Raw genomic sequence first — 56151 nt, 5'->3', positions numbered from 1 at the left:
ACGAAAGGGCAGGTCTTGCCCGGCGACCGGGTCGGCGTGCCGAAGTCCCGCGAGTCCTGGAGAGCGGGACCGGCAGCTGCCGACGGGATGATCACCGTCACGGCCAGGACGGTGGTGATCGTCGCGAGAGCCCGTCCCCACGACCTACTGATTGCGCGCATGACTCCCCCGAGAGATGAGCGTGACCGGGTAGGCGAATGACCGGAGGAGGTCATTCGCCTGCGAGTGATGGGATTCGGCCGCGGAAGTGCGGCGATGGCGGCACCAGGCGTCGCCGCGCCTGGCCGCGTGTCAGCGCCTGGAGATCAGCGCGCGCTCAGCGGACGTATGAGGTCGGAGCTGTGGATTCGGAACCTCGTGTTCTCGCGCGGCACGGCCATGGCCCCTCCCCCTCGTCGTCGCAGTGGAGCCTGGCGCGAGGCCGGGTCCACCTCGGCGACTTCACTGGTGAGCGACATTCTCATGTGGACTCAACCGTGCCGCCACTCGAAGATCGACCAGCTCGGTCAGAAGATGGACCAGCCGGTGAGCGTGGTGAAGTGATCGAGCGCGGCGACCCCGGCAACGGAGTTGCCCCGGGCGTCCAGACCCGGGCTCCACACGGCGATCGCACAACGTCCCGGGACGATCGCGAGGATGCCACCGCCGACGCCGCTCTTGCCCGGGATCCCGACGCGGTAGGCGAAATCGCCTGCGGCGTCGTAGGTCCCGCAGGTGAGCATGATCGCGTTGACCCGCTTGGCCTGCCTGCGGGTGAGCAGCTCCGAACCGTCCCGGCGCACGCCGTGCGCGGCGAGGAACCGCCCGGCCAGGGCCAGGTCGCGGCAGCTCATCTCGATCGAGCACTGCCGGACGTACTGGTCGAGCACCGTCCCGACCGGGTTGCGCATGTTGCCGTAGGACGCCATGAAGTGCGTCAGCGCCAGGTTGCGGTCGGCGTGCGAGGCCTCCGAAGCCGACACCTCGGCGTCGACGCGCAGGTCCGGGTTGCCGCTCTCGGTGCGCAGGAACGCCAGCAGCTCGCCGCTGGCGTCACCGACCTGCGAGATCAGCTCATCGGTGACCGTCAGCGCGCCCGCGTTGATGAACGGGTTCCGCGGGATCCCCCGTTCGTGTTCCAGCTGGATCAGGGAGTTGAAGGCGTTGCCCGAGGGCTCCCGTCCGACGCGGCGCCACAGCGCCTCATCGCTGCCGGCCAGCACGAGCGCGAGGGTGAAGACCTTCGAGATGCTCTGCACCGAGAACGGCATCTGCCAATCGCCGGTCCCGTGAACGCGCCCCTCGCGGTCCGCGATGGCGATGCCGAAATGAGCAGGATCGACCCTCGCGAGCGCCGGGATGTAGTCCGCGACCACCCCGCTCCCGCGCAGCGGTGCGACCTCATCGACGATCCGCCCGAGCAACTGGTTCAGCTCCACGAGCGACCATCATGTCATCGTTGCGGTCCACAAGAGACCGGCAGGCCGCACGAGCCGCGATCCGCGGCGAGTCGCAGCCACGTGACCCGAGCACCGACGCGCGTCCGTCAGAGGATTTCCAGCGGTGTCGCCCGGTCCGGCGCCGGGAACTGCGCGTCGAGCTCGGCGAGGTCGTCCGCCGACAGCCGGATCTCCAGGGCCGCGTGGTTCTCCTCGACGTGGTCGCGAGTGGCGGCCTTCGGGATGGCGCAGAGACCGTCACCGGACAGGACCCAGGCGATGGCGATCTGCGCGGGGGTGACCCCGTGGCGCTCCGCGACCCGCCCCAACACCGGGTCCCCGAGCAGCCGGCCCTGCTCGATCGGTGAGTACGCCATCACCGGCAACTCCCGGTCCCGGCACCACGGCAGCAGGTCGAACTCGATCCCGCGCCGCGTCAGGTTGTAGAGCACCTGGTTGACCGCGCAACCGCTGCCGCCCTCCTGTGCCCACAGCTCCCGCATGTCGTCGGTGTCGAGGTTGCTGACCCCGAAATGGCCGATCTTGCCGCTGTCGCGCAGTTCCTCGAACGCTTCGAGCGTCTCGGACAGCGGTGTCCCGCCCCGCCAGTGCAGCAGGTAGAGATCGAGATGATCGGTCCCCAACCGACCCAGGCTGCGCTCGCACGCCTCGATCGCGCCCCGCCGGTCGGCGTTGTGCGGGAACACCTTGCTGACCAGGAAGACCTCGTCCCGCCGACCGCCGATCGCCTCGCCGACGACTTCCTCGGCACCACCGCTGCCGTACATCTCAGCGGTGTCGATCAGACCGATGCCGAGGTCGAGTCCGTGCCGCAGCGCCGCGACCTCCGCCGCGCGGTCCGAACCGCGCTCGCCCATCCCCCAGGTTCCCTGCCCCAGCACGGGCAGGTCGCCACCGGAAGGCAGTCGCAGGTGTCGCATCGTTCGCACTCCGTTTCGCGTTGTCGACGAGCAGGCCGTGCCGGGCGCGACCACAGTCTAGGGAACGCGCCCGCCCACGCGGCAGCAACCGCACGGCGGTCCCGACGAGCCGTCGCGCCAACCGCCGCGGAACCCTCGTCGCAGGGTGCGATCCGGCGACTCTCCCCAGCGGGGACGTCGAATTCCGCACCCATCGCGTGAGAGATGACATAGGACTTCGCAACCGCTCGACGAGCTCTCTAGTCTGGGGACCGTGAAGGAGCCAACGGCACAGCACCGCGGATCGAGGAAGTGGCTGGCACTTCCTCTTCTCGTGCTGGGCTTCCTCCTCGTTCCCCTCGTGCTCCTGCCTGCGCACGCGCTTCCCGGGCACGCGGCGATGATGTCGCTGTCGAGTTCGGCGAGCGCGCACCACGGCGAGCCGGGCGGGCACCACGACACCCACCTCCCCGCGTTGTCGAACGACGCCATGACCAGCCACGAAGGCGGCCAGAACCACGGGGATCCGCACTGCCACGTCGGTCCTGACCACAGCGCGGTCGCTCCCACCCGATCTCTGAACACCCCGTCTGAGCTGGGGTTCCTCCTCCTGGCGCTCGCCTTCGCCGCAGCGGCGATCGCAGCGCTGCGCACCGAGCCCGCGTGGGCTCAGCGACTTCGGCACTGGTTCTCCCGACCACCGTGGAGAGCATCCGGAACCTCTTTCCTCCACTTCGCGTGCATCGCACGAACCTGAGAGCAGGACCGGGTCCTCGTCCACCACATCGCGGGTGAATTCCCGATGAACGCGTGCCCTCTCCGCGTTCTCCCCCGCGAATCGCCTTCCCGGACGGGATCTCCTCTCGCGCGACGGTGACGCATCCCCGTTGTCGCCGGGCTTCTCCGGCACGCGAGTCGTCGTACGCGCCTCGGTTCACGCTTTCCGCTCTTCTCATCGCGGTGGCGCACCGAAGTGCGCCCCGAAACCTGGAGGTTCGCAGTGATCCACGATTCGGTGATCGGTTGTGTCGGATCGACCCCGATGGTGCGACTCAGCCGTTGCTTCCCCGAACCCGAAGTGGAAGTGCTCGCCAAGCTGGAGATGCTCAATCCCGGCGGGAGCATGAAGGACCGCCCCGCGCGGTTCATCGTCGAACAGGGCTTGGCCGACGGGACGTTGCGCCCCGGCATGCGGCTGGTGGAGAGCACCTCCGGCAACCTCGGCATCGCCCTGGCCATGGCAGCCGGGCTGCACGGGTTGTCGTTCACCGCCGTGGTCGACCCCAAGACGTCTTCGACGAACCTGCGCCTGCTGGAGCTGTTCGGCGCCGACGTCGAGATGGTGACAGAGCCGGACGAGGCCGGCGGCTACCTGCACTCGCGCGTGCGCCGGGCCGAGGAACTGGTGCGTTCGATCCCGAACGCGACGCAGGTCAACCAGTACGCCAACGACCTGAACTGGCGCTCCTACCACGACACCGCCGGTGCCGAGATCCTCGACGCCGTCGACGGTCCCCTCGACTACCTGGTGGCCGCGGTGTCCACGACGGGCTCCATCCAGGGCATCGCGCGACGCCTGCGCGAGGACCACCCGAACCTCAAGGTCATCGCCGTCGACGCCGTCGGCTCGGTCATCTTCGGCGCCCCCGCCGGAGCTCGGCAGATCCCCGGCTTCGGAGCCAGCCGGGTCCCGGAGATCTGCGATCCGGCCGAGATCGACGACGTCGTGCACGTCGCCGACGCCGAGTCCGCCGCCGGGTGCCGACGGCTGCTGGCCACCGAGAAGGTCTTCGCCGGCGGGTCGTCAGGCGCGGTGATCGCCGGCGTCGAGCACCTCGTCTCCCGGTTGGAGGGCCCCGCCCGGATCGTGACGGTGCTGCCCGACCGCGGCGAGCGCTACCTCGATCTGGTCTACGACGACGAGTGGGTCGCCAATCTGCCCGACCCGTGGCAGGAGCACGAGGCGGTGACACCGTGACCCGCACCGTGCGCACACGGCATCCGGCCTCGCCGCAGCAAGCGGACGCCACCAGCGGCCACGGGCGCAACCTGGCCCTGCTGTGGGCGGGGCAGTTCGTCAACACCGCAGGGCTGATGATGCTGGTGCCGATCATGCCGTTCTACCTGGAGCAGATCGGCACCAGCGGAGTCGCCGAGACCCAGACCTGGGCAGGAGTGGCCATCGCCGCCCCGGCCCTGGCCCTGACGGTCGTCACCCCGCTGTGGGGACGGCTGGGCGACCGCATCGGCCGCAAGTGGATGGTGGTCCGCGCGCTGCTGGGCCTGGCCGTGGCCATGGTCGTCATGGCCACGGCGGGCTCCCCCGCGCTGCTCGTGGTCGGCCGCCTGCTGCAGGGCACGCTCGGCGGCGTCGTCGAAGCCGCCGCCGCGTTCGCCGGCTCCACCGGCTCGGACGACAAGCGCGGCTCAACGCTGGGCAAGTCCTTCAGCGCCACCGCGGCCGGTGCGCTCGCCGGGCCGATCGCCGGTGGCCTGCTGGTCGGCTCGGGCGGCCTGCCCCGGCTCATGCTGGTCATCGCCGGGATCGCGACCGCGATCGCGGTGGCCTGCGCGTGGGCGCTGCGCGAACCCGGCCGCATCCCGGAACATCGCACCGAGGCGAAACCGGCGGAGCGGCAACGCCCTTCAGTCCTGCGGGTGCCGGGGGCGGTGCCGCTGGCCGCGGCCGCCGTCGGGGTCTACTTCGGCGTCTACGGCCTGATCCCGGTCTACGCCGAGCACGTCGAAGGCATCGTCGCCCAGCGGGGCAGCGCGAGCCTGTGGGTGGGCGTCCTGCACTCGGTGATGTGGAGCGCGACCCTGCTCGGCTCGTTCTGGTGGGGCAAGCGCAACGACCGCACCGGACGGCCGCTGCGCACCTTCGCCCTCGCCGCCGGTGGGTGCGCGGCCGCCATCGCGCTCGTGTCCTTGCCCCTGGACCCCTACGCGATGATCCCGCTGCGCCTGGTGCAGGGCTTCTGCTTCGCCGCCCTCGCCCAATCGGTGTTCCTGCACTTCAGCAGGCACGCGCCCGCCGAGCACAAGAGCGGGTTCGTCAGCACCGCCAACAGCTGCCTGCTCATCGGCCAATCCGCGGGCCCGCTGCTGGCCGGACCGCTGATCGCGATGCTCACGACACCCAGCACGGTGCTCATCATGGCCGGGGCCTGCGGACTCGGGTGCCTGCTGGCCGTCAAGCCGTACCTGGACGAGAAGCGCACCCACGACCATCTGGCCGAGACACGTCCGATCCGGTACTCGACTCGGCCGTGATCGTGGCACACCCGGACGATCCCGGGACGTGGACCACGCTGGTCACCGCACGTCCGCGAACCACCGGCGGTCGAGGAGCGCGCTGTGGTGCCCGGTGCCGTTGCGGACGTCGTAGGCGCGCGCCACGATCGCGTCGCGCGCGTTCTGCAACAGCTCCCGCAGGACACCCGCGTACTCGAATACAGGTGCTGCGGCAGGATTTCCACGACACCGCGCAGATCGACCTGGAAAGGCTCAGTTCTAGCGCCCGCACCGGGACCCACCTGGTTCACGGCGCTCAGCGTAGACGTCCCCCGCCGCGCTCGGGCGCCGTTCACAACGATGGCGGCCACCCGGTTCTCGGGGAAACTGCGGGGCGATGACCAACACCGTGGTCACCGGGCTCCAACAGCACCGGCGCGACGTGTCGTCAGAACTTCGCTCATACCACCAGGACACGACGGTCCGTGCAGCATGGCGCATGCGTTCGATCACGGGCCTCCGGCTTCGTCGGCGGTGAACGGGGCGCGCAGCGGGCGCAGAGTCTCCTCGCTCTGATCTGCCCGCCGGGGTTGGGCGGCGGGGCTGACGCGGGGCGGGCCGGGCTCGAGGAACGCCACACGCGGCACCGGCGTCCCCGCGCGGGATAGGCCCCCGCGGCCAGCTGGGCGCGGGTCGTGACGCGGCAGGGTGCCGCGCCGATCAACGTGCGCGGTGTCGCTCTGCGGTCCGTTGCCGAGCCGGAGGGAAGTGGAGAGGTTCACAGAGAAGTCCTTCCAGGAAAGTGAATCCGACGGGCGCAGCGCTCTTCGTTGTCACGCGTGCGGCCGTGGTGGTGGGGTGGTTAATCGACGTCGGCGAGGAACACACGTCCTCCGCCGTAGGCGGCGAGCTGGTGGTGGGCGCGGGCGAGCGCGTCGTGTTCGGTGCCGGCGATTCGCGCGGTGTGCTGACCTTCGGCATCGGTGATGTGCCAGACATCATCGGACAACGTCCGCTCGACGTGGCGTGAGTGCCGCATCAGGCCGGCACCGCGGCGTCGTGCTGAGGCGCCAGGTTCAACTCGGCGCGGCGGCTGCGGGACGGGAGTGCGCGCACCGCGGCCGTGTGCAGCTCGCGATGCACGCGGGGCGCCGCGTTGATGAGGTGCAACGGGATGTGCCGATGGGCCGCGTAGGTGCGTGCGGCGACGAGGAGGTCGAGCCCGGCGGTATCCAGGGTGGTGGCCTGGGCCAGGTCCACGAGCGTCTCCGGTGGTGCGGTCAGCAGATGCGGCCAGAGCCGCTCGGCCAGCCGGGTGACTTCCGCATCGACGAGGTCACCATCCACCGCGAGCACGGTGGGCAGGGTCAGGCCTTCGTTGGCCCGCATCGGGCTCCAATACACGTGGAAGGATCCGGCGGCATGGCGCAACGCGGAGCGTCGCAGCTTCACACCGCAGGCGGCGAAAGAGGTTCCGGGAACCCGGGCCCGTGGGAAACGGACTCGACTCAACCGGAGCCGAAGGAGTGTTGCAGCGGACCGCAGCCGGTAGCGCGCCCAGTGGTGGGCGGCGTCGTCGCGGCGACCGGCGCGCTGCTGGTAGGTCGGTTCGGCGGCCTCAACCGCACCGCGAGAACGGGTGCGGGAGCTATGCCGACGAACCGCAGTCCCCGGCCCGCACACGAGGTGCGGGCCGGGAAGTGAACTCAGCGGAGTCTCAGGCCACGCGCACCACGTCGGCCTGCGGGCCCTTGGGGCCCTGGCTGACGTCGTAGGTCACCTTCTGGTCTTCTTCGAGGGTGCGGAATCCGGCCGCGTCGATGGCCGAGTAGTGCACGAACACATCCGGGCCACCCTCGTCCGGGGCGATGAAGCCGAAGCCCTTTTCCGAGTTGAACCACTTCACGGTTCCGTTGGTCATGACTGTCTCCTTCAGGAGCTGGGGTATGACGGGCACCCGCACCGCGCGGAGGCCCGGGCCGGGGGATCTCAGACGGCGGCTCACTCCAGCTACGACCAAAGAAAGAAGCTCGCCCGCATCAACATCCTGCGAGCATGCGCAAAACACGAACCCAGAAAATACAACGACCACCACTCACCCTACACGCGCACCCGGGTGCCGTCACTCCCGCGAGGGCACGCCGGTTCCGCGCGCTGCGGCTCTGCCCAGCAGAAGATCGCGTCTCGACACCGCCCGCCCCGCGACCAGTGGCATCGACGGATGACCTCGCGGACAGATCCACTTCTCGCCAGTGGCCCCTGAAACAGCGAAAGCCCTCATCGATGGATTCCATCAATAAGGGCTCGCACTCGGTAAATTGAATGGTGCGCGATACTGGGATTGAACCAGTGACCTCTACCGTGTCAAGGTAGCGCTCTCCCACTGAGCTAATCGCGCGAGGCGGAGGCGGGAATCGAACCCGCGTACAGGGCTTTGCAGGCCCTTGCCTAAGCCACTCGGCCACTCCGCCGGACTCCGCATCCACACCGAAGCCGGCTGGAACGCCAGAGAACCAGAGCGGATGACGGGACTCGAACCCGCGACCCTCACCTTGGCAAGGTGATGCGCTACCAGCTGCGCTACATCCGCCTGCTGCGACATCTCGGCCCGGTGTCCCGGGCCTGTCCGCCGCGTTGCAATGAACTCTAGACCACGCCCAAGATCGGGATCAAAGGGGGGTCCCCGCTCCGCCTGGTCGCGACCGGGCAGAGCGCTTCTGACCTGATCAGCCCATGTCGAAGGGCAGCAGGCGGGTGAGCGCGTCGTCGACGTCGACCCACAGGTTCTCGTTGCCCGGGACCACCACGTCGTAGGTGCGGTCCAGGAAGTCGGCGAGTTCCTGCGCCGAAGCCTCGAACACGGCGTGACCGGACGGCGAGCTCAGCTCGATGGCGACGACCTCGGGGTCGTCGACCGCCGGGCGGATCGTCACGTCGCCCTCGCCGGCGTGCGCGATCAGGCCGTCGGCCAGCAGATCGCGGGCGAAGACCCATTCGACCCATCCAGCGCGGCCGGTGCGGAACGCGGCCACCACCGCGTAGGGGTCCTGGGTGTCGTAGCGGAGTTCGACCTGGACCGGCACTGCGGGCGCTTGCGGAGCCAGCAGATCGAACACGGCCGTAGAACGGAGTGTCACGTGATCATTACGCATTGTCCTCCCCTTCCTGCTCCCTCCCGGTCCGTTTATCGACCGAGCAACACAGTTGTGACGCCTCATCGGGCAGATTTACTCGCGACTCCCGCATAGATCACCCGGTCGGGCCATGCCCGAATTCGCTGGGCGACCAAGCGAGTGCACTCCGTGGTCGAAATCCCGGGTTCGGAGCGGTCGCCGGTTCCGGCCGATCCCCTTCCGATCGGACGGGCCCGTCGCCCACGCCGGAGACTCGATCCGTCGCGAACTCTCCCGATCAGAGCGGCCGGTCCAAGGGACCCGCCTCGCCCAGTGACCCACCGTCGTTACGTTCTGTAACTAGGTCGACTGTGTCCGAGCCCGGTCTGCAGATCGGTCGCTCACGCCCGGTGAATACCGCCTCCGCGTACCGGCTGACCACCGGGTTCACGCTTCGTCGGGTTCGCCTGACGTGACTCAAGAATAAGCGACGAAGGGCCTTCGCATTTTCCCGAAAATGCCTTGGATGAGACGTCCACCACGAGATGTCACCGTTTCGGGCTAATGGTCTTCACCGCGTCGGTTACAGCGCACGCACGGCACCGAACGCGCGGTCGAGAGGCGGCTCACAGTGTGACCAGGATCGAAGGCTCGCCACAGGGCCCAAAGACCCGTCTTCCGACGAACCGGACAATGATCCCAGTCACAATTCAGTCACAGCGTCAGGCGGCGAGCACCCGTCTGTCCGCTTGACAGCAAACCGCTGTTCACCGGGCCCGGGAACAATGGCGGGCTACCGACTCGTCGGCGCTGTGACCCACCGCACCGCCGGTGGCCCACTGCGACCGTATCCTGAACACGCGAGCCCGACGAACAGCCTTTAGGTGGAGAGCCCTGAACGATCACACCGAGCCGGAAGCCCGACAGACCGGTGCGGAACCGGGCGACCACGAGCACCCCAAGCACCCGCGCCTGCACGCGCTGCGTGAGCGCCTGCGCGGCTACCGCGCGTACGTCCGCCGACGCCGGACCCTGAACATCACCTACCGGGTCGTGCTCGGCGTGTTCGGCACGGCGGTCCTCATCGCAGGGCTCCTGATGATCCCCTACCCGGGACCGGGGTGGCTGGTGGTCTTCGCCGGCCTCGGCATCCTCGCCACCGAGTTCCACTGGGCGCACCGGGTGAACATGTTCGCCAAGCGGCACTACCAGCGATGGGTCCACTGGCTGGGCCGGCAGAGCTTGACCACCAAGCTCACGATCATGGCCGCCACCGGCCTGGTCGTCGTGGTGACGCTGTGGCTGCTGGGCATGTTCGGCACGATCGGCGGCTGGCTCGGCCTGCGCTGGACGTGGTTGGCCTCCCCCCTGTTCGGCCCCTAGAAACGATCGTGTATTGTTCTTCTCATCGCCGGGAACGGCGAACGAACAACAGAACAAGGGCGATTAGCTCAGGGGGAGAGCGCTTCGTTCACACCGAAGAGGTCACTGGTTCGATCCCAGTATCGCCCACAGAACGAAGACCCTGGTCAGAACTCCAACCGGAGAAATGACCAGGGTCTTTTTCATTCCCTCGATGAGGTAGAAGTCAGCAGAAAGTCAGCATCGGATCAGCGAGCGATCAGCGAACCCATTCCGCCGTCATCGTCATCATCATCTCGGATGAGCGTCCAAAAATCCGATCCCCACCATCCGTTCGCCGGGTGTAGAGATCCAGCGTGGTCGACGATCGCTCATGCCCAAGCACGCGCTGAACCTTGTTCACCGGGACTCCGTCATCGACAAGCCACGTGGCATAGAAGTGACGGAGGTCGTGGAACTTCAGCCCACCGGAGGCCAGCCGCGCCACGGCCTTGACCGCCTGCGCCTCGGTCCCGAACTTCTGTCGCTGCCGCTCCCCCGTCAGGTCCTGTGAGCGTGGAGGCCTCTTCTGGCGGTGCGGGGCCGCCCTCGAAGGTCGTCCGGACAGTGGTAGAAGCCAGTGGAAATACCTCGTTCAAGGCGTTCCCCAAGAGCGCCGCCGGTCGGCGTGCGGTGCCGCTGCCGCCCTGGGTTCTCCGAATCATCAGGAAGCACCTCGATGAGTGGCCGACGCTCGACGACCAGTCGCCCGTCTTCGCGAACATGGCGGGTAATCCACATCGCCGGACACTTTTCCGAGCGCGGGTGTGGCGGCCTGCGCTAGTCCGCGCGGGCCTGCTCGGTGGGTTCACCAAGGAGTCTGATGGCTCGATCTGGGCCAGCTGACGCCAGGTCGACGGGGTGAGGACAGAGGCCCTCCTTTGTAGGAACTAGGGCTTCTTAGTGGGCTTTACGGGCGCTTGCACAATGCCGCCTTCCTAGAAGATCCGTCGGCCTAAGAGGCTCGGTGGACTGCATCGGCCCAAAAGGTGCCGTCAAGCCTCATGAGGCACGTATACCGACCGGTGACATCAACGGCATTTCTGCAGCCTGCGCCGGAGCCTGGCTGCGACCTGATCGGCGACGATCCAGGCGATTCCCGACAGGCCGAGCCGGCGCATCACTGCAAGTCGGTCGACACTGTTCCAGTGTTCGACGATCTGACCATTCCGCACGCGGACGATGTCCATCACATCTATCGCTATCAGGCGCTCCGCACCAGGTCGACTCCTCGATGCGGGATGCTTTCCAAGGAAGGTTTTACGAGTGACGACACGGTCGCCGTCGGCGATCATGTCGTGAATCTCGACACGGAGATCGGGTAGGATCGCGTGGAGGAACGTAAAGATCTGCATAACACCGTCCCGATCACTTCGCTCCCGCGGGGCGGGAGTGTGGTTCCGAAAGTCATGAGCTAATAGCTCTTCACCAGTCTCGAAGCGCCCGCCTGCTTGAAAATCTTCGACGAAGCGCCGTACAAGCGCCTTGTTGCCTTCACTCACTCTGCCTCCCGACTTCGAAGATTCCCCTTGCGAGCCGGATCGGCGTTGCCAGATCGAGGGGATGGGCACAGTCCCTCCGCATGGTTCGGAATGCTCCCAAACGGCGCCTGCTGATGGCGTTTGCGGGTGTAGACGTTCCAGGCGGTGGCGGATGACGGAAAGTATCCGGGGTTACTCCCACGACCCATCAGATTATGGGTAGCCCTGGCTGACATTGCAATCGCGCGGAAGGACCGAGGTGGGCGCAGCATGGTGAGATCGCCGTTCGTCACTCGTTCGTCAGTAGGTCAAGAACGAGCAAAAAACGACGAGAAGCCAGGAGCAACGTCTTGCCTGGTCAGGCAAGGTTTCGTGCTGGAACCGCAGGTAGCAAATCCGCTGATAGTCATTCGGCTTCAACGTCTGAGACCTCGTGGCTCGCCTGTGCTGAGCGCACTACGGAGCTGGCCAGCCATCCGTGCCGCGTACCTATTCTCAGCTTGAAGGCTAGCCTCGTGCCCCTTGGTGTAGGGAACGACCCCAACCGAATGCCTTCCCATCTCACTGGCCGCACGTAGTCCCGTGGCTTGTCGCGCTGAGGGCGGGAAGCGCTAGAAGTCTTGGTCCGATTCGCGCCCGGTGGCGTGGTGGAGGCGACGCAGATGTACGTGCCGAATCATGCGGATGGTGGGGCGGATCGCCAGTTCGATGCTGCCCAGCAGGAACATCCAGGTGCCCAGGTTGAACATCGCGGAAACAGAGACGCCACCAGGAGGTTCGCGGTTCACACGCCGCATGTGAACCCCATCACATTTGTAGGCGCGTGCTAGGGTGCGGACCCAGACGGGGCGTAAGCGCAATCCGCACCCTGATCAGGCTTTTCCTGGCCTGGATGCCTCTGCTCCGAATCTTTAGCGTCCAGCCACATGGCTTACATCGACGACCCGATCGGACGGCGTGGCAACGTCACCGCGGACCCCGAATTGCGGTACACCACCAACGGTCACGCGGTGGCCACGCTCACGCTCGCGTGCCATCCACGCATCCTCGACACCACCAGCGGCAAGTTCCGCAACGCCGAACCGGTCTACCTGCCGTGCGTGTTCTGGCGGCACCTCGCTGAGCACGTCGCCGCCACAGTCACCAAAGGCACCCGGCTGATCGTCTATGGGTACCTGCAGGACCAGGACTGCCGCGACGGCATCCGAGTCACCTATAAACAGCTCAACGCCATCGACGCCGCAGTATCCGTCCGGTGGGCCACGGCCACCGTCACCAAAAGCAGCCGTCAAACCGCCAACAGACGATGCGCCACTTTGAGCGTGGCCGAGCGCTAGTCGCACAGCTGCTATCCGGCCTGTCCCGAGCCAGACCCAAGAGGCAGCAAAAAGTAAGCATCACGGGCGCCAGAGCCCGATACGCACCAACACAGAACAGCAGGTCCGCCGCACTAGACGACACGAGTCGTCACCAGAAAAACCCCAGGTCAGCGTCCGAACACGCCGTTCACACCGAAGAGGTCACTGGTTCGATCCCAGTATCGCCCACAGAACGAAGACCCTGGTCAGAACTCCAATCGGAGAAATGACCAGGGTCTTTTTCATTCCCCGACCGGGGTCGGCGAATCCATTGCGCCTTCTCAGATGCCGGTTCGAGGAATCCGATCTCACCGCAGGAATTGCGGGGTCTAGCTGTATGAGGGCTGGACGTTGGTTACGCCTGACGGGAGCCGTGAGGCTGGTGGCCGACCGCCTGCCGCGGTGTGTGGTCCGTGGTAGTTGTAGTGGATGTTCCAGACCATGATCGCTGTTGAGCGGGCAGCCTCGCAGGAGAAGTCGCGGGCGTAGAGCAGCTCCTCGGCCAGAATGCGCTGATAGCGCTCCACTTTCCCGTTGTGCCGCGGCGTGTACGGCTTGGTTGTCGTATGCCTCGCCTGGTTGCCGACGATTCGAGCGAAGTCGCCAGAGCGATAGCACGCACCGTTGTCTGTGACGATCCGGTGGATATGGTCGATTCCGTGGGCTGCGAACCAGATCTTCGCTCGGGCCAGGAACGCCGCAGCGGTCGCTCCCTTCTCGTCACTGAGAGGCTCGGTGTAGGAGAGCCGGGAGAAGCCGTCGATTGCCGAATGCAGGTAGGTGTCTCCGCGCTTCGCGCCAGCTGACTTCGCTCGCCCGGCGGCCTTGGCCTGATCGCTGTCGCGGCGTGGATACGCCAACCTCCTCCGTCGGGGATCCGTCCGACCTTCTTCACGTCGAGGTGGACCATGTGGCCGGGCCAGCGGGCAGTGATCTTCCCTGGCTTCCGGTTGCTGTCTCCGCCGGGATCGATAAACCGGCGCCTGCCCAGGCCGAGTCTGGCCAGGTGCCGGGTCACCGTGCGGCGATTGATCGAGAACTCGATGTCAGCGAGTTCGTTGGCGATGCGCTGGGCGGGCCACTTGTAGTCGCGTCGCCAGGTCTCGCTCCTCTCGACGACCCGGGCGGGTGTGGCGTTGGGGCTCCGGCGTGGTGCCGACGATCGATCGAGCAGTCCGGCGTCACCGTGACGTCGCCACCGGTTGACCCACTTCGACGCGCAGGCTCGTGAGATTCCCATCTCTGCTGCGACATGGGCGATCGGTCGGGTTTGACAGCGTTCGACGAGGCGACGTCGTCCCTCGATGGAGAGGGGCGCGTTGGCGTGGAGCACAGCGTTTCCTATCGGCTACACGAGCTCGGTGGGCTCAGACGGTCGTGTTGCCTGAGCCCACCGACTTAGGGACGTGGGGTCGGGCACTACCGGAGTGGGATATCGACGCCGTACTCGTCCGTGGGCCGGGGGCCGTGGATGCGCCGATCAGCTTCAGTGATGGCAACGTCGTTGATGCTCGCTTCGCGGCGCCGCATGAGGCCGTACTCGTCGAACTCCCACAGTTCGTTGCCGTAACTGCGCCACCACTGGCCTTCTGCGTCGTGGCACTCGTACTGGAAGCGGACGGCGATCCGGCTCTCGCGGAAGCCCCAGAGGCTCTTACGCAGCGCGTAGTCAAGTTCGCGCTCCCACTTCCGGGTCAAGAACGCGATGACCTCCTCGCGGCCACGGACGAACGTGTCCCGGTTCCGCCACGTCGAGTCCGGCGTGTAAGCCAGGGCCACCCGGTGCGGGTCGCGGGTGTTCCATGCATCCTCAGCCGCCTGGACCTTCTGCAGGGCCGTCTCCTGCGTGAACGGTGGGTACGGCGGGCGATCTTCCGACATTGTTGCCCCCTAACGTTGAGAACGTTCGTTCTCTATCGGTGGGAGTCTACGATAGGGAACGAACGTTCTCAATGCCAAGGAGTCCGGATGCCAGCCCCGATCACCGAGGAACAGAACCGCCTGGACCGCGAGGCCCTGCTCGATGTAGCCGAAAGGCGGTTTTACGAGCAAGGGATCCAGGCGGTCGGCATGGATGAGGTCCGTGCTGCATCCGGTCTGCCGCTGAAGCGGATCTACCGACTTTTCGCGGCGAAGGAGGACCTCGTGGTGGCGGTGCTCAAGCGTCGCGATCAGCGATGGAGAGCGAGCCTGACGGCCCACGTGGAGGAGGTCGAGGATCCCCACGAGCGCGTACTCGCGATCTTCGACTGGCTTGCCGAGTGGTTTGCAGAACCCGGCTTCCGCGGATGTGCCTGGATCAATGCCCACGGCGAACTCGGACCCGCATCCGAGGCGGTGCGAGCCGAAGTCCGGTCACACAAGCAGGCATTCCACGACCAGATCGCGGTGTGGGTCCACGCCACCGGGCTAGCGGTGGTTGAACCTGTTTTCCTACTCGCTGAAGGAGCCATCGTGGCGGCCGGCATCAGTGGCGACCCCGCCCCAGCCCGCCACGCGCACGCAGCCGTCGCGACGCTGCTCGGAACACCTTGATTACAGCCACGCCGTCAACAACCTCTTTGCCCGCAACATCTAGCGCTTGGTGGCGGCCGTTCTCACCGCGCGCAGCATCAGTCGGACCGCGGCGACGTGGCCGCCCGAAGCGAGCAGTGCAGCGCGGTAGCCGCGCCCGATCAGGCCGTGGAAGTCCGCGTACGAACGCGCGACGAGCACCGTTGATCCCTCCTGTTCCGGTGGGTCGGCGAGTTCGAAGCGGAGCAGGTAGGTCGCGAGCCGGTGCCGCCCGGAGAGATCCAGTCGCCGGTGGGGCTCTTCGGCCGTCACGGCGAAGCCGTTCGGCGGGTTCGCACCGAGGATCCACGCGATGGGCTTCCCCCGGCTGAGGATCTTCTCCGACTGGTCCAGCACGGCCTGCCACACCTGGCCCCGGGATGCATGGATCAGGACGTGGTGATCGTCGAGATGCACGGGCTCCTGCGTCATGCGCCGAGTATCGCGCGAAGCCTCCCGCGGCCGTGGGCAGTTCTGGTCTGAACTGACCGGGCGCAGCAGACTGGGGCTCCCCGTGGGTGTGGACACGGGGAACCCGCACGATATCGATCACGGACCGCTCGGACCAGAACCGTCCCTTGAGGACGATCAATGAGCAACACAACGCGAATATGTAAGGGTTTTCGCCTCCTGAACGTGAAGTCGATCATCTTTCGCGTGGTTGTTGACCCCCGAAGCCGCGGGCATACGAATGCCCAAGCGGTCGGTCACCACCTGCGCTGGAACTCTGCGCTCATGATTGCTACGGGTCTGTCAGCCGCACCGACCGAGCGACGACGCCAACCGGCGCAGCGAGATCGTCTGGAGTGGGTGGGCCGCCGGTTTCGGCGCCGCGGCCGGTGCGGGTCTGATCCTGCTCGCGCATCGAGCGCTGGCCGACGACGCCTGGATCACCCTGACCTACGTCCGCAACCTCGCCGCTGAACGCCTGGTCGCTGGCCGCGATCTTCTGGGTGGTCAGGAGTCCGGTGGTCGCGGTCGGAGCGCTGCTGACGGTCACGCTCGCGATCACCGGCTGGTGGTCGGCGCGGCTGGCGCGGCGGGTCGGGGCTTCCGCCGCGATGCCGTTCGCGGTGGTGGCGCTGCTCGTGACCACACCGCTGGTGGTGTCCACGATCGGGCTGGAAACCTACCTCGGGATCGCCGTGCTGGTCGGCGTCGGGCACCACGCCCTCGCGGACCGGTCGTGGGCGACCGGGGTGCTGTGGGGTCTGGCGGTGCTGTGCCGGCCCGATCTCGTGGTGCCCGCAGGCGTGCTCGTCGTGGTGCTGCTCCGGCGGGAGCGGCTTCGAGCAGCTGTGATCGGGGCGCTGCTCGCCCTGCTGTGGCACGTGTGGTCGTGGTGGCGCCTCGGCGGTCTCATCCCGGACACCACGTTCATCAAGGTGTCCGAACCCGGTTCGCTCACGATGCTCACCGCACCCCTCGAACTCTTCGCGCGCTACTACCCGGTGAGCACCGCGCTCACCGCCGTCACGGTCGGAGCCGGGCTCTGCGGCGGGATCTGGGCTTGGCGCCAGCGCCGATCGGCCTGGGCGCGGTTGGCGCTGGCGTTCCTGCTCGCGGGGTGGGCGCACTGGGCGGCGCTGCTGGCCATCGACGCGTATCCGCAGGCCTGGTACTTCGCGCCGCTGGTGGCCTGTTCCGCGCTGACCGCGTCGATCGCCGTCGCGAGAATCGGCGGCGTGCTCTGCTGCGCGGGAACCGCGCTGCTCGCCGCGTTCTCGCTCGTCGTCGCCGGTCCGGCGCCGTGGGCGGCGAGGCCGCTGGTGTTCAACGTGGCCGTCAGCGACCAGTACTTGGCGATCGGATCCGAGATTCCCGCGCTCACCGGAGGTGATCGGGTTCGCGGGCCCGGCGAGATCGGGGCGCTCGCCTACGGTCGGGCGGGCTGGTGGTCGACCACTTCGGAGACCGGGGACTGATCAAGCCCCTGCTCGACCAGCGCCGCGAGCGGTCCGGGCCCGTGGGCGAGGACCTGCTGCGGCTGAACTGGCTGCACCAGCGGAACGCGAGCCCGCCACGCCTCGACCACGAACTCCACTTCGCGCCGATCCTCCCGAATCCGCCCGGTCGGCTCATCAAGACCTGGCCGATCGAGCTGCCCGCCCGAGGGCAGGACCAGCTCGTACTGGTCGAGCGCTAGAACGCTCCGACTCGGAGAGCTCTTCTCGTGGCGCCGTTTCCGATGAAAGCGAGCTTTCCGCGTGACCATCGACCACCTCAGCCGGATGAGCATGGGCGTTCTGCAGGCGTTCGTGCTGGTCGTGTGCGCCGCCGGTGCCGTGGCGAGCTTCCTGCGCGAGTCGACCACGTCCAAGGCCATCGTCAACGCGGCCGCGCGGGGTGCGTCCCGCTACGCCGTTCCTTCGCCCGACCAGGTTCGGTCCGTCACCGGAAAACCCGCGGAGGCGCTCGTCTTCTTCGGCTGGGGGAACGCGGTCCTGGCCGGCTTGCCGGGGGTGATCGGACTGATCGTGGTCCTGGCGGACGGAGACGACGCCGAGAGCGCGCTGATCTTCTCCCTCGTCACCGGCTACGCCTTGGTCATGGCCTTCGTCGGTTATGCCGGCACCCATCTGCTCACCCCGGCCCACGAACGTCGCCACGCCCGGATCGCCGCGCATTGGAGTTCGAACGACGAGGGCCACGCCTGGAAGCCGGCGAAGCAAGCGCGCCGCGACGGTGCGGGCAAGAAGTCCCCGTCCAGGCCGTCGATCGCGAATCGGTGTCTCTACGCTGCCGCGGGTCTCTGGCTCGGGGGTGTCCTCGCGCTGCAGCTGTCGGTGCTGACGCGCTGCGCGGGCAGCCCGGGGGCGGGGAAGTACGAGTGCGAGGAGACCACCTACTCCTCGCCGGTCGAGACCCTGATCGCCGGGGGCTTCTGGGTCTTCATCGTCCTGATCTCGTTGGGCGTGGTGCTCGCCGCCCTCGGCGTGCTGTTCGACTGGAGGCAGCGCGCGTCCGAACGTGCCGCGCTGCGCGCGGTGCTGGCCGATCCGAGCTCCGACCGCCCGGCCGAGGACCTGCTGGCCCACCACTCGCAGCGGCAGGCGCATCCGCTGGCGCGCGTCGGCGCGGCGATGTCCGGGGCGTGCCTGGTGTTCAGCACGTCCTCCTACCTGGTCGGTCGCGGCCTGGGGCTGGGATCGGAGGACGTCTTCGCCCCTCATCGCACCGAATCTCTCGCCGCGATGGTCGTTTCGGCGGGCATGTTCGTCGCGGCGCTGATCGGCACCGGCATCGTCAACGTGCGCGGTCGCGAACTCCGCAACGCCCTCATGGAGCGCTGGCCCTCTCCCCCTTCCTGGAAGGCCGACGAGGACGGGAAGGTGCAGCGCGCCAAGCGGGGCCCGGCACTGCACGGCTCGCGCGAGGTCAAGGTCGGCGCGGACAAGACCTCCGACCCGCGGTGAGGCCTCGGCCGATTCTGGCTCAACGCCCGCTGAGCAGGCAGAACTCGTTGCCCTCGGGGTCTGCGAGGACCACCCAGGTGACGTCGGGCGACTGGCCGACGTCCACGCGGCGTGCGCCGAGGGATTCCAGGCGCCGCAGTTCGTCGGCGGTGGAGCGGTCCTCGGCGCGGAGGTCGAAGTGCAGGCGGTTCTTGGTGGTCTTGGGCTCGGGCACCGCGAAGACGTCGATGCGCGGCCACGCACCGTCGGCGGGGCCGATCGTGATGCCGTCCTCCTCCCGGTCGACGACGTGCCAACCGAGCACGGCGCACCAGAAGGCGGCCACCTTCTCGGTGTCGTGGGCATCGATGGCGACAGCGGCCAGCCGACTGGACATGCGCCGAGTATGACCAGCGGCCCCGGCGAGCGCACTCGAATTCCGTTGCGGCCGACGCCCGCAGGAGCGAAAGCGGTCGGCCGCAGACGAGATCGTCCACCGGCCGGTCTGAGAGGTGCAGGAAGGAGCGCGGTGCGGAACGCCCTGCATTTCCCGCGCTTTGCGGTGTTCGGTCAGGTCGCGTAGCGGTCCGTGGCGTTGATCAGGGCGTCGAGGATTCCCGGTTCGTCGTAGGCGTGGCCCGCGTCGGGGATGATCCGCAGGTCGGCCTCCGGCCAGGCTTCGGCGAGCTCGAAGGCGGTGAACGGCGGGGTGATGACGTCGTAGCGGCCTTGGACGATGGTGCCCGGGATGCCGTGCAGGCGGTGGGCGTTGGCGAGGATCTGACCTTCGGCGAGCCAGGCACCGTGCACGAAGTAGTGCGTTTCGATGCGGGCGAAGGCCGCGGCGAACGCGGGGTCGCCGAAGGTCTCGACGAGCTCCGGGCGCGGCAGCAGTCCGATCAGGTGCGCCTCCCAGCGGCTCCAGGCGATGGCGGCGCGTTCGCGGACCTCGTCGTCGGGGTCGTGCAGCATCCGGTGGTAGGCGCGCAGCACGTCGTCGCGCTCGGACTCGGGCACCACCGCGAGCAGGTCCGCCCAGCGGTCGGGGAAGAGGTTGGCGGCGCCGCCCGCGTAGAGCCACTCGAGCTCGGAGCGGCGGCAGGTGAACACGCCGCGGAGCACCAGTTCGCTGACGCGCTCGGGGTGCGTTTCGGCGTAGGTCAGCGCCAGGGTGCTGCCCCACGAACCGCCCAGGCCCAGCCAGGACTCGATGCCGAGGTGCTCGCGGAGGCGCTCGATGTCGGCGACCAGGTGCCAGGTGGTGTTGCTGCTCAAGTCGGCGCCGAGGGCTCCCGCGTCGGGTGTGCTGCGACCGCATCCGCGCTGGTCGAACAGCACGATCCGGTAGGCGTCGGGGTCGAAGAGGCCGCGGTGCGCCGGCGTGGAGCCGCCGCCGGGACCGCCGTGCAGGAACACCGCGGGTTTCCCGTCCGGATTGCCGCTCTCCTCCCAGTGGACGAGGTTGCCGTCCCCGACGTCGAGGTGGCCTGAGGCGTGAGGTTCCCGCTGCGGGTGGAGATCGCGCATGCCCGCCATCGTGCCCCAGCGGTCGGCGGCGCGGGGCTCATTCTTCGCGCCCGGTGTTCGTCAGAGGCGTCGGACGCCGTCCAGGACCGCTTCCAGGAGTTGGCGATCGGGTCGTTGGGCTTGACGGGACGTCTTGTCCGTGACGAGGTCACCGCGGTCGATCAGGTCCGACACCAGGACCTTGGCGACCACGATGGGCGTGTCCAGATGCGCGGCGACCTCGGCGATGGACATCGGGCGCACGCACAGGCGCAGGATCTCCTCGTGCTCAACGGAAATTCGGCTGCGATCGGCACCGCTCCACGACGTCAGCAGCTGGGTGGCGACGTCGAGTTCCGGTCGTGCCGGGCGGGTGCGACCGTGCACCATGGCATACGGTCGCACCAGCGGCCCGGACTCCTCGTCCAGCCAGAGCTGGCCGTCTTCAGACATGGGAGCGCCTTCACTGCTGGCGCAGCTGCGACACGGCATCCACCCTCGGGGCCGAGCTCAGGTACTCGCCGACACGGATCACCATCAGGTTCATCTCGTAGGCGATCATGCCCACGTCCGCGTTCTCGTCTCCGAGCAGCGCCATGCACGCACCGGCACCCGCCGCGGTGACGAACAGGAACGCGGTGTCCAGTTCCACCACGGTCTGCCGGACGCCACCGCCGCCGAAGTGCCTGCCGGTCTCCTTGGCCAGGCTCTGCAGCGCGGAGGCCATGGCCGCCAGGTGGTCGGCGTCTTGCGGGGTCAGTCCCTCGGACCTCGCCAGCAGCAGCCCGTCACCGGAGAGCACCACCCCGTCGCGGGCGCCCACGACCCGGTTGACCAGGTCGTCCAACAACCAGTTCAGGTCATCGTCAGAACCGATCTGTTCGCTCATTCCTGCGCTGCTCCTCGAATCGTCGGGTCAAGCTCGGTCGCGGCCGCCGGCCCGGCGCGCATCCAGGGTTCCGCGTTGGAACGCCGACATGGTGCCACGGGTCCGCTCCGGCTGGAGCGACGCAGTGTCCTGCGCAACTCCGCCGTCCGGTTCGTCGCGCAACTGCGGGGCCAGGTTCTGCTGGCGGTCGCGGCGCGGCAACTGGGGCCGTTCGGCGTCGGGATCGTCCGACGGGAAGCGCGGTTCGAACTCGGCCACGGGCTCCTCGATCGCGGCGACCGGGGCGGTCCGCGCCTCGCGGACCGCCGACTGCCCGGTGGCGCGTTCTCGGGCCTTCTCGGCCAACTGCGACATGCTCTGCTTGTCGCCCTGCGCCGCCTCTTCGGCGACGATGTGCGGGGGCAGCAGCACGAACGCCACCGTGCCCTGCTCCTCGGCCTCGCGGAGGTCGACCTCGATGCCCCGGCGGGCCGCCAGGCGAGCGACCACGAACAGACCCAGCCGGGAGTCCCCGCGACGCGTGATGTCCTCGAAGCGCGGCGTGGTGGCCATCAGGACGTTGGCCTCATCGCGGTCGGCGGGCCGCATGCCCAGGCCCTCGTCCTCGATCTGGATCAGCACGCCGCGCGGCGTGTCGCTGCTGTAGACCTGGACCTGCGAGCGAGGCGGCGAGTAGGACGTGGCGTTGTCCATCAGCTCGGCGAGCAGGTGGATGACGTCCCCGACCGCGGCGCCGACCAGCGAGATCTCCGGCGCGGCGTGCACCCGGATCCGGTAGTAGTGCTCGGTTTCGGCGACGGCGGAGCGGATCACGTCGATCAGGCGCACCGGCTTGCGCCACTGCCTGCCCGGCTTCTCGCCCGCCAGGATGATCAGGTTCTCGGCGTTGCGCCGGGACCGGGTCGCGAGGTGGTCGAGCTGGAACAGGCCTTCCAGCCGCTCCGGGTGCTCCTCGCTGCGCTCCATCTTGTCCAGGGTCTTGAGCTGGCGGTGCACCAGGCCCTGGTTGCGGTGCGCGATGCCGAGGAAGACCTTGTTGGCGCCTTCCTTGGCCTGGTTCTCCTTCACCGCGGCGACGACCGCCGTGTGGTGGGCGGTGTTGAAGGCGTCGGCGACCTGGCCGATCTCGTCCGCGCCGTAGTTCAGCGGGGTCAGCTCGGCTTCGATGTCGAGCTCTTCGCCGTGTTCGAGCCGCTCCATCACGTTGGGCAGCCGCTCGGTGGCCAGCAGCAGGGTGTCGTCGCGCAGCCGCTCCAGACGCCGGACGAGCACCCGGTTGACCAGCACTCTCGCGTTGCGGGCGGCCAGCAGGATGCCCAGCAGCATCGCGGCGAGCGCGACGAGGCTGCCGACGAGCACGCCGATGAGGTGCCCGCTGGCGTTGCTGACGGCCATCAGCGCGCCGGAGCGGACCTGCTCGACGGCGATGGCCGAGAGGTCGCTCGCGACCTGCGCGGTGCCCTGCCGCCAGGAGGCCTCGTCGACGGCGAAGCGGCCGGGGCGCTGCGGCGGGTGCTCGATGAGCTGGTCCTCCAGCTCGGCGACGCGCGCCCAGGCAGGACTTCCCTGGAGCCGCTCGGCGATGTCTCCCGCGCGCGGCTCGGCGGCGGGGACCTCGGCTTCGAGGGTGTTGCGGTAGGAGCCGACGAGTTGGGCGAACTCGAGGTGGGCGGCGGTGCTGAACTCGCCGTCGGCGAGCGCGGTGGTGCCGAGCGAGGCCGCGCGCGACATCTGGTCGGCGGCGCGGAACAGCTCGGTGCCCACGTGCCCGGCGTGGCCGCTCTCGGTGTCGGCGACGGTCTCGGTGTAGGACTCGAACACGTCGAGCCCGGCGTCGAGGACCTCGTTGTAGTAGTTCAGGGCCTCGGTGCGGCCGGCCTGACCGGATTCGGCGCGCTGCCGCTGCTTGGGCAGCTGGGCGAGCAGCCCGTCCAGCGACTTGATCTTGCCCGCGACCTCCGGGGAGGCGGATTCGGCGGCGACCCGCAGCGTGCGGCGCATCTCGGCGACGGTGCGGTCGGTCTTGGGCCGCTGGGCCGCCAGGGCGGTCGGATCGGCTCCTCGGCCGCTGAGCCGGTCGACGACCAGCCGCCGCTCCTCCTGCAGGGCCGCGAAGGCGTCGGCCGTCGGGAGCGCCGCGTCGCGGACCTCGGTGGCGACCACGCGGGAGTGGAAGCCCTGGTAGATCGGCACCGCCGAGAACGCCAGCCAGATGGCCAGCAGGATGATGCTGGGTGCCAGCCCGACGCGGGTCAGGCGGGCCCGGATCGTCTTGTGCTCACTACCCGAACTGCTCCGCGTCACAGCGCCTCGTAACCGTCGAACCGGTCGCGGTTCGGCGCACGTTCGCCGGAATCGCGACTCAACTCAGCAGGGCTCCGCGACCGGGGATGCGGCGCGGAATTCGGCATCAGCATGAGGCACGCGAGTCTGAAACTCACCGCTCGTGACCAAGCCGATACCACTGTCAGCGTCGAACATCGTTCGCCCGACAGGATGAACGAACCCTAGCACAGGGTGATCTTGAGCCCCGATGAACGTCATCTCCCGCCCAATCCCGAGAAACGGGCGAGGAAGGACCTTGCGGACATTTCGAAACGTCGATTCTGGAATCCGCGCATCCGATCGCGCAGGATGGCGGCATGACCAACGACGTGGCGATCATCGGCGGCGGAATCGTGGGCCTGGCCACGGCTCACGCGCTCATCGAGCAGCAGCCCGACCGCCGGATCACGGTGCTGGACAAGGAACGTCACTGGGGCGCGCACCAGACCGGGCACAACTCAGGCGTGATCCACAGTGGACTCTACTACCCGCCCGGCAGCGCGAAGGCGCGGTTCGCCCGAGCCGGTGGTGAAGCGATGTACCGCTTCTGCACCGATCACGGAATCCCCGTGCGGCGCACCGGGAAAGTGGTGGTCGCCACCTCGATCGATCAACTGCCCCGGCTCGCCGAGCTGCAGCGGCGCGGCACCGCCAACGGCGTGCAGGTCAGCGAACTCGACCAGATCGGGCTGCGCGAACGCGAACCCCACGTGCGCGGGGTGCGGGCGCTGCACGTCCCGGACGCCGGCATCACCGACTTCGCGGCGGTCAGCGAGAAGCTCGCCGAACTCCTCGCCGAGCGCGGCGTGGACCTGCGACCCGCCACCGAGCTGCTCGGAGTCCGCCGCGACGGCTCCGACCTGGTGCTGCTCACCGACCGGGGTGAGATCCGCACCCGCCGGGCTGTCAACTGCGCGGGACTGCACAGCGACGCCGTCGCCGAGCTCGCCGGGACCACGCCGCCCGCCCGCGTCCTGCCGTTCCGCGGCGAGTACTACGAGACCACGTCCTTCAGCCGCGACCTGGTCAACTCGCTGGTCTACCCGGTTCCCGACCCGGCGTTCCCGTTCCTGGGCGTGCACCTGACCCGCATGATCGACGGCAGCCTGCACGTGGGCCCGAACGCGGTGCCGGCGCTCTCGCGGGAGGGCTACCGCTGGGGCGCGATCTCGCCCTCCCACCTGCAGCGCCTGGCCACCGACCCGGGACTGCGGGTGCTGGCCAAGAAGTACTGGCGCACCGGAGCCACCGAAATCGCCCGCTCCGCCCTGAAACCCCTGTTCCTGCGGGCCGCCCGCACCCTGCTGCCCGAGCTGCGCGGCCACCACCTGCTGCGCGCCGAGGCGGGCGTGCGCGCTCAGGCCGTCACCCCCGACGGCAGCCTCGTCGACGACTTCCTGGTGGTGGAGGACGAGAACTGGGTCCACGTCCTCAACGCCCCCTCCCCGGCGGCGACGGCGTCCCTGCTGATCGGCAAGGACATCGCCGCCCGGCTGCGGTCGCGGGACTGAGCGCGCTCAGTCCCTGGTCTGGGTGAGGTCTTCGAGGTATTCCTGCAGGGTCTTGCCGAGGAGGTAGGTGTCGGCGGGGGCGACCATGGTGAAGGTGTCGTCCGGCGATTCCGGGATGACCGCCGAGCGGCCGGTCGGCGAGTGCCGGATCTCGATGCCGTGGCGCCAGCGCTGGAACTCGCCGCCCTCGCTCCGGTAGGCGACCGACAGCCGGGCGTCGGTGCCGTCGGCGCGGGCCAGCAGATCGGCCACGGCGCGGGCGTCGTCGGTGGGGACCTCGCGCTGCTTGAGCTCGTAGGCGAGCCAGTCCGCGGCCTGGTCCCGCTCGGCGGCTTCCGCCCGCGCTTCGGCGAGTTCGCGCGTGGGGACGGTGACCTCGCAGCCCTCGGCGGGTTCGCGCTTGGGCAGGCACGCGACGAGCGCGGGCCAGGGCGCGTCCGGGCGGACGACCTCGGCGGTGACGTCCTCGCCGCAGACCCGGACCCGCACTCCCCCGCCGTCGCCGACCGCGACGACCGCGCGCAGCTCGGTTTCATCGGGGACGCGCACCTCGGCCAGGCCGAAGACCGACGCGCGCGAGAGCGTGCTCGCCACCTCCCGCCACTGCTCGGACACGTCACCGGGTTCCGGTGCGATGACCAGGAATTCGGCCACCTCGTCGGCCACGTCGCTCAGCAGCGCGGCCAACTCGCGCAGTCCGCACTGCACCGCCTCAGTCCCCCTCCGGCTGCGCGACGCGGCGGACGATGCCGGCCAGCGCGCTGCTGACGATGGACACGATCAGCGCGCCCCAGAAGGCCGCCCAGAAGCCGTCGACGTGGAACGGCAGGTCGAGCTCACCCGCGAGGTAGCTGGTCAGCCAGAACAGCAGGCCGTTGACGACCAGCCCGAACAGGCCCAGCGTCAGCACGTAGAGCAGGCAGCCGAGCGTCTTGGCGATCGGCTTGAGCACCAGGTTGACCAGGCCGAAGATCACCGAGACCGCCAGCAGCGTCAGGATCTTCGTGGTGGTGTCCTCGCCGGAGAGGTCGATCCCCGGCAGCGCGGTGGTGATCCACACCGCGACCATCGTGATCAAGATGTGCAACAGCAGTCCCACGGCGCCTCCCTAGTCGATCTACCCGAGACGCTACCGCCGAACGCGCGCGCAGGTCAGTCGAACAGCGTCCCCACTAGGTCGAGGGCGTCGGCGCGGGTGCGGGTGCGCGCTTCGAGGAACCGGTAGACCAGGCCCTGGCGCAGGCCCCACGGGCAGATCTCCAGCTCCGGGAGCTCCAGCGATTCCATGATCACTTCAGCGACGATCGCGCCGGCCAGGATGCGCCTGCCCCTGCTGCGGGAGACGCCGGGCAGCTTCGCGCGCTGCTCGTGGTCGAGCTCGGCGAGCCGGGGGATCCACCGCGACAGGCGCTTGAGGCGCAGCCGGTGCGGTCGGCGGGCCAGCTCGTCCGGCGTGCTCTCGGTGAGCACCGCGAGCTGCCGCAGCACCTTCGACAGCGCGAGCGGGTGACCGCCCTCCACCTGCCGCAGGGCCTTCGGGATCGTGGCGTGCAGCTCGTGGCGCAGGTCGGCGAGCTGCGCGGGCGTCGGCGGGTCGTCGGGCAGGAACTGCCGGGTCAGCCGAGCGGCGCCGTGCTGGAGCGAGACGACCAGATCGGGGTTTGTGCCGGTCCCGGTCGCGACGTCGAGCGTGCCGCCGCCGATGTCCACCGTGGTCATCGCCCGTCCGCTGCGACCGTGCCAGCGGCGGGCCGCGTGGTAGGCGACGGCGGCCTCGTCGCGCGGGGTGAGCACGCCGATGCGCACGCCGGCGGCCTCGCCGAGGCGCTTGCGCAGCCGGGCACCGTTGCTCGCATCGCGCACCGCCGAGGTCCCGTAGGCGATCAGCGCCTCGGTCGGCTTGTCGGACGCGGCGCTCACGCAGTGCCGCACCGCGCGTTCGGCGTCGGCGATGCCCTCCTCGGTGACCCGGCCGTCGGGCAGGGTGTGCTCGGCGAGCCGGGTGCGGGACTTGACGCTCCAGGTGGCGCGGGGCATCCGCGGGCTGGCGAGGTCGACGATGTCCAGTCGGGCCGCCGCGGAGCCGATGTCGAGCATGGCGAGTCTCATGACGAAGTCACAGCCTTGATGAACGACATGCCAACAGCATGGGCATGACAGACGTCGCGCGGCCAAATCGCCGCGTCGCTTTGCGAGGTGCATCACATGTCGAGACGGTACGGGCGGACTCCCCGCCGGGACGTACTCGGCGGTAACCTCGCCTGCAGACCTCGGCGGTGTCGCCGCGACCCGCCGCCGCCGGACCCGGAAGGAACGGCCGATGCGCATCGGGATGCCGCTGAACTACAGCGGAGGCTTCAAGGAAACCGTCGACGACCTGGCGACCTACGAGAAGGCCGGGCTGGACATCGTCTACGTCCCGGAGGCTTACTCCTTCGACGCGGTCAGCCAGATGGGCTTCATCGCCGCCAAGACCGAGCGGCTGGAGATCGCCTCCGGCATCCTCCAGATCTACACCCGCACGCCCACCCTGACGGCGATGACCGCGGCCGGGATGGACTTCGTCTCCGACGGCCGGTTCACCCTCGGCATCGGCGCCTCGGGACCGCAGGTCATCGAGGGCTTCCACGGCGTGCCGTACCACGCGCCGCTGGGCCGGACCCGCGAGATCGTCGACATCTGCCGGCAGGTGTGGCGCCGGGAGAAGGTGGAGCACAGCGGCAAGAACTACAACATCCCGCTGCCCGCCGAGCAGGGCACGGGCCTGGGCAAGCCGCTGAAGCTGATCAACCACCCGGTGCGCGAGCGGATCCCGATCCTCATCGCCGCGATCGGCCCGAAGAACGTCGAGATGGTCGCCGAGATCGCCGAGGGCTGGGAGCCGATCTTCTTCCTCCCCGAGCGCGCCGGTGACGTCTGGGGCGAGCCGCTGGCCGCGGGCAAGGCCAAGCGCGACGCCTCGCTCCCGCCGCTGGACGTGGTCGCGCAGGCGCCGCTGGCCATCGGCGAAGGGCTGGAGGACCTGGTCGACTTCGTGCGCCCGATGGTCGCCCTCTACGTGGGCGGCATGGGAGCCAAGGGCAAGAACTTCTACAACAACCTCGCCCGCCGCTACGGCTACGAGGCCGAAGCCGAGGAGATCCAGAACCTCTACCTCGACGGCAAGAAGGACGAGGCCGCCGCGGCCGTGCCGCGCGACCTGCTGGAGAAGATCTCGCTCATCGGCACCGAGTCGCACGTCAAGGAGCGGCTGGCGGCGATGAAGGAAGCCGGCGTCACGACTCTCAACGTGACGCCCTTCGCCGGCGACGCCCCGGGCCGCGCCAAGCTCATCGAGCAGGTCAAGACCCTCGCCGAGGACGTCTGACCCACGACGCGAACGGGGCCCGAGGTGACCAACGCGCCACCCGGGCCCCGTCCCGTCCCCGACTTCCACTGAAACCCCGTCCCCGACCTCAGTGGAGGTTCGGTGCCCGATTTCCACTGGAATCGGGGGTCTGACTTCCACTGAAATCGGGGATCACCGCCGAGTCAGGCTTCGGCCGGGGTGTGGGCCGGAGCCGGTTGTTTGGTGTGGGTTTCGCGCAGGAAGAACGCTGCGGCGAAGGTGCACAGCGACATCGCCAGCAGGAACACCGAGACCGCTGCCGAGGTGCCGGTCGCGGCCAGCAGCGCCGTCATGATGAACGGGGTTCCGCCGCTGACCAGGATCGCCGCCAGCTGGTAGGCCAGCGACGCGCCGGAGTAGCGGACCCTGGGGTGGAACAGCTCGCTGAGGTAGGCGGCGAGCGGCCCGTAGGTCATGCTCTGCCCGACGCTGCCGATGCACCCGGCCAGGGCGATGAGCCAGATCGACGCCGTGTCGATCAGCCAGAAGAACGGGAACGACCACAGCGCGAGCATCCCGGCCCCGATCAGGATCATCGGGCGGCGGCCCAGCCGATCGGACCACGATCCGGAGAAGAAGATCACGAAGATGCCGACCAGCGAGGTCAGCAGCGTGACGCCGAGCAGCTGCTGGCGCGGCAGGCCGAGCTCACGGGTGCCGTAGTCGAGCAGGCCGGAGATGCCGATGTAGAAGAACGTGTTCGTGGCGAACAGGAGCCCGGCGCCCAGCAGCACGCTGCGCTTGTGATCGCGCAGGACCTCCATCAGCGGCGCCTTGACGACCTTCTTCTCCTGGCGCTCCTGCAGCTCCTGGAACACCGGCGTGTCCTCGATCTTGAGTTGGATGTAGAGCACGACCGGCGCGAGCACCGCGCTGAACAGGAACGGCAGCCGCCATCCCCACGACAGGAACGCCTCCTGGCTCATCATCGCGCCGACCCCGAGGAAGGCGAGGTTGCCGAAGATGACGCCGAACGGCACGCCCATCTGACCGAACGTTCCGGCCATGCCGCGCTTGCCGCTCGCGCTGTTCTCGGTGAGCAGCAGCACGATGCCGCCCCACTGCCCGCCGACCGCGATGCCCTGCAGGAATCGCAGCGTTACCAGCAGGATCGGGGCCGCGACGCCGATGGTGCCCGCGCTGGGCAGCACGCCGATGAGGAACGTCGCCGTGCCCATCATGATCAGGCAGGTCACGACCGCGGGCTTGCGGCCGATCTTGTCGCCGAGGTGGCCGAAGACCAGGCCACCGATGGGTCGGGCGACGAACCCGGCCCAGAACGTCGCGAAGGACAGCAGCACGCCGATCAGCGGTGAGGCGTTCGGGAAGAACTGCGTGCCGAACACCAGCGCGGCCGCGGTGGCGTAGATGAAGAAGTCGTACCACTCGATGGAACTGGCGATCAGCGCCGCGCCGAGCAGCTTCTTCGGCGTTCTGGGTGGTTCTTGAGCAGTCATCGAAAGACTCCCTTGTCTGAGGACCAGACCGACCGGTTGGTATGACTGTGATGTCCGTCTCGTCCAGAGTCAAGGGGCAATCTTCGGCCGGTCAGCCCTCGTTGAGCACCCGGATCGGGGAGCCCGCCGCGAAGGCCTTCACGTTCTCGACGGTCTCGACGAAGAACGCCTGGTAGGTGTCGTCGGTGACGTAGCCGATGTGCGGGGTCAGGACCGTGCGCGGCGTGTCGCGCCACGGGTGGTCGGCGGGCAGCGGCTCGGTGCCGTAGACGTCGAGGCCCGCGCCGGCGATCCGGCCCCCGCGCAACGCGGTGCGCAGCGCGTCCTCGTCGACGATCGGGCCGCGCGAGGTGTTGATCAGGTAGGCGGTGGGCTTCATCAGCGCCAGCTCGTCGGCGCCCACCAGACCGCGGGACCGCTCGCTCAGCACCAGGTGGACGCTGAGCACGTCGGACCGCTCGAACAGCTCGTCCTTGCCGACCAGCCGCGCACCGACCTCGGCCGCGCGCTGCTCGGTGAGGTTGCTGCTCCAGGCCATCACGTCCATGCCGAACGCACGACCGACGGTGGCCATGTGCGAGCCGAGCCGCCCGAGCCCGAGCACGCCGAGGGTCTTGCCGCCGAGCTCCACGCCCACGCCGGTCTGCCAGCCGCCGGTGCGGATCTGCCGGTCCTGCCTGGGGATGTCGCGCAGCAGCGCGAAGATCAGCCCCCACGCCAGTTCGGAGGTCGCGGCCCAGCCGCGACCGCTGCCGGTCCCGGACACCACCACGCCGTGCTCCCGCGCGGCGTCCAGGTCGATCGAGGCGTTGCGCATGCCAGTGGTGACCAGCAGCTCCAGGTTCGGCAGCCGGGTGATCACCTCGCGCGGGAAGCGGGTGCGCTCGCGCATCGCGGCGATCACGTCGAACGGCTCCAGCCGCGACACGAGCTCGTCGACGTCGGCGATGTGCTCGGTGAACACCTCGACGTCGAGCCCGTCCCAGTCGGCGTAGCTCCGGGCGACGTCCTGGTAGTCGTCGAGCACTGCGATCCGCATGTCAACCCTCCGCTTTCGGCTCCGGCATCACGGGACGGCGAAAATCCTACGCAGGTGATCGCATTCGACGGGGGTGGCGCGAGACACTGGGCCACGTGACCGGATCGACCGTGCTGCACCTGCTGCCGTTGAGCACCTTCCACAACGACCGCGACCAGCCCATCACCGCTTCCAGCCTGAGCTCGCAGGGCTTCGTGCACTGCTCGCCCGACGTGCCCACCACGCTGGCCGTCGCCAACAACCTCTACAGCGACGTCGAGGAACCGATGGTCGCCGTCGAGCTGGACCCGGAGCGGCTGTCCGCGCCGGTGCGCTGGGAGGCCGCCGACCCGGCACCGCCGCCCGGGGTGTCCGACGAGGCGCTGTTCCCGCACGTCTACGGCCCGCTGGACCGCGAGTCGGTGATCGGCATCCGCTACGCGCGCCGCGACGTCAAGGGCCGCTTCTTGTCGCTGGAGTCGCGCAGCCGCACCGCCGAGGAGTTCGACCTGCTGCCGCATCCCGAGGGCGGCTGGTACCGGCGGACGTGGGCCAGTCCGGTCGAGCTCGAGCGCCCCAACGGCACCCGGCCGACCGCGACCACGATCTACTTCCTGCTCCCGCCCGGCCAGCACTCGGCGTGGCACGTGGTGGCCTCCGACGAGGTGTGGCTGTGGCACCGGGGCGGGCCGCTGACGCTGCACCTGGGCGGCACGGGTGCGAAGCCCTCCGACCACCCGGAGCAGCTGGTGCTGGGCGCCGGTGCGGGCCAGACCCCGCAGGCGGTGATCCCGGCCGGGACCTGGCAGTGCGCCTCCGCCGCTGCGACGGTCGAATCGCTGGTCACGTGCGTGGTGTCGCCAGGGTTCGACTTCGCCGACTTCGAGGTGGTGTAGGCGGGTCGAAGGAGGAGTGCCGCGCCCCCGGCCGGCGCATCGCTCCGGGACCTCCGCCGATGACGACCTCACCGCGCGGGCCGCGGGCCGTTGCGACGACCGCGGCTGCCGCCGGGAGGAACGCTCCTCGGGCCAGCAGCGCCGCGCGGTGCCTGCGATAGGCGGCGACGAGACCGCGCTGGCGGTCGCGGTGCCTGCCTCGGCGTGTCGTGCCGGAGCCGAGCATGCCTCGCTCCACCCACGACATCACGATCGAGAATCCCAGAACCATTCCGATGCCGATGCCCGCCGCTCCGGCGAACCCGGTCAATGAATTCAGCACCGGCAACACCCCCGAAACCTAAGCCGGTTCACGCCCATCGTTGCCCGCGCGACGCCACCCGGTACCCCGGTCGGGTCGGCGGTCTCGCCCTCGTGTCGTCCGATGCACGCGCAGATCCACTGTGGCCTGTTGATTTCACGGTAGGTGCGGGGCGTCTTGAACGCCGCGCGCGTCCCGCCCCGATCGCCCCAACGGGTGAAAACGATTTCACCGCGGATCGATCCGGTGCTCCGCACGATCGTTGATCGAGCAATCTGATGGTCGTCGGGGATACCATCGGGGCCGAAGTCGCCGCGTTCCGAGCCGGTCGGCGGGCAACCCACCACCACCGGCGCGCGTGTTGACCCGAGAGGTCCGATTCCCACGCCTGGGGAGGTGTCGGCCGTGCGGGGTTATCCCGTTCATCTGCTCTTCCACCTGCTGGCCATCGTCGCCGGCATCGCCGTCGGCGTCGGCGGTGCGCTGTGGAGGCTGGGCAACGACCGCAACGCCCTCTACCTGGCCGTGACCGCGCTGATCGTCGGGATCATCGTGCTGCTGCTGCAGGGCTTCTACATCAGCGCGAGCCAGCCGCCGCGTCCCGCTCCGCGCAGGCCCATGCCGCCGGCCCCACCGTCGCACCCGCGGTTTCAGCCGGTCGCCGAGAGGCGCGATCCGACCCGCCCGGACCTGGAGCCGGTCGCTCCGCCGGAGGCGGAGTCCGGATCGGTCGACCAGGAGACCAAGACTTCGGCGATCGACGCCCTCAACGAGCACACCAAGGGTTGAGTCGTCGCAGTTCAGCGGCCGATTTGTCGCCCAGCCATTGCGATATGTGACTCCAGTCACCATTCTGGGCGGAGCTTCGGGTTCCCCGGGAGGCCAGTCATGTCGATCATGCGGGTCAAATCGGTCGAGCAGTCGATTCAGGACGCTGAGGCACCGGAATTCCGGTTGCGCCGCGTGCTCAGAGCGGTTGACCTGCTCGGCATCGGGATCGGCGCGATCATCGGCACCGGGATCTTCGTGCTCACGGGTGTCGCCGCGGCCACCGACGCCGGGCCGGGCATCTCGATCTCCTTCGTCTTCTCCGGCATCGCCTGCGGGCTCGCGGCGCTCTGCTACGCCGAGTTCGCCTCGGTCGTGCCCGTCGCCGGATCCGCCTACACGTTCTCCTACGCCTCGCTCGGGGAGTTCCTGGCCTGGGTCATCGGCTGGGACCTGATGCTGGAGTTCGTCATCGGCGCCTCCACCGTCTCGGTGGGCTGGTCGCAGTACTTCGTCGAAGCGCTCAGCGCGCTCGGCCTCGGGCTGCCCGAATCGCTGACCGCCGCACCCGGCGCGGGCGGGGCGATGAACCTGCCCGCCGCGATCATCGCCCTGCTGCTGACCGTCGTGCTGGTGGTCGGCATCCGGCTGAGCGCTTCGGTGACCAACGTGGTCGTGGCGATCAAGCTGGCCGTGGTGCTGTTCTTCATCATCTTCGGCGCGTTCTTCGTCAAGACCGCCAACTGGGACCCGTTCATCCCGCCGCACCAGCCCCCGGACCCGTCCGAGACCGGCTCGGCGCTCAACGACCCGCTGATCAACGCGATCTTCGGCAGCACCGGCTCGTTCGGCGTCAGCGGCCTGGTGGCCGGAGCCGCACTGGTGTTCTTCGCCTACATCGGCTTCGACATCGTCGCCAGCGGCGCGGAGGAGACCCGCAGGCCGCAGCGCGACATGCCGATCGGCATCCTCGGCTCGCTGGCGGTCTGCTCGGTCCTCTACGTGCTGGTCTCGCTGGTGATGACCGGCATCGTCAAGTACGACAAGCTCGACACCGCCGCACCGATGGCCACCGCGTTCCAGGCGATCGGAGCGCCGTGGGCGGTCGGCCTGGTGTCGCTGGGCGCGATCGCCGGTCTGACCACGGTGATCCTGATCCTGATGCTCGGGCAGGCCCGCGTCGGCTTCGCGATGGCCCGCGACGGGCTGCTGCCGGTGTACTTCGCGAAGGTTCACCCCAAGTACCGCACGCCCTATCGGATCACGGTGATCACCGGGATCGTCGTCGCGATCATCGCCTCGCTGACGCCGATCGACGTGCTCGCCGAGATGACCAACATCGGCACCCTGTTCGCCTTCGTGCTGGTTTCGATCGGTGTGCTGGTGATGCGCCGGACGCGCCCGGACCTGCCGCGCGCGTTCCGCGTCCCGCTGGTCCCGGTGACCCCGATCCTCGCCGCGCTGGCCTGCCTCTACCTGATGCTCAACCTCGAAGGCTGGACCTGGCTGCGGTTCGGCATCTGGATGGCGCTCGGCCTGCTGATCTACTTCGTCTACAGCAAGCACCGCAGCCGCCTCGGCCGCGGCGAGACCATCGAGGACGCCGCCGAGGAAGCGGACTGATCACTCAGGCGCCCAGCTGCTCGTCGACGAAGCACCACATCCAGTTCTCGCCCGGCTCGAACGAGCGGATCACCGGATGCCGGGTCTGCTCGTGGTGGACCGTGGCGTGCCGGTTGGGGCTGGAATCGCAGCAACCGACGTGGCCGCAGTCGGTGCAGATCCGCAGGTGCGCCCACACGCGCTCACCGGCGGCCAGGCAGTCCTCGCAGCCGTTTACGCTGCTGGGGTTCGGCCGCTGAGTGGCGGCACCGGTCAGGTGTGCGCAACGATCCGACATCGTCTGGTCCCTTCTCTCCTGCCGCCCAGCATGTCCCGACGGGAGTGAGCATGCACGACCTGCCCGCCTTGATGGCTCTGCTCGCCGGAGCGCTGGCCGTCACCGCGCTGTCCCGCCGCCTCGGCGTGTCGGCACCGCTGGTGCTGGTCGTCGTCGGGCTGGCGGTCTCGGCGATCCCGGGCGTGCCGGACTACGCGATCAACCCCGACGTGATCCTGCTGCTGATCCTGCCACCGCTGCTGTACTCGGCCGCGCTGCACAGCTCGACGGTCGGGATCAAGGCGAACCTGCGGCCGATCGGTCTGCTGGCGATCGGTCTCGTGCTGTTCAGCACCGCCATCGCCGGGCTGGTGGCGTGGTGGCTGGTCCCCGGCTTGCCGCTGAGCGCGGCGCTGGTGCTCGGAGCGGTCATCGCCCCGCCGGACGCGGTGGCGGCGACGTCGATCGGCCGCCGGGTCGGGCTGCCGCGCAGGCTGATGACGGTGCTCAGCGGCGAGAGCCTGGTCAACGACGCGACCGCGCTGACCGCCTACCGGGTCGCGGTGGCCGCGGCGATCGGCACCGGCACGTCGCTGCTGTCGGGCCTGGGCATGTTCCTGCTGGCGGCGGTCGGCGGAACGCTGATCGGCCTGGTGATCGCCTGGGTGGTCAACCGGGTCAAGCCGCTGCTTCGCGACGACATGCTCGACAGCGCCGTCGGGCTGATCGTGCCGTTCTTCGCCTACTTCGTCGCCGAGGAGGCGCACACCTCCGGAGTGCTGGCGGTGGTGGTCGCCGGGCTGTACCTGGGCCACCAGGCGCCCGCGCGCAGCGCGGCGACGCGGGTGCAGGACAAGGCCGTGTGGGGCGCGGTGGACACGCTGCTGGAAGCGGTGGTGTTCGCGCTGATCGGTCTGCAGCTCAGCAGCGTCGTGGCCGGGGTGAGCACCGGGTTCGGGCCGCTGCTGCTGGCCGGCTGCGCGCTGACCGTCGCGGTGGTGCTGGCCCGCGTGGTGTGGGTGTTCGGCGTGATGTACCTGCCGGAGCGGCTGCGCGGCAAGCGCCCCGACTGGCGGTACAAGCTGGTCGTGTCGTGGGCCGGGATGCGCGGGGTGGTGTCGCTGGCGGCGGCCTCGGCGATCCCGACGGTGACGCTGTCCGGGCAACCGTTCCCGCACCGCGACGAGGTGCTGTTCCTGACCTTGTTCGTCACGCTCACGACGCTGCTGCTGCACGGCACCACGCTGCGCCGGTTGATCGAGCGGCTCGGCGTGACCGGCGGCGAGGACTACACCGACGCGCTCGCCGAAGCCGAGGCCAGGCACAACGCCGCGCGCGCCTCGCAGGAGCGCCTCGACGACCTGACAGCGGAGGCCGAGCCTCCGGGGGACGTGGCCGACCAGCTCCGGCGGGCCGCGCAGCAGCGCGCCAACCGGGCGTGGGAACGGCTGGGCCGTTCCGACGAGGAGCTGGGCGAGAGCCCCACGGCCGCCTACCGGAGGTTGCGCAGCGAGATGCTGGCCGCCGAGCGGGCGGTGTTCGTGCAGTTCCGCGACGCCCGCCGGATCGACGACGAGGTGCTGCGCCGCGTCATGCACCAGCTCGACCTGGAGGAGCTGTCACTCACCCGGGACTGACGGGAGGAAGCCCAGCTGCGCCGACAGGTCCGCCGCCGCGTCCCGCATGGACCCGACGGCCTCGCGCACCCGCTCGCGGGTGAAGCGGTAGGTGGGGCCGGACGCGCTCAGCGCCGCCACCACGGTGCCCTCGTGGTCGTAGACGGCGACGGCGGCGGCGTTGAGCCCGATCTCGAACTCCTCGTAGCTGGTCGCGTAGCCGTCGTGGACGATGAGCTCGAAGTCCTTGCGCTGCTGGCGGGCGGCGGTGACGGTCTGCTCGGTGTACTGCTCCAGCTTGCGCGCCAGGATGCGGTCCTGGTCGTCGCGGGGAGCGTGGGCGAGCAGCACCTTGCCGCTGGAGGTGGCGTGCAGCGGCGTGCGCTGGCCGACCCAGTTGTGCGCGGTGACCGAAGCGGTGCCCCTGGCCTGGCTGATGTTGATGGCCACGTCGAAGTCGCGGATGGCGATGTTGACGGTCTCGCCGAGCTCGGTGGCCAGCGAATCGCAGTAGGCCTGGCCGATGCGCGAGAGGTCCAGCCGCTCGGTGGCGGCACCCGCCAGCCGCACGATCCCGAAGCCGATGGCGTACTTGCCGCGCTCGCCGAGCTGCTCGACCAGACCGCGCGATTCCAGCACGCTGACCAGACGGGATGCGGTGGACTTGTGCACGCCGAGCTCGCCGGCGATCTCGGTGATGCCCACCTCGCCGTTGCGGGCCAGCAGTTCCAGCACGGTCACCGCCCGGTCCACAGATTGCACGAGGGCACCTGAGCTACTTCCGCGTGATTGAGACGCACTAGCCACGGGCCAGACCCTATCGGCTCGCCGGACCTATTCCGCGATCATCCGGGGTGGGCGGGGAAATTCTGTTCCTCATTGTGCAACACCCGAGGTCACTTGGCGAGCGTCGAGCAACGCCGTGGCGAGGTGGCCCGCGTAGGAGTTGCGGACCAGGACCCGGTAGCCGGCGTCGAGGCGCCAGAGGATCACCGGGACCCGGGCGAGGAGGGTCTGGGCGCAGAACCCCGGGACGAACACCCCGGGGTGCAGGTCGAGGGAGCACAGGGCTTCCAGGACCTCGCGATCGTGCAGGCGCAGGGTGGTGCGGGCCGCCGACACGTCCACCAGGCTCCGATGGCCCGGCTCCGTTCCGGTGACCCCGATCAGCAGGTGCTCGTCCGGGCCGAGACCGAGGGCGGCGCGATGCTCGTCCCCGGTGACCCGGTTGACCTCCGGCAGCCGCAGCCCCAGCGCGAACTCGGCGTCCGTGCGCACGTCGAGCTGGGGCAGGAACGGCTCCTCGACCAGCACGTCCGCGAGCTCGGCGGCGCGGTGCCCGAGCGGGCTGCGGCGCAGATCAACGTCGACCGTCACGGCGGGCTCCTTCCGGGTCGTAGAACACCGGCTCGTGCACCCGCACCGGCACCTCGCGGCCGTCGAGCGAGACCGCGACGCGGTCCCCGATGCGGTCGCGCCCGGACCGCACCAGCGCGAGCGCGATGCTGCGGCCGAGGATCGGGCTGCGGTAGCTGGAGGTCACGTGCCCGATCCCGCCCGCCAGGCGGGCTCCTTCCGGCAGGAGCTCGGCGGGGTCCTCGGTCAGCAGGCCGACGAGCTGTTCGCGGTCGGCGCGGGCGGTGTCGGCGCGGCTCAGCGACCGCTTGCCGATGAAGTCCTTGCGCTGCGAGACCGGCATCCCGAGATCGAGCGGGGTGACGGTGCCGTCGGTGTCCTGGCCGACGATGACGTAGCCCTTCTCCGCGCGCAGCACGTGCATCGTCTCGGTGCCGTAGGGCGTGACGCCGACGTCCTCCCACAGCGCCAGGCCGTACCAGGACGGGACGTTGATCTCGTAGGCCAGTTCGCCGGAGAACGAGATCCGCGCGATGCGGGCGGGAATCCCGTTGCGCAGCGCGGTGTCCCGGAACTCCAGGAACCGGAGCTCGCCCAGCTCCGGCGCCAGCCGCGCGACGACCTCGCCCGAGTCGGGACCGGTGACGGCCACCGCCGCCCACTGCTCGGTGACCGAGGTGCAGCGCACGTCGAGGTCGGTCCACTCGGTCTGCAGCCACTGCTCCAGCCAGTCCAGCACCTTCTCGGCACCGCCGGTGGTGGTGCTCAGCAGGTAGTGGTCGGGGGCCAGCCGCAGCACGACCCCGTCGTCGAAGACCATCCCGTCGGCGGTGCACATGATCCCGTAGCGCCCCTTGCCGACCGGCAGCTTCGCGAATCCGCCGGTGTAGACGCGGTTGAGGAACTCCGGCGCGTCCGGGCCCACGACCTCGATGCGGCCGAGCGTGCTGACGTCCTGCATCGCGACCCGGGTGCGCGCGGCGAGGCATTCGCGGTGCACGGCCGCGGCCATGTCCTCGCCGGGCCGCGGGTAGTGGCGGGGGCGCCGCCACTGCCCCACGTCCTCGAACACCGCGCCGCGGGCCACGTGCCAGGAGTGCATCGGGGTGGTGCGGATCGGGTCGTGGAGGTCGCCGCGCTCGCGGGCGGCCATCAGCGCGAACGGGACCGGGACGTAGGGCGGGCGGAACGCGGGAGTGCCGACCTCGCCGGGCCCGACGCCGAGCTCACCGGCGATGACGGCCGTCGCGTTGACCCACGAGGTCTTGCCCTGGTCGCTGCCGACGCCGATGGTCGTGTAGCGCTTGATGTGCTCGACCGAGCGCAGCCCGGCGCGGATCGCGCGTCGGATGTCGGCGACCGTGGCGTCGCGCTGGAGGTCCACGAACTGCTCGGTGTCGTCGCCGGGCGTCAGCCAGACCGGGTGGGGCGGGCGGATCGGTTCCGGTGGCAGTTCCGGCGCCTGGGGCGCGGGCGTTCCAGTTGCGCGGGCGCCCGCCTGAAGCCCTTCGGCGATGCAGCCGGGCAGGTCGAAGGTGCCGTGCGCGGCCCCGGCGACCAGGCCGTCGATCGGCCGGAACGCGGCGATGCCGTCGTCCCAGCGACGGTCGCCGTCGTGCAGGTGCAGCACCGGGCTCCAGCCGCCGCTGACCGCCAGCAGATCGCAGTCGATCTCCGTGCCGTCGGACAGCAGCACCGATTCCAGGCAGCGGCCGGTGGTTCCGACGACGGTCGTTCCGGCGATCACCGGGACGTCGGCGGGTGGCGGATCGCTGCGGCTGTCGACGATGGCGCGCACCCGGCACCCGGCTGCGGCGAGCTCGGCCGCGGTGGCGTGCGCGCTGTCGCCGGTCGTGGCCACGACCGCGTCGCGACCGGGCAGCACGGCGAACCTGCGCAGGTAGGTCGACACGGCCGAAGCGAGCATGATCCCGGGCCGATCGTTCCCGGCGAACACCAGAGGCCGCTCGTGCGCCCCGGTGGTCAGCACGACCCGCCCGGCCCGAACGTGCCACATCACGTTCCCCTGAGCGATCAACAGGTAGTCACCCGCATAACGCCCGATGACCGTGGCCCCCAACAAGATTCGAACCCCTTCCCCACCTCCGCTCCGGCCAACCCATCCCTGGTCGCCCCGATGACCGCCGCAATCCGTCCCCGGAGGGCTTCCGGCGTCCGTGCCCGGAGAACTGCCGTATTCGGGGGTCTGAATGCGGCCGTGGTCGGTGAGGGTGGTGAGGGCGTGGGTGATCCAATCGCAGGGGCGTTCGCCGCCGAGGGTGGAGCCGTGCTCGACCAGCAGGACGCGGGCTCCGGATCGTGCTGCGGCCAGGGCGGCGGCTACGCCGGCCGGGCCTCCGCCGATCACGGCGACGTCGGTGTGGGCGTTCCTGCGGTGGCACTTCGGCGCGTCGCCGCTGGTCAGCCGGCCGACGCCGGGGATGCTCTCGGCCACCAGGCCGTCGCGCAGCGGGACCTCGGTGGCCTGCGCGAACGGGTTCCCGTCCACGCTCACCAAGGCGTTCGGCTCGGTGAGGTCGGCGGTCAGGACGCCGCGCGGCCGGCCCAGGTAGGTCGAGCGGGCAACCTCGACCCGTCCGGAGGCGAGCAGCGCCGAGGCGAGCGTGTCACCGGGATGCCCGGAGAACTCGGTCCCGTCGAAGGTGAACCGCAGGGTGCGGGAACGATCGATCCGCCCGCCGTCGTCGAGCCGCATCACGCCACCTCGTCGGTCTCGGTGTTGCGCCACAGCTCGAACCAGCGCCGGCAGCCGGCAAAGTGCACCCACCGCTCCCGCCACCAGCCGCACGGGTTGTCCCGCGCGAACAGGAAGTCCGCCCACTCCCGGTCGGTCAACGCCTCGGGTTCGGCCGGGTAGTCGACGGCCTGGCCTCCGTAGCGGAACTCGACCTCGTCGCGCTCCCCGCACCAGGGGCACCGGATCCGCAGCATCGCGACCTCCCGGGATCAGTGCGCGACAGCCGCCGCGCCGTGCTCGTCGATGAGTGCTCCCGTGACGAACCGGTCCAGCCCGTAGGGCTCGGCCAGCGGGTGCGGGCGACCGCGGGCGATGGTGTCGGCGTAGACCTGACCGACCCCGGGCGTGGCCTTGAAACCTCCTGTCCCCCAACCGCAGTTGAGGAACAGCCCCTCCCACGGGGTGGGGCCGATGATCGGCGAGGCGTCGGGGGTGACGTCCACCGTGCCCGCCCAGGTCCGGATCACGTGCGCGCGGGCGAAGATCGGGAACAGCTCCAGCGCCGCGGCGAGCTGGCGCTCGATCACGTGCACCGACCCGCGCTGGGAGTACCCGTTGCGGGAGTCGATGCCCGCTCCCACCACCAGCTCGCCGCGATGCGCCTGGCTGCAGTACACGTGCACGTGGTTGGACATCACCACGCACGGGTGCACCGGTTCCAGCAGCTCCGACACCAGCGCCTGCAGCGGGTGGCTCTGCAGCGGCAACCGCAGGCCGAGGGTGTCGGTGAGCGTGCTGGTGCGTCCCGCAGCGGCGAGCGCGACCCGGTCGGCACCGATGTCTCCGCGCGAGGTGCGCACCCCGCGCACCCGGTCGCCGTCGGTGAGGAACCCGGTGACCTCGCAGCCCTCGACGAGGTCCACGCCCATCTCGTCGGCGCGGCGGGCGAACGCCCAGGCCACCAGGTCGTGCTTGGCGATGCCGCCGCGCGGTTGCCACGTCGCGCCGAGAACCGGGTAGCGACAGTCGGTGTTGATGATCGGGCAGATCCGCGAGACCTCCTCGGGCCACACCCATTCGGCGTCGATCCCGTTGGCGCGGTTGGCGAAGACCCGGCGCCGGGAGTCGCGCACCTCCTGCTCGGTGTGGGCGAGGTTGAGCACGCCGCGCTGGCTGAGCAGCAGTTCGCAGTCGAGCTCGTCGGGCAAGGTCTCCCACAGCTTCAGGGCGTGCTCGTAGATCTCGGCGCTGGCGTCCCACAGGTAGTTGGAGCGGATGATCGCGGTGTTGCGGGCCATGTTCCCGCCTGCCAGCCAACCGCGTTCGAGGACGGCGACGTCGCGGATCCCGTGTTCGCGCGCGAGGTAGTAGGCGGTGGCCAGCCCGTGCCCACCGGAACCCACGACGACCACGTCGTAGTGCCGGGCGGGCTCGGCGTTGCGCCACAGCCTCTCGGGCGGTTGCGGAAGCGGTGCTGCGACCACGGCCACCTCCCTGCGATTCGGAGGTGAACCCAGGCTAGGAGCGCCGCGACGAGCAGGTCAATTCACGAAAGGGGGACGGTGCTTCCCGTTGCCCCACAACAAGATCCACGGCTGAAAATTCATCTCGACGGACTCTTGACGCGCCCCTTTTCCCGAGCGCACTGTTGCGGTATGCGCAGGTAGTTGTCGTAGACGCAACAAGGCGGCAGCCATGGTTTCGAGCGTCCACATCATGCTCGTCGGGGCGGGCATCGTCGGGTGCAGCACCGCCTACCACCTGGCGCGCCAGGGGATCACCGATGTCCTGGTGATCGACCAGGGGCCGCTCCCCGCGACCGGCGGTTCGAGCTCGCACGCGCCGGGCCTGGTCTTCCAGACCAACGCCTCGGAAACGCTGAGCCGGCTCGCCGCCGACACCGTGCGGCTGTACTCCTCGTTGGAGGTCGACGGGTCGCCCTGCTTCCACCAGGTCGGCGGCATCGAGGTCGCCACCACCCCCGAGCGCTGGGACGACCTGCACCGCAAGCTCGGACTGGCCACCGCGTGGGGCATCGGCGGTGAACTCCTCGACGCCGCTTCGGTGCGCGAGCGCATCCCCGGCATCGACGCCGACCTGATCCACGGCGGGCTGCACGTGGCCACCGACGGGATCGCCAAACCGGTGCGCGCGGCCGAGGCGATGATGCGCGAGGCGCAGCGGCTCGGCGTGCGCTTCGAAGGCGCGACCGAGGTCACCGGGTTCGACATCACCGGCGACCGGATCACCACCGTTCACACCACGTCCGGTGACGTGGTCGCGGACATCGTGGTGTGCTGCGCGGGGATCTGGGGGCCGAAGATCGGCCGGATGGCCGGGGTGACGATCCCGGTGCAGCCGCTGGCGCACCAGTACGCGGTGACCACGCCGGTGCTCGACGACGGCGAAAACGAAGTGGCGCAACCGATCCTGCGCCACCAGGACCGGTCGATGTACTTCCGCCAGGTCCACGACCGCTACGGCATCGGCTCCTACCGGCACCGGGTGATGCCGGTGCGCACCGACGAGCTCACGCCGACCGTCACGCCCGGCACCGAAGCACCTTCCGAAGGCGGCGGCTGGAAGGGCATGGCCTCGGTGCACCCGTTCACGCCGGAGGACTTCACCGGTCCCTGGCGGGAAGCGCGGCGGATGCTGCCCGCGCTGCGGGAGGCCGAGATCGGCGAGGGCATGAACGGGCTGTTCCTGTTCACCTCCGACGGGATGCCGGTGCTGGGCCGGTCCGACGTGGAGAACTTCTGGGTCGCCGAGGCCGTGTGGATCACCCACGCCGGAGGCGTCGGCCGGGCGATGGCGCAGTGGCTGGCCGGGCGCACTCCCGACATCGACCTGCGGCAGGCCGACCTGCGGCGCTTCGACGACTTCGCCCGCAGCCCCGCCTACCTGGAGCAGCGCAGCGCGCAGAGCTTCCGCGAGGTCTACGACATCATCCACCCGCAGCAGCCGCCCGAGCAGCCGCGGCCGTTGCGCACCAGCCCGTTCCACGACCGGCAGCGCGATTTCGGAGCGGTCTTCCTGGAGGCCTCCGGGTGGGAGCGACCGCACTGGTACGCCGGCAACGAGAAGCTGCTGCAGGGCAGGGAGATCGCACATCCGGGCGAGTGGGCGGGCCGGTTCTGGTCACCGATCGTCGGCGCCGAGCACCTGGCCACCCGCGAAGGCGTCGCGATGTTCGACATGACCTCGCTTTCGCGCGCCGAGGTCACCGGGCCCGGCGCGCTCGGGCTGCTGGACCGGCTCACCACCAGCAAGATCGACCGCCGGCCCGGCTACGTGACCTACACGCTGATGCTCACCCCCGAGGGCGGCATCCGGTCGGACATCACCGTGGCGCGGTTGGAGCGGGACCACTTCCAGGTCGGCTGCAACGGTCCTCGCGACATCGCGTGGCTGCGCGACAACGCCGACGCGACCGCGCAGGTCCGCGACATCACCGGCGGCACCTGCTGCATCGGGCTGTGGGGTCCGCGCGCCCGGGACGTGCTGGCCGGGCTGGCCGACGTCGACGTCTCGCACGAGGCGTTCGGGTTCTTCCGCGCGCGGCGGTTGCACGTCGGCGAGGTTCCGGTGGTGGCGCTGCGGCTGTCCTACGTCGGCGAGCTCGGCTGGGAGCTCTACACCTCCGCGGAGTTCGGCCGACGCCTGTGGGACCTGCTGGCCGGCGCAGGGCACGGCGTCTTCCCCGCGGGCCGCGGCGCGTTCAACGGCATGCGGCTGGAGAAGGGCTACCGCGCCTGGGGCGCGGACATGTGGACCGAGCACACCCCGGAGGAAGCCGGCGTCGCCTTCGCGGTGAAGCCCGACAAGGGTCCCTTCATCGGCCGGGAAGCCCTGCTCCGGCGGGGAGAACCCGCTCGCCGCCTGTGCTGCCTGCGCGTCGACGACGGCACGGTCCTGATGGGTTCCGAACCGGTCCTCGCCGGCGGCGAACCGGTCGGGTTCACCACCAGCGCCGCCTACGGCCACACGGTCGGCGCGAGCCTCGCCTACGCCTGGCTTCCCGCCGAACTCGCCCACCCCGACACCCGGCTGACGGTCGCCTACTTCAACCAGCCCCACCCCGCCACGGTCGTCCCAGACCCCGTCTACGACCCCCACATGACCCGCATGCGCTGCTGAAACAGCCCATACCGGACCCGAACAACCCGTCCCCCACCAGGATCCCGTCCCACTCCCGACAACCACCCACCCGATCTCAGCGGAAACCAGAACCCGGATTTCCACTGAAACCCGAGACCCAACTTCCACTGAAACCCGGAACCGGATTTCCACTGGAATCGGGGACCCGACTTCCACTGAAATCGCGTGACCGAGACTTGGAGCGAACACCATGAGCATCAACTCGAACCCCGGGGTCCTGCTGTACCCGCGGATCCGGAAATCGCCGTTCTTCTACGCCTCGCGGCGTCACGGGGTGGCGATGTACAGCGTCTACAACCACACCTACCACCCGAGGCACTACGGGGATCCGGTCGCCGAGTACTGGGCGCTGCTGGAAGGCGTGACGCTGTGGGACGTCGGCGTGGAGCGGCAGGTCGAGATCACCGGACCGGACGCGTTCGAGTTCACCAACATGCTCGTGCCCCGCGACCTCACCAAGTGCAAGGTCGGGCAGTGCAAGTACGTGTTCGTCACCGGCACCGACGGCGGCATCCTCAACGACCCGGTGCTGCTGCGCCTGGGCGAGAACCACTTCTGGCTCTCGCTGGCCGACAGCGACGTGCTGATGTGGGCCAAGGCCCTGGCCCACGGGCTCGGCATGGACGTCGACATCCGCGAACCCGACGTCGGCCCGGTGCAGGTCCAGGGACCGAAGTCCGGTGCGGTGATGGCGGAGCTGTTCGGCGAGTCCATTTTGGATATTCCCTATTACTACGCGGTGGAACGAGAGCTCGCCGGGATGCGAGTGGTGGTCTCGCGCACCGGCTACACCGCTGAGCTGGGCTACGAGATCTACCTGCACGACGCCTCCCGCGACGGCGTGCGGCTGTGGGACGCGATCTGGGAAGCAGGCGAGCCGCACGACCTCACCGTGATCGGGCCCTGCCACATCCGGCGGATCGAGGCCGGGATCCTGTCGTGGGGCTGCGACATCACCGCCGACACCAACCCCTTCGAGGTCGGCTACGGCTTCGAGAAGACCTGGATGGTCGACCTCGACCAGGAGGCCGACTTCATGGGCAAGGACGCGTTGCGCCGCATCAAGCAGGACGGCGTGAGCCGCAAGCTCGTCGGCGTGCGCATCGACGGTCCGAGCGTGGGCTCGTACAACGACGGCGCGATGATCGACGTCTTCGAGGTGCACGACCCGCACGGGCTGCGGATCGGCGAGGTCACCTCCGCCGCCCACTCCCCGCGCATCGAGGGCAACATCGGCTACGCGATGGTCCCGATCGCCTACCAGGAACCGGGCACCGAGCTCGTCGTGCACACCCAGCACGGCCCGCAGCAAGCGGTCGTGTCCGAGAAGCCGTTCCTGGACCCGACCAAGGACATCCCCAAGCGCCTGGCGCGGAGTGCGTGAAGGGGGCGAGATGGAATCTGAACTGCGGCGATCCCTCGACCGGATGCGCTACGAGGTGCTGCCGGTGGGCAATCCCCGGGTGGAGGCGCTCGACCCCGGCAGCACGGTGACCGTGACGGCCTCACCGGCCAAGGGCATCGGGCCGACCCTCGACTGCGCCGAGCGGCTGGCCGCGATGGGCCTGCGCGCGGTGCCGCACCTGGCCGCGCGCTCGATCCGCGACCACGCGCATCTGACGGGCGTCCTGGACCGGCTGGACGCCGCCGGGGTGAGCGAGGTGTTCGTGATCGCCGGGGATGCCGCGAAGCCGCTGGGCGAGTTCGCCGATTCGCTCGCGCTGCTGCGCGCGATGGAGCGGATGGGACGGCTGCCGGCGCGCATCGGCATCGCCGGTTACCCCGAACGGCACGCGTTCATAACGGACGACTGCGCCGTTCGGGCCATGTCGGACAAATCTCACTACGCCGACTACGTGGTCTCGCAAATCACGTTCGACCCCAGGACGATCATCGATTGGGCCCGCGACCTGCGGAACCGCGGTGTGGAGGCGCCCGTGCACGTGGGTGTTCCAGGGGTGGTGGACGCCCATCGGCTGTTGCGCATCGCGCTGAAGATCGGGTTGGGTGAGTCGACGCGGTTCCTGCGAAAGCAGTACGGCGCGGTCTCGAAGATGTTGGCACGCTACACGCCGGAGGAGCTGCTCGACGAGTTGTCCCCGCAGCTGGGCGACCCGGATTCGCCGATCGCGGGCTGGCACCTGTTCACCTTCAACGAGGTCACCAGGACGGTGCAGTGGCGCGACGATCTGGCGGCTCGGCTGTCCGACTACGCGGACCGACCGGCGTAACCGACACCTCGCAGGAGGTCCTGGCATGACCATCCCGTCCGATTTGGACATCTCCCGTGCGACGGAGCTGCGCCCGATGGACGACATCGCAGCGCAGCTCGGCATCGGGGAACACCTGTTGGAGCCCTACGGGCGCAACGTCGCGAAGATCTCGCTCGACGCCATCGACGAGCTCTCCGACCGGCCGCGCGCCCGCTACGTCGTGGTCTCGGCCATCACCCCCACACCGCTGGGCGAGGGCAAGACGACCACGACCGTCGGGCTCGGGCAGGCGCTCAACCACATCGGCAAGCGCTCCACGGTCGCCGTCCGGCAGCCCTCGATGGGCCCGACCTTCGGCATCAAGGGCGGCGCGGCAGGCGGCGGGTACAGCCAGGTCGTGCCGATGGAGGCGCTGAACCTGCACCTCACCGGCGACATGCACGCGGTCACCGCGGCCCACAACCTGCTGTCGGCGATGGTCGACAACCACCTGCACAAGGGCAACGCGCTGGGCATCGACCCGCACCGGATCACCTGGCGCCGGGTGCTCGACGTCAACGACCGCGACCTGCGCAACATCGTCTCCGGCCTCGGCGGCAGGCAGGACGGCGGACCGCGCCAGACCGGTTTCGACATCACCGCGGCCAGCGAGGTGATGGCCGTGCTGGCGCTGTCGACGTCGCTGGCCGACCTGCGGCAGCGCCTCGGTCGCATCGTCGTCGGCTACACGCCCGACGGTGAGCCGATCACCGCCGAGCAGCTCAAGGCGGCGGGCGCGATGGCGGTGATCATGCGCGACGCGCTCAAGCCGAACCTCATGCAGACCACCGAGAACACGCCGGTGCTGGTGCACGCCGGGCCGTTCGGCAACATCGCGCACGGCAACTCCTCGATCGTCGCCGACCTGGTGGGCAGCCGCTGCACCGACTACCTCATCACCGAGGCGGGTTTCGGCGCGGACATGGGCGCCGAGCGGTTCTTCAACATCAAGTGCCGCACCTCCGGGCTGCAGCCGGACGCCGCCGTGCTGGTGGCGACGGTCCGCGCGCTCAAGGCGCACTCCGGTCGCTACAAGGTGGTGGCGGGCAAGCCGTTGCCGCCGGAGATGCTGGAGGAGAACCCGGACGACGTGCTCGCCGGCGCCGACAACCTGCGCAAGCAGATCGACAACATCCGGTTGCACGGCGTCTCCCCGGTGGTGGCGATCAACGCCTTCCCGAGCGACTTCTCCAGCGAGCACGAGGCGATCCGGCAGGTCGCCGAGGCCGAGGGCGCGCACGTGGCGGTCAGCAACCACTTCACCGAGGGCGGCAAGGGCGGCACCGAGCTCGCCGAGGCCGTCGTCGCGGCCTGCGAGGAACCGGCCGGTTTCCAGGTCCTCTACCCCGACGAGACCGACCTGCGCACCAAGATCGAGACCATCGCGACGAAGGTCTACGGGGCCGACGGCGTCAGCTACGCACCGGCGGCGGCCAAGTCGATCGACAGCTACGAGGCCAACGGCTACGGCGATCTCCCGGTCTGCATCGCCAAGACCCACCTCTCGCTGAGCTCCGACCCCACGCTGCTGGGCGCGCCCACGGGCTGGACCCTGCCGGTCCGCGAAGTCCGCGCGTCGGTCGGCGCGGGATTCGTCTACCCGATCTGCGGGGACATGCGCACCATGCCGGGCCTCGGCTCGCACCCGCAGGCCGAGTCGATCGACCTGGACGCCGACGGCAACATCACCGGACTGATGTGAAGGTCGAGATCAGCACCGACAGCGCAGACGGTGCGGTGGCGGCGGATCGACTCGGGGCCGACCGGATCGAGCTGTGCTCGGCCGGGGCCTTGGGCGGGCTCACGCCCGGACCCGGCCTGCTGTCGGCGGTGCTCGACCGGTGCCACCGCAGCGCGGTGCACGTGCTGATCCGGCCTCGGGAGGGCGGGTTCGCCTACTCGCCCTCCGAGGTCGCCGCGATGCGCGCCGACGTCCGGCACGCCGCGTCCGCGGGAGCGGCCGGCGTCGTCGTCGGCGCGCTCGGGCAGGACGGACGGCTCGACGCCGCCGTTCTCGGCGAGCTCATCGCCGAAGCCGGCGGCGTCCCGGTCGCCCTGCACCGGGCCGTCGACGTCTGCCCGGACCCGGTCGAGGCCGCCCACACGGCCGCTGAACTGGGCATCCGGCGGATCCTCACCTCGGGCGGCGCGATCCGCGCCGAGGACGGCGTCCCGGTGCTGCGGCGCCTGGCGCGAGCAGGCGTCACCCTCACCGCCTGCGGCGGCATCCGCTCGCACAACGCCCGGCGCATCGCCGAAGCCACCGGCGTCGACGAGATCCACGCGGCACCCCGCAGGCGGGTCCCCTCCCCCGGCGGCCAGGTCGACTTCGGCCCCCACCACCACCTCGACGAGTCCGAGACGCGCGACCTCATCGCCGCGGCCCATCGCAGCTCGCTACCGTGACCGGCATGGGAATCGTGCGGTCCGTGGTGTTGTTCGTGCTGGCCGCCGTCGCCGAGATCGGCGGGGCGTGGCTGGTGTGGCAGGGCGTGCGGGAGCACAAGGGCCTGCTGTGGATGGGCGCGGGCGTCGTCGCCCTCGGGATCTACGGGTTCGTCGCCACGCTGCAACCGGATGCGAACTTCGGCCGCATCCTGGCCGCTTACGGCGGCGTCTTCGTCGCCGGCTCACTGCTGTGGGGCGTTCTGCTCGACGGTTTCCGCCCGGACCGCTGGGACATCATCGGTGCGCTGATCTGCCTCGTCGGCGTCGCCGTGATCATGTACGCCCCGCGCCCGGTCTGAAACCTGCCGCTCACTCCGCCAAGGTGAGGTCTGCGAACCTGACCGGGAAGCCCGCGCCGTCCGGGGAGGCGCACATGGGGCCGGCCTGGGCCGGGACGTCCGGCGGGAAGTAGGCCATGCGGAGGATGTTCACCGGTTCGCCGTCCTCGGCGGCGTAGCGGACGTGGACGGCGTCCTCGAAGCGCTCGATCTCGACGGTCACCGACTCGACCTCGCCGTGGACCACCGACAGCGGCAGCAGGCTCCAGTCGGAGTGATCGCGGGTGACCACCGCCGACAGGTACTGCTCGCCGTCGACGTACTCGATGCCCGCCTTGATCCAGTTCCGCTCGTCGATGCGCAGCATCAGCCCGGCCTGGTCGTGCTGTTCGCGGTAGTCCCCGAAGAACCTGGTGCGCATCCGGAACTGGGCTCCGACCGGTTGCAGCAGGGCGTGCCCGGTGTCGCGGTTGAAGCCGTAGTGCGTGGTCCGCCAGAAGTCCGTGTCCGTGTCGCTGGTGACCGTCAGCCCGGCGTAGCTCAACCAGTTCGCCGGTTCGTTGAGCCACTGCCACCCGTTGAGCTCGAACAGCGTGAGATCTTCGGCTTGCTGCATTGCCCACCGCTCCGTTCGGTCCAGGCAACCGCCGTGGCGGTCCGCAATCCCCCGACGCACCGTCAGGCAACGGAGGATACCGGGCGCCCGGGGGCGGAAGTGAGCACGCCTCGTGATCAGATGACCACCCGGAGTCGGGTCAGCGGACCACGGTGACCGGGCAGGCCGCGTGGTGCACGATCTTCATCGCGACCGACCCGACGAGCATCCCGGTGAACGCGCCGTGCCCCTTGTTGCCGACGACCAGCAGGTCGGCCTGGCGGGACAGCTTGACGAACTCGTCGGTGACCTGGCCCCGGATCAGCTTGGCCTTGATGTCGAGGTTCGGGAAGTCCGGCTTGACCTGGGCGAGCGCCGAATCCAGGGCCTGCCTGCCCTGCTTCTCCAGTTCCGCGTCGGTCGACGGGAGGCGGTAGCCGAACTGGACGGGCTGGTGCCAGACCGTGATCGCGTGCAGGATTCCGCCCACCTGCCGCACGTGGTCGGCGGCCCAGCGCAGTGCGCGCACCGATTCCTGAGATCCGTCCACTCCCACGACGACGGTCTGCGGCATGACGAAACCCCTCCACGAGTTGCCGTGATCTCGCCCGGATCGTAGGGCGGTTCCGGCGGACCCGCAGCGCGTCAGAGCTCGCCGACGTCGGTGATGCGGACGACCGCGCTCCCGGCTTCGTCGGAAGCCGCGAGGTCGACTTCGGCGCTGATGCCCCAGTCGTGGTCCTCGGCCGGGTCGGCGAAGATCTGCCGCACCAGCCAGCGCTCGGACTCCTCGGTGATCATGATCATCCGCGGGCCGCGCGCGTCCGGACCGGTGCCGATCTCGTCGTGCTCGTCGAAGTAGTCCTCCAGCGCGTCCGCCCAGGCGTCGGCGTCCCAGCCCTCGTCCGCGTCGAGTTCGCCGAGCGCCTCGTAGCGGCGCAGCGCGGCGAGTTCGACGCGGCGGAACAGCGCGTTGCGGACCTGCACCCGGAAGGCGCGCAGGTTGCGGGTGACGCGCTCGGGCTCGACCGGTGCCGCCTTGGCGGGGTCCTCACCCGGATGGCGCAGCTTCTCCCACTCGTCGAGGAGGCTGGAGTCGACCTGGCGGACCAGCTCGCCGAGCCACTCGATGATGTCGGTGAGCTCCTCGGTCTTGGCGTCGTCGGGCACCGTGTGCCGCAGCGCCTTGTAGACGTCGGCGAGGTAGCGCAGCACGAGCCCCTCGGAGCGGGCGAGTCCGTAGTGGTTGACGAACTCGACGAAGTTCATCGCCCGCTCGTACATGTCGCGCGCGACGGACTTCGGCGACAGCTCGTGCTCACCGACCCACGGGTGCCCCTTGCTGTAGGTCTCGTAGGCGGCTTCGAGGAGCTCGTCGAGCGGCTTGGGGTGGGTGATCTCCTCCAGCAGCTCCATGCGCTCGTCGTACTCGATGCCGTCGGCCTTCATCTGCGCGACGGCTTCACCGCGAGCCTTGAACTGCTGCTGCGACAACACTTGTCGCGGATCGTCCAACGTGGACTCGATGACGCTGAGCACGTCCAGCGCGTAGGTCGGCGACTCGGTGCCGAGCAGTTCGATGGCGGCCAGCGCGAACGGCGACAGCGGCTGGTTGAGCGCGAAGTCGAACTGCAGGTCCACCGTCACCCGGACCCTGCGGCCCTGGTAGTCGGGGGTGTCGAGCTGCTCGACGACGTCGGCGGCCAGCAGCGCCCGGTAGATCGCGATGGCCCGCAGGATGTGCTTGCGCTGGGTCGGCCGGTCCTCGTGGTTGTCCTCCAGCAGGTGGCGCATCGCCGCGAAGGCGTCCCCAGGCCGGTTGATGACGTTGAGCAGCATCGAGTGGCTGACGTTGAAGCTGGAGCGCAGCGGCTCCGGCTCGGCTTCCACCAGCTTCTCGAAGGTCTTCTCGCTCCACGACACGAAGCCCTCGGGAGCCTTCTTGCGCACCAACTTGCGCTTCTTCTTCGGGTCGTCCCCGGCCTTGGCCAGCGCCCGCTCGTTCTCGATCTCGTGCTCCGGCGCCTGCACCACGACGAAGCCGGCGGTGTCGTAACCGGCGCGACCGGCGCGACCGGCGATCTGGTGGAACTCGCGCGCCTTGAGGTGCCGGGTGCGGATCCCGTCGTACTTGGTCAGGCCGGTGATGAGCACGGTGCGGATCGGCACGTTGATGCCCACGCCGAGCGTGTCGGTGCCGCAGATGACCTTGAGCAGCCCGGCCTGCGCGAGCTGCTCCACCAGGCGCCGGTACTTGGGCAGCATCCCGGCGTGGTGCACGCCGATGCCGTGCCTGACCAGCCGCGACAGCGTCTTGCCGAAGCCCGCGGTGAACCGGAAGTCGCCGATCGCCTCGGCGATGGCGTCGCGCTGCTCGCGGGAGGCGACCTTGACGCTCATCAGCGCCTGCGCCTGTTCCAGGGCGGAGGCCTGGTTGAAGTACACGACGTAGACCGGGGCCTGCTGACCCGCGAGCAGTTCCTCGATGGTCTCGTGCAGCGGCGTCTTGGCGTAGCGGAAGTTCAGCGGGATGGGCCGCTCGGCGGAGGTGACCACCGCCGTGGTGCGGCCGGTGCGGCGGGTCAAGTCCTCCTCGAAGGAGCTGACGTCGCCGAGCGTGGCCGACATGAGCACGAACTGGGCCCGCGGCAGCTCCAGCAGCGGCACCTGCCAGGCCCAGCCGCGATCGGGCTCGGCGTAGAAGTGGAACTCGTCCATCACGACCTGGTCAACGTCGGCGTCCGCGCCGTCGCGCAACGCGATGTTGGCCAGGATCTCCGCGGTGCAGCAGATGATGGGCGCGTCGGCGTTGACGCTGGAGTCGCCGGTCATCATGCCGACGTTCTCCGCGCCGAAGACGTCGACGAGGCTGAAGAACTTCTCCGAGACCAGCGCCTTGATCGGCGCGGTGTAGAAGCTGCGCTTGCCGGTGGCCAGGGCCGCGAAGTGCGCGCCGGTGGCCACCATGCTCTTACCCGACCCGGTGGGCGTCGACAGGATCACGTTCGCGCCGGTCACGACCTCCATCAGCGCTTCTTCCTGCGCCGGGTAGAGCTCGATGCCCAGTGAGATCGTCCATTCGACGAACGCCTCGAACTGGGCATCGGGATCGGGATCGCCGGCGGTGAGCGCTGGGAGCTGGTCGGTGAGCTTCATCGTCCCCCCATCGTCCCTGGCCACCCCCAGCGCTGGTCACCCGGGGTGGCCAGGCACGACCCTTCCTCCGGCCCGGTGTCGTTGCTGGTGGAAGACCCCGGTGATCAGCGACCATGGGAGATGGCCTCGGTGTCGTGCGAGAGGAGGGCGCCATGTCGACCCGCAACGTGCGCTTCGTCGGCGGGCCGCTGGACGGCAGAGTCCAGGACCTGCGCGACCACGAAGCAGTCGCCGGCCGCCTGCTCAAGCACATCCACCTGCACGACGGCCCGAAGATCGAAACCCAGTACGAACTCCACTACACCCCGGAACACGGCTGGGTCTACCACCTCTGCGGCACCCAGCCGTAGCTGCGAAGAAGTGCAACCGCCCCACCGTCAGGCAAGCGACGCAGTCGCTTCCTCAGTGCCCCACCCGAGCAACCGACACCGCCGCGGGTTCTCAGACGTCTTCTGGGGAGGACAGCCGACGTGTCGTGCATGGGCATACATCAGCCTCGGATCCCGGAGCCAGAAGGCGTCTGAGGTTCCGCTACCCGCACCGCCAAGCACGACGACCACTGAGCAGTTGTCCGCGAACCGCCGTCACCAGCAAAAGTGAACGCCGTTTACCATTCAGAGACACGCGTCACAGATTTGATCGGTTTCACATCCGAATTGGCGGCTTACCATCCTCCGTATGGTGGCGCACTCGACGACGAGCGGCGGCCGGCCGGAGCTCCCGCTGGCTGCGGAGTTCCCGGAGCCGACCCGCGAGCAGTGGCAAGCCCAGGTCCACAAGGTGCTGGAACGATCCGGTCTGGTCGGCGACGAGCCGCCTGCCGGTCCGGTCGAGGACGTGCTGGACTCGACGACCCACGACGGCATCCGGGTGCGCCCGCTCTACACGTCCGCGCCCACCGATCCGGGACTTCCCGGGCTGGCGCCGTTCGTGCGCGGCAGCCGGCCGCAGGGCGGTGTCGCCGAGGGCTGGGACGTGCGCCAGCGCCACGAGCACCCCGACGCCGCCGAGACCAACCGCGAGGTCCTGGCCGACCTCTACAACGGCGTCTCCTCCCTCTGGCTGCGCCTGGGCGCGGCCGGGATCGCGATCGACGACCTGGCGGACGCGCTGGGCGGCGTGCACCTGGACATGATCGGCGTGACGCTGGACGCGGGCGCGGATTTCGCCGCCGCCGCGAAGGCGTTCCTCACCCTGGCGGCCGAGCAGGGCGTGCCCTCCGGCGAGCTGCGCGGCACCCTCGGCGCCGACCCGCTCGGGGTGCAGGCGCGCACCGGCCAGGCCGGTGACCGCGACGCCGCCGTGGACCTCGCCCAGCGCTGCGCGGCGGAGTTCCCGCAGCTCACAGCACTGACCGTGGATGCGCTGCCGTTCCACGACGCGGGCGGTTCCGACGCCGAGGAGCTGGGCTGCTCGCTGGCGTCCGGGGTGACCTACCTGCGGTGGCTGACCGAGGCGGGCATGGACGTCGACACCGCGGCCGGTCAGCTGGAGTTCCGCTACGCCGCCACCGCCGATCAGTTCCTGACCATCGCCAAGCTGCGCGCCGCCCGCCGCCTGTGGGAGCAGGTCACCCGCTCCTGCGGCGTCAGCGAGCAGGCGCGGGCGCAGGTGCAGCACGCGGTGACCTCGCAGGCGATGCTCACCCGCCGCGACCCGTGGGTGAACATGCTGCGCGGCACGATCGCCACCTTCGCCGCCGGAGTCGGCGGCGCCCGATCGGTCACCACGCTGCCCTTCGACGCCGCCATCGGCCTGCCGGACGACTTCGCTCGCCGCATCGCCCGCAACACCCAGGCGCTGCTGCTGGACGAGTCCCACCTCGCGCAGGTCATCGACCCGGCGGGCGGCTCCTGGTACGTCGAATCGCTGACCGACGAGCTCGCCCGCAACGCGTGGTCGTGGTTCCAGCGCATCGAAGCCGCTGGCGGCATGCCGGAGGCGCTGCGGTCCGGGCTGGTGGCCGAGGAGATCGAGGACACCTGGCAGAACCGCCGCGAGGCGATCGCGCGTCGCAGCGACGCCATCACCGGGGTCACCGAGTACCCGAACCTGCACGAGGCCCCGTTGGAGCGCACCCCCGCCCCGGAGCAGCCCGCCGGCGGCCTGCCGGTGCACCGCTACGCCGAAGACTTCGAGGCCCTGCGCGACGCCGCCGACACCCGGATGGCCGAGACCGGTGAGCGACCTGCGGTGTTCCTCGCGACCCTGGGGTCGCTGGCGGCGCACAACGCGCGGGCCTCGTTCGCCCGCAACCTGTTCGCCGCGGGCGGCCTGGAATCCACCGAAGCGGGTGCGACCGACACGACCGACGCGGTGCTGGCCGCCTACTCGGGCGCCCCGGTGGTGTGCCTGTGCTCCAGCGACAAGATCTACGCCGAGCGCGCCGCCGAGACCGCGCAGGCGCTTCGGCAGGCCGGTGCGAAAACCGTTCTGCTGGCCGGGAAACCGAGCGACGTCGACGGCGTCGACGGCTACGTCCACGCCGGTTGCGACGCGCTGACCGTCCTAGACGCCGTGCACGCCGAGTTGGGAGTCCGACGATGACGCAGATCCCGAACTTCGCCGACGTCCCGCTGGACGCCCCGTCCGGCGCGGACGAGGACCGCTGGCGGTCGGAGGTGCTGGCGGCCACCGGCAAGGAGTCCGACGCGTTGGCGTGGGAGGCGCCGGAGGGCATCGACGTCCAGCCGCTCTACACCGAATCCGATGTGGACGGTCTGGACTTCCTGTCGACCTACCCGGGGCTGGCGCCGTTCCTGCGCGGGCCGTACCCGACG

At 69.5% G+C, this 56151-nt stretch carries 56 protein-coding genes, 4 tRNA genes and 1 pseudogene (1 of these 61 only partly in view); 26 read left to right on the top strand and 35 right to left on the bottom strand.

The genetic code is table 11. From position 1 onward, the window contains the following. The 3 genes from E1202_RS17790 to E1202_RS17780 all read right to left on the bottom strand — a co-directional run. On the bottom strand, positions 1–161 hold the start of the coding sequence (locus tag E1202_RS17790) for an alpha/beta fold hydrolase (RefSeq protein ID WP_165943897.1). It extends 1156 nt beyond the left edge of the window; only the first 161 of its 1317 coding nucleotides appear in the window; the start codon lies at positions 159–161; its stop codon lies off the left edge, out of view. A 345-nt stretch (positions 162–506) separates the two neighbouring features. Beyond that, the gene (locus E1202_RS17785) at positions 507–1418 is read right to left on the bottom strand and encodes a glutaminase (RefSeq protein WP_132684275.1); all 912 of its coding nucleotides are present in this window, start codon (positions 1416–1418) and stop codon (positions 507–509) included. Positions 1419–1525: 107 nt separating this feature from the next. Next, a complete protein-coding gene (locus tag E1202_RS17780; protein WP_132684274.1) occupies positions 1526–2359 on the bottom strand; it encodes an aldo/keto reductase in 834 nt (277 codons plus the stop codon). A 253-nt stretch (positions 2360–2612) separates the two neighbouring features. Between E1202_RS17780 and E1202_RS17775 the strand changes: the two genes are divergently transcribed. The 4 genes from E1202_RS17775 to E1202_RS31485 all read left to right on the top strand — a co-directional run bounded on the left by E1202_RS17775 (position 2613) and on the right by E1202_RS31485 (position 6602). After that, positions 2613–3095, top strand: coding sequence for a hypothetical protein (locus E1202_RS17775; RefSeq protein ID WP_132684273.1), 483 nt, complete (start codon positions 2613–2615; stop codon positions 3093–3095). A gap of 216 nt (positions 3096–3311) precedes the next feature. Next, the gene (gene sbnA, locus E1202_RS17770; protein ID WP_328590994.1) at positions 3312–4316 is read left to right on the top strand and encodes a 2,3-diaminopropionate biosynthesis protein SbnA; all 1005 of its coding nucleotides are present in this window, start codon (positions 3312–3314) and stop codon (positions 4314–4316) included. Next, entirely contained in the window at positions 4313–5611 is a 1299-nt protein-coding gene (locus E1202_RS17765; RefSeq protein ID WP_132684271.1) for an MFS transporter, read from the top strand. Before sbnA ends, E1202_RS17765 begins: the two co-directional genes overlap by 4 nt. A 763-nt stretch (positions 5612–6374) precedes the next feature. Beyond that, positions 6375–6602, top strand: coding sequence for a hypothetical protein (locus E1202_RS31485; protein WP_165943896.1), 228 nt, complete (start codon positions 6375–6377; stop codon positions 6600–6602). Between the two features lie 8 nt (positions 6603–6610). On the opposite strand, the gene E1202_RS17760 is transcribed toward E1202_RS31485, so the two are convergent. The 6 genes from E1202_RS17760 to E1202_RS17735 form a co-directional block, all read right to left on the bottom strand. Further along, complete coding sequence (locus E1202_RS17760) at positions 6611–6961, bottom strand: STAS domain-containing protein (protein ID WP_132684270.1); 351 nt, start codon at positions 6959–6961, stop codon at positions 6611–6613. Positions 6962–7289: 328 nt separating this feature from the next. Further along, positions 7290–7493, bottom strand: coding sequence for a cold-shock protein (locus tag E1202_RS17755; protein WP_132684269.1), 204 nt, complete (start codon positions 7491–7493; stop codon positions 7290–7292). 402 nt (positions 7494–7895) lie between these two features. Further along, positions 7896–7970: transfer RNA gene (locus E1202_RS17750), tRNA-Val, on the bottom strand. A gap of 1 nt (position 7971) precedes the next feature. Continuing rightward, positions 7972–8043: transfer RNA gene (locus tag E1202_RS17745), tRNA-Cys, on the bottom strand. Positions 8044–8089: 46 nt separating this feature from the next. Next, positions 8090–8162: transfer RNA gene (locus E1202_RS17740), tRNA-Gly, on the bottom strand. A 136-nt stretch (positions 8163–8298) separates the two neighbouring features. Beyond that, entirely contained in the window at positions 8299–8724 is a 426-nt protein-coding gene (locus E1202_RS17735) for an SsgA family sporulation/cell division regulator (protein ID WP_093412952.1), read from the bottom strand. Between the two features lie 792 nt (positions 8725–9516). Here E1202_RS17735 and E1202_RS17730 point away from each other — a divergent pair. Together E1202_RS17730 and E1202_RS17725 are read left to right on the top strand one after the other, a co-directional pair. Beyond that, on the top strand, positions 9517–10068 hold the full coding sequence (locus E1202_RS17730; RefSeq protein WP_235878584.1) for a TIGR02611 family protein: 552 nt from the start codon (positions 9517–9519) through the stop codon (positions 10066–10068). A 57-nt stretch (positions 10069–10125) separates the two neighbouring features. Next, a tRNA-Val gene (locus E1202_RS17725) sits at positions 10126–10197 on the top strand. Positions 10198–10306: 109 nt separating this feature from the next. On the opposite strand, the gene E1202_RS17720 is transcribed toward E1202_RS17725, so the two are convergent. The 3 genes from E1202_RS17720 to E1202_RS17710 all read right to left on the bottom strand — a co-directional run bounded on the left by E1202_RS17720 (position 10307) and on the right by E1202_RS17710 (position 12316). After that, positions 10307–10534 carry a tyrosine-type recombinase/integrase gene (locus E1202_RS17720; RefSeq protein ID WP_207918720.1) on the bottom strand — a complete coding sequence of 76 codons (228 nt, stop codon included), beginning with the start codon at positions 10532–10534 and terminating at the stop codon, positions 10307–10309. A gap of 583 nt (positions 10535–11117) precedes the next feature. Further along, entirely contained in the window at positions 11118–11588 is a 471-nt protein-coding gene (locus E1202_RS17715; protein WP_165943895.1) for an ester cyclase, read from the bottom strand. Between the two features lie 590 nt (positions 11589–12178). Then, on the bottom strand, positions 12179–12316 hold the full coding sequence (locus E1202_RS17710; protein WP_235878581.1) for a YrhK family protein: 138 nt from the start codon (positions 12314–12316) through the stop codon (positions 12179–12181). Positions 12317–12493: 177 nt separating this feature from the next. Here E1202_RS17710 and ssb point away from each other — a divergent pair, with 177 nt between their 5' ends. After that, complete coding sequence (ssb, locus tag E1202_RS17705) at positions 12494–12904, top strand: single-stranded DNA-binding protein (RefSeq protein WP_132684266.1); 411 nt, start codon at positions 12494–12496, stop codon at positions 12902–12904. Between the two features lie 350 nt (positions 12905–13254). Here ssb and E1202_RS17700 read toward each other — a convergent pair. Further along, a pseudogene (locus E1202_RS17700) lies at positions 13255–14258 on the bottom strand (IS481 family transposase). A gap of 86 nt (positions 14259–14344) precedes the next feature. Further along, positions 14345–14806 (bottom strand): nuclear transport factor 2 family protein, encoded by a 462-nt coding sequence (locus E1202_RS17695; protein ID WP_132684265.1) that lies wholly within the window; start codon positions 14804–14806, stop codon positions 14345–14347. An 87-nt stretch (positions 14807–14893) separates the two neighbouring features. Here E1202_RS17695 and E1202_RS17690 point away from each other — a divergent pair, with 87 nt between their 5' ends. Continuing rightward, positions 14894–15460, top strand: coding sequence for a TetR/AcrR family transcriptional regulator (locus tag E1202_RS17690; protein WP_132684264.1), 567 nt, complete (start codon positions 14894–14896; stop codon positions 15458–15460). A gap of 39 nt (positions 15461–15499) precedes the next feature. Here the strand turns inward: E1202_RS17690 and E1202_RS17685 are convergent, their stop codons facing one another. Next, a complete protein-coding gene (locus tag E1202_RS17685) occupies positions 15500–15910 on the bottom strand; it encodes a hypothetical protein (protein WP_132684263.1) in 411 nt (136 codons plus the stop codon). Between the two features lie 536 nt (positions 15911–16446). Between E1202_RS17685 and E1202_RS17680 the strand changes: the two genes are divergently transcribed. The 3 genes from E1202_RS17680 (at position 16447) to E1202_RS17670 (ending at position 18894) form a co-directional block, all read left to right on the top strand. Further along, positions 16447–17403 (top strand): hypothetical protein, encoded by a 957-nt coding sequence (locus tag E1202_RS17680; protein WP_132684262.1) that lies wholly within the window; start codon positions 16447–16449, stop codon positions 17401–17403. Next, positions 17373–17624, top strand: coding sequence for a hypothetical protein (locus E1202_RS17675; RefSeq protein ID WP_165943894.1), 252 nt, complete (start codon positions 17373–17375; stop codon positions 17622–17624). The genes E1202_RS17680 and E1202_RS17675 overlap by 31 nt, the downstream gene beginning before the upstream one ends. A gap of 61 nt (positions 17625–17685) precedes the next feature. Beyond that, positions 17686–18894, top strand: a complete 1209-nt coding sequence (locus tag E1202_RS17670) for a hypothetical protein (protein WP_132684260.1) — start codon at positions 17686–17688, stop codon at positions 18892–18894. Positions 18895–18913: 19 nt separating this feature from the next. Here the strand turns inward: E1202_RS17670 and E1202_RS17665 are convergent, their stop codons facing one another. The 5 genes from E1202_RS17665 to E1202_RS17645 form a co-directional block, all read right to left on the bottom strand. Further along, complete coding sequence (locus tag E1202_RS17665) at positions 18914–19270, bottom strand: VOC family protein (RefSeq protein ID WP_132684259.1); 357 nt, start codon at positions 19268–19270, stop codon at positions 18914–18916. 173 nt (positions 19271–19443) lie between these two features. Beyond that, on the bottom strand, positions 19444–20400 hold the full coding sequence (gene pip, locus E1202_RS17660) for a prolyl aminopeptidase (protein ID WP_132684258.1): 957 nt from the start codon (positions 20398–20400) through the stop codon (positions 19444–19446). A gap of 60 nt (positions 20401–20460) precedes the next feature. Beyond that, the gene (locus E1202_RS17655; RefSeq protein ID WP_132684257.1) at positions 20461–20832 is read right to left on the bottom strand and encodes a DUF742 domain-containing protein; all 372 of its coding nucleotides are present in this window, start codon (positions 20830–20832) and stop codon (positions 20461–20463) included. 10 nt (positions 20833–20842) lie between these two features. After that, entirely contained in the window at positions 20843–21268 is a 426-nt protein-coding gene (locus E1202_RS17650) for a roadblock/LC7 domain-containing protein (RefSeq protein ID WP_132623067.1), read from the bottom strand. A 27-nt stretch (positions 21269–21295) separates the two neighbouring features. Further along, positions 21296–23572, bottom strand: coding sequence for a sensor histidine kinase (locus E1202_RS17645; protein WP_235878580.1), 2277 nt, complete (start codon positions 23570–23572; stop codon positions 21296–21298). A gap of 338 nt (positions 23573–23910) precedes the next feature. Between E1202_RS17645 and lhgO the strand changes: the two genes are divergently transcribed. Beyond that, entirely contained in the window at positions 23911–25104 is a 1194-nt protein-coding gene (gene lhgO, locus E1202_RS17640) for an L-2-hydroxyglutarate oxidase (RefSeq protein ID WP_132684256.1), read from the top strand. Positions 25105–25110: 6 nt separating this feature from the next. On the opposite strand, the gene E1202_RS17635 is transcribed toward lhgO, so the two are convergent. Genes E1202_RS17635 through E1202_RS17625 form a run of 3 tightly spaced genes read right to left on the bottom strand, consistent with a single transcriptional unit; the run spans position 25111 to position 27213 of the window. After that, complete coding sequence (locus E1202_RS17635) at positions 25111–25812, bottom strand: ESX secretion-associated protein EspG (RefSeq protein WP_132684255.1); 702 nt, start codon at positions 25810–25812, stop codon at positions 25111–25113. Positions 25813–25816: 4 nt separating this feature from the next. Continuing rightward, positions 25817–26203 (bottom strand): phage holin family protein, encoded by a 387-nt coding sequence (locus tag E1202_RS17630; RefSeq protein WP_132684254.1) that lies wholly within the window; start codon positions 26201–26203, stop codon positions 25817–25819. Between the two features lie 53 nt (positions 26204–26256). After that, entirely contained in the window at positions 26257–27213 is a 957-nt protein-coding gene (locus tag E1202_RS17625) for a Ppx/GppA phosphatase family protein (RefSeq protein WP_132684253.1), read from the bottom strand. Between the two features lie 211 nt (positions 27214–27424). Here E1202_RS17625 and E1202_RS17620 point away from each other — a divergent pair, with 211 nt between their 5' ends. After that, the gene (locus E1202_RS17620) at positions 27425–28471 is read left to right on the top strand and encodes an LLM class F420-dependent oxidoreductase (RefSeq protein WP_132684252.1); all 1047 of its coding nucleotides are present in this window, start codon (positions 27425–27427) and stop codon (positions 28469–28471) included. 164 nt (positions 28472–28635) lie between these two features. On the opposite strand, the gene E1202_RS17615 is transcribed toward E1202_RS17620, so the two are convergent. Both E1202_RS17615 and E1202_RS17610 read right to left on the bottom strand, forming a co-directional pair. Then, positions 28636–29949, bottom strand: a complete 1314-nt coding sequence (locus E1202_RS17615) for an MFS transporter (protein ID WP_132684251.1) — start codon at positions 29947–29949, stop codon at positions 28636–28638. Between the two features lie 91 nt (positions 29950–30040). Continuing rightward, the gene (locus E1202_RS17610) at positions 30041–30988 is read right to left on the bottom strand and encodes a D-2-hydroxyacid dehydrogenase family protein (RefSeq protein WP_132684250.1); all 948 of its coding nucleotides are present in this window, start codon (positions 30986–30988) and stop codon (positions 30041–30043) included. Positions 30989–31083: 95 nt separating this feature from the next. Between E1202_RS17610 and E1202_RS17605 the strand changes: the two genes are divergently transcribed. After that, the gene (locus E1202_RS17605; RefSeq protein WP_132684249.1) at positions 31084–31863 is read left to right on the top strand and encodes a cupin domain-containing protein; all 780 of its coding nucleotides are present in this window, start codon (positions 31084–31086) and stop codon (positions 31861–31863) included. Here E1202_RS17605 and E1202_RS17600 read toward each other — a convergent pair. Beyond that, the gene (locus E1202_RS17600) at positions 31811–32185 is read right to left on the bottom strand and encodes a hypothetical protein (protein ID WP_132684248.1); all 375 of its coding nucleotides are present in this window, start codon (positions 32183–32185) and stop codon (positions 31811–31813) included. The genes E1202_RS17605 and E1202_RS17600 overlap by 53 nt on opposite strands. Before the next feature lie 384 nt (positions 32186–32569). Between E1202_RS17600 and E1202_RS17595 the strand changes: the two genes are divergently transcribed. Both E1202_RS17595 and E1202_RS17590 read left to right on the top strand, forming a co-directional pair. Continuing rightward, positions 32570–32953, top strand: coding sequence for a hypothetical protein (locus E1202_RS17595; RefSeq protein WP_132684247.1), 384 nt, complete (start codon positions 32570–32572; stop codon positions 32951–32953). A 99-nt stretch (positions 32954–33052) separates the two neighbouring features. After that, entirely contained in the window at positions 33053–34555 is a 1503-nt protein-coding gene (locus tag E1202_RS17590) for an amino acid permease (RefSeq protein WP_132684246.1), read from the top strand. A 4-nt stretch (positions 34556–34559) separates the two neighbouring features. On the opposite strand, the gene E1202_RS17585 is transcribed toward E1202_RS17590, so the two are convergent. Further along, positions 34560–34832: a UBP-type zinc finger domain-containing protein gene (locus E1202_RS17585; RefSeq protein ID WP_132684245.1), complete on the bottom strand. Its 273-nt coding sequence runs from the start codon at positions 34830–34832 to the stop codon at positions 34560–34562. Positions 34833–34882: 50 nt separating this feature from the next. Between E1202_RS17585 and E1202_RS17580 the strand changes: the two genes are divergently transcribed. Further along, positions 34883–36448 (top strand): Na+/H+ antiporter, encoded by a 1566-nt coding sequence (locus tag E1202_RS17580; RefSeq protein WP_132684244.1) that lies wholly within the window; start codon positions 34883–34885, stop codon positions 36446–36448. Here the strand turns inward: E1202_RS17580 and E1202_RS17575 are convergent. From E1202_RS17575 to E1202_RS17555, 5 genes are all read right to left on the bottom strand, one after another. Further along, on the bottom strand, positions 36431–37189 hold the full coding sequence (locus tag E1202_RS17575; protein WP_132684243.1) for an IclR family transcriptional regulator: 759 nt from the start codon (positions 37187–37189) through the stop codon (positions 36431–36433). The genes E1202_RS17580 and E1202_RS17575 overlap by 18 nt on opposite strands. A 114-nt stretch (positions 37190–37303) precedes the next feature. Further along, positions 37304–37804, bottom strand: coding sequence for a sarcosine oxidase subunit gamma (locus tag E1202_RS17570; RefSeq protein ID WP_132684242.1), 501 nt, complete (start codon positions 37802–37804; stop codon positions 37304–37306). Continuing rightward, positions 37788–40499 (bottom strand): 2Fe-2S iron-sulfur cluster-binding protein, encoded by a 2712-nt coding sequence (locus E1202_RS17565; RefSeq protein WP_132684241.1) that lies wholly within the window; start codon positions 40497–40499, stop codon positions 37788–37790. Before E1202_RS17565 ends, E1202_RS17570 begins: the two co-directional genes overlap by 17 nt. Next, positions 40499–40735 (bottom strand): sarcosine oxidase subunit delta, encoded by a 237-nt coding sequence (locus E1202_RS17560; protein WP_132684240.1) that lies wholly within the window; start codon positions 40733–40735, stop codon positions 40499–40501. The genes E1202_RS17565 and E1202_RS17560 overlap by 1 nt, the downstream gene beginning before the upstream one ends. A gap of 15 nt (positions 40736–40750) precedes the next feature. Further along, positions 40751–41965 carry a sarcosine oxidase subunit beta family protein gene (locus tag E1202_RS17555; RefSeq protein WP_132684239.1) on the bottom strand — a complete coding sequence of 405 codons (1215 nt, stop codon included), beginning with the start codon at positions 41963–41965 and terminating at the stop codon, positions 40751–40753. A gap of 211 nt (positions 41966–42176) precedes the next feature. Between E1202_RS17555 and E1202_RS17550 the strand changes: the two genes are divergently transcribed. The 6 genes from E1202_RS17550 to E1202_RS17525 all read left to right on the top strand — a co-directional run bounded on the left by E1202_RS17550 (position 42177) and on the right by E1202_RS17525 (position 49641). Beyond that, complete coding sequence (locus E1202_RS17550) at positions 42177–44621, top strand: GcvT family protein (protein ID WP_132684238.1); 2445 nt, start codon at positions 42177–42179, stop codon at positions 44619–44621. A gap of 211 nt (positions 44622–44832) precedes the next feature. Beyond that, positions 44833–46026: a glycine cleavage T C-terminal barrel domain-containing protein gene (locus E1202_RS17545; RefSeq protein ID WP_132684237.1), complete on the top strand. Its 1194-nt coding sequence runs from the start codon at positions 44833–44835 to the stop codon at positions 46024–46026. A gap of 10 nt (positions 46027–46036) precedes the next feature. Continuing rightward, positions 46037–46873 carry a methylenetetrahydrofolate reductase gene (locus E1202_RS17540; protein ID WP_132684236.1) on the top strand — a complete coding sequence of 279 codons (837 nt, stop codon included), beginning with the start codon at positions 46037–46039 and terminating at the stop codon, positions 46871–46873. A gap of 25 nt (positions 46874–46898) precedes the next feature. Continuing rightward, positions 46899–48596, top strand: coding sequence for a formate--tetrahydrofolate ligase (locus tag E1202_RS17535; protein WP_132684235.1), 1698 nt, complete (start codon positions 46899–46901; stop codon positions 48594–48596). Beyond that, the gene (locus tag E1202_RS17530) at positions 48593–49300 is read left to right on the top strand and encodes a copper homeostasis protein CutC (RefSeq protein WP_132684234.1); all 708 of its coding nucleotides are present in this window, start codon (positions 48593–48595) and stop codon (positions 49298–49300) included. Before E1202_RS17535 ends, E1202_RS17530 begins: the two co-directional genes overlap by 4 nt. Positions 49301–49305: 5 nt before the next feature. After that, the gene (locus E1202_RS17525; RefSeq protein WP_132684233.1) at positions 49306–49641 is read left to right on the top strand and encodes a YnfA family protein; all 336 of its coding nucleotides are present in this window, start codon (positions 49306–49308) and stop codon (positions 49639–49641) included. 10 nt (positions 49642–49651) lie between these two features. On the opposite strand, the gene E1202_RS17520 is transcribed toward E1202_RS17525, so the two are convergent. From E1202_RS17520 to E1202_RS17510, 3 genes are all read right to left on the bottom strand, one after another. Continuing rightward, on the bottom strand, positions 49652–50236 hold the full coding sequence (locus tag E1202_RS17520) for a DUF1349 domain-containing protein (RefSeq protein ID WP_132684232.1): 585 nt from the start codon (positions 50234–50236) through the stop codon (positions 49652–49654). 139 nt (positions 50237–50375) lie between these two features. Further along, a complete protein-coding gene (locus E1202_RS17515) occupies positions 50376–50789 on the bottom strand; it encodes a universal stress protein (RefSeq protein WP_132684231.1) in 414 nt (137 codons plus the stop codon). 71 nt (positions 50790–50860) lie between these two features. Further along, positions 50861–53371 (bottom strand): DEAD/DEAH box helicase, encoded by a 2511-nt coding sequence (locus tag E1202_RS17510; protein ID WP_132684230.1) that lies wholly within the window; start codon positions 53369–53371, stop codon positions 50861–50863. Positions 53372–53523: 152 nt separating this feature from the next. Here E1202_RS17510 and E1202_RS17505 point away from each other — a divergent pair, with 152 nt between their 5' ends. The 3 genes from E1202_RS17505 to E1202_RS17495 all read left to right on the top strand — a co-directional run. Further along, positions 53524–53721 carry a hypothetical protein gene (locus tag E1202_RS17505; protein WP_132679406.1) on the top strand — a complete coding sequence of 66 codons (198 nt, stop codon included), beginning with the start codon at positions 53524–53526 and terminating at the stop codon, positions 53719–53721. A 328-nt stretch (positions 53722–54049) separates the two neighbouring features. After that, complete coding sequence (mutA, locus tag E1202_RS17500) at positions 54050–55918, top strand: methylmalonyl-CoA mutase small subunit (RefSeq protein WP_132684229.1); 1869 nt, start codon at positions 54050–54052, stop codon at positions 55916–55918. Beyond that, positions 55915–56151 (top strand): methylmalonyl-CoA mutase family protein (locus E1202_RS17495; RefSeq protein WP_235878578.1); only part of this gene is annotated, 237 nt, incomplete at its 3' end. The genes mutA and E1202_RS17495, both read left to right, overlap by 4 nt.

The organism is Saccharopolyspora karakumensis, assembly GCF_004349225.1.
Taxonomy (GTDB): Bacteria; Actinomycetota; Actinomycetes; order Mycobacteriales; family Pseudonocardiaceae; genus Saccharopolyspora; species Saccharopolyspora endophytica.
This window is presented reverse-complemented; position numbering and strand designations above follow the sequence as displayed.

What these genes read in the sequence shown, in the direction of transcription:
- E1202_RS17780 (WP_132684274.1), bottom strand. Translation starts at nt 2,359, where the DNA reads ATGCGACACCTGCGACTGCCTTCCGGTGGCGACCTGCCCGTGCTGGGG.
- E1202_RS17760 (WP_132684270.1), bottom strand. Translation starts at nt 6,961, where the DNA reads ATGCGGGCCAACGAAGGCCTGACCCTGCCCACCGTGCTCGCGGTGGAT.
- E1202_RS17755 (WP_132684269.1), bottom strand. Translation starts at nt 7,493, where the DNA reads ATGACCAACGGAACCGTGAAGTGGTTCAACTCGGAAAAGGGCTTCGGC.
- E1202_RS17735 (WP_093412952.1), bottom strand. Translation starts at nt 8,724, where the DNA reads ATGCGTAATGATCACGTGACACTCCGTTCTACGGCCGTGTTCGATCTG.
- E1202_RS17710 (WP_235878581.1), bottom strand. Translation starts at nt 12,316, where the DNA reads ATGTTCAACCTGGGCACCTGGATGTTCCTGCTGGGCAGCATCGAACTG.
- ssb (WP_132684266.1), top strand. Translation starts at nt 12,494, where the DNA reads ATGGCTTACATCGACGACCCGATCGGACGGCGTGGCAACGTCACCGCG.
- E1202_RS17695 (WP_132684265.1), bottom strand. Translation starts at nt 14,806, where the DNA reads ATGTCGGAAGATCGCCCGCCGTACCCACCGTTCACGCAGGAGACGGCC.
- E1202_RS17690 (WP_132684264.1), top strand. Translation starts at nt 14,894, where the DNA reads ATGCCAGCCCCGATCACCGAGGAACAGAACCGCCTGGACCGCGAGGCC.
- E1202_RS17685 (WP_132684263.1), bottom strand. Translation starts at nt 15,910, where the DNA reads ATGACGCAGGAGCCCGTGCATCTCGACGATCACCACGTCCTGATCCAT.
- E1202_RS17665 (WP_132684259.1), bottom strand. Translation starts at nt 19,270, where the DNA reads ATGTCCAGTCGGCTGGCCGCTGTCGCCATCGATGCCCACGACACCGAG.
- pip (WP_132684258.1), bottom strand. Translation starts at nt 20,400, where the DNA reads ATGCGCGATCTCCACCCGCAGCGGGAACCTCACGCCTCAGGCCACCTC.
- E1202_RS17655 (WP_132684257.1), bottom strand. Translation starts at nt 20,832, where the DNA reads ATGTCTGAAGACGGCCAGCTCTGGCTGGACGAGGAGTCCGGGCCGCTG.
- E1202_RS17650 (WP_132623067.1), bottom strand. Translation starts at nt 21,268, where the DNA reads ATGAGCGAACAGATCGGTTCTGACGATGACCTGAACTGGTTGTTGGAC.
- lhgO (WP_132684256.1), top strand. Translation starts at nt 23,911, where the DNA reads ATGACCAACGACGTGGCGATCATCGGCGGCGGAATCGTGGGCCTGGCC.
- E1202_RS17625 (WP_132684253.1), bottom strand. Translation starts at nt 27,213, where the DNA reads ATGAGACTCGCCATGCTCGACATCGGCTCCGCGGCGGCCCGACTGGAC.
- E1202_RS17620 (WP_132684252.1), top strand. Translation starts at nt 27,425, where the DNA reads ATGCGCATCGGGATGCCGCTGAACTACAGCGGAGGCTTCAAGGAAACC.
- E1202_RS17615 (WP_132684251.1), bottom strand. Translation starts at nt 29,949, where the DNA reads ATGACTGCTCAAGAACCACCCAGAACGCCGAAGAAGCTGCTCGGCGCG.
- E1202_RS17610 (WP_132684250.1), bottom strand. Translation starts at nt 30,988, where the DNA reads ATGCGGATCGCAGTGCTCGACGACTACCAGGACGTCGCCCGGAGCTAC.
- E1202_RS17590 (WP_132684246.1), top strand. Translation starts at nt 33,053, where the DNA reads ATGTCGATCATGCGGGTCAAATCGGTCGAGCAGTCGATTCAGGACGCT.
- E1202_RS17585 (WP_132684245.1), bottom strand. Translation starts at nt 34,832, where the DNA reads ATGTCGGATCGTTGCGCACACCTGACCGGTGCCGCCACTCAGCGGCCG.
- E1202_RS17580 (WP_132684244.1), top strand. Translation starts at nt 34,883, where the DNA reads ATGCACGACCTGCCCGCCTTGATGGCTCTGCTCGCCGGAGCGCTGGCC.
- E1202_RS17565 (WP_132684241.1), bottom strand. Translation starts at nt 40,499, where the DNA reads ATGCGGCTCGACGACGGCGGGCGGATCGATCGTTCCCGCACCCTGCGG.
- E1202_RS17560 (WP_132684240.1), bottom strand. Translation starts at nt 40,735, where the DNA reads ATGCTGCGGATCCGGTGCCCCTGGTGCGGGGAGCGCGACGAGGTCGAG.
- E1202_RS17550 (WP_132684238.1), top strand. Translation starts at nt 42,177, where the DNA reads ATGGTTTCGAGCGTCCACATCATGCTCGTCGGGGCGGGCATCGTCGGG.
- E1202_RS17545 (WP_132684237.1), top strand. Translation starts at nt 44,833, where the DNA reads ATGAGCATCAACTCGAACCCCGGGGTCCTGCTGTACCCGCGGATCCGG.
- E1202_RS17540 (WP_132684236.1), top strand. Translation starts at nt 46,037, where the DNA reads ATGGAATCTGAACTGCGGCGATCCCTCGACCGGATGCGCTACGAGGTG.
- E1202_RS17535 (WP_132684235.1), top strand. Translation starts at nt 46,899, where the DNA reads ATGACCATCCCGTCCGATTTGGACATCTCCCGTGCGACGGAGCTGCGC.
- E1202_RS17525 (WP_132684233.1), top strand. Translation starts at nt 49,306, where the DNA reads ATGGGAATCGTGCGGTCCGTGGTGTTGTTCGTGCTGGCCGCCGTCGCC.
- E1202_RS17520 (WP_132684232.1), bottom strand. Translation starts at nt 50,236, where the DNA reads ATGCAGCAAGCCGAAGATCTCACGCTGTTCGAGCTCAACGGGTGGCAG.
- E1202_RS17515 (WP_132684231.1), bottom strand. Translation starts at nt 50,789, where the DNA reads ATGCCGCAGACCGTCGTCGTGGGAGTGGACGGATCTCAGGAATCGGTG.
- E1202_RS17510 (WP_132684230.1), bottom strand. Translation starts at nt 53,371, where the DNA reads ATGAAGCTCACCGACCAGCTCCCAGCGCTCACCGCCGGCGATCCCGAT.
- E1202_RS17505 (WP_132679406.1), top strand. Translation starts at nt 53,524, where the DNA reads ATGTCGACCCGCAACGTGCGCTTCGTCGGCGGGCCGCTGGACGGCAGA.
- mutA (WP_132684229.1), top strand. Translation starts at nt 54,050, where the DNA reads ATGGTGGCGCACTCGACGACGAGCGGCGGCCGGCCGGAGCTCCCGCTG.